General features: G+C 72.3%; 45 protein-coding genes and 1 riboswitch (2 of these 46 cut by a window edge). Of the genes, 31 read left to right on the forward strand and 14 right to left on the reverse strand.

The features are described from left to right. From AB0P17_RS03520 to AB0P17_RS03535, 4 genes are all read left to right on the forward strand, one after another. Window positions 1-1,361 carry the 3' portion of a protein kinase gene (locus AB0P17_RS03520; RefSeq protein WP_365807173.1) on the forward strand. Its footprint begins 1,900 nt before the window's first position, so only the last 1,361 of its 3,261 coding nucleotides appear in the window; the start codon falls outside the window, past its left edge; its stop codon occupies window positions 1,359-1,361. An 85-nt stretch (window positions 1,362-1,446) separates the two neighbouring features. Further along, the gene (locus AB0P17_RS03525; RefSeq protein WP_365807175.1) at window positions 1,447-3,354 is read left to right on the forward strand and encodes a serine/threonine-protein kinase; all 1,908 of its coding nucleotides are present in this window, start codon (window positions 1,447-1,449) and stop codon (window positions 3,352-3,354) included. Window positions 3,355-3,521: 167 nt separating this feature from the next. Then, window positions 3,522-5,195, forward strand: a complete 1,674-nt coding sequence (locus AB0P17_RS03530) for a succinic semialdehyde dehydrogenase (protein WP_365807177.1) — start codon at window positions 3,522-3,524, stop codon at window positions 5,193-5,195. 12 nt (window positions 5,196-5,207) lie between these two features. Then, complete coding sequence (locus AB0P17_RS03535; RefSeq protein WP_365807179.1) at window positions 5,208-7,106, forward strand: GMC family oxidoreductase; 1,899 nt, start codon at window positions 5,208-5,210, stop codon at window positions 7,104-7,106. A gap of 97 nt (window positions 7,107-7,203) precedes the next feature. Here AB0P17_RS03535 and AB0P17_RS03540 read toward each other — a convergent pair whose 3' ends face one another. Beyond that, window positions 7,204-8,316 carry an LPXTG cell wall anchor domain-containing protein gene (locus AB0P17_RS03540; RefSeq protein WP_365807181.1) on the reverse strand — a complete coding sequence of 371 codons (1,113 nt, stop codon included), beginning with the start codon at window positions 8,314-8,316 and terminating at the stop codon, window positions 7,204-7,206. Window positions 8,317-8,741: 425 nt separating this feature from the next. Then, entirely contained in the window at window positions 8,742-9,092 is a 351-nt protein-coding gene (locus AB0P17_RS03545) for a chorismate mutase (protein WP_365807183.1), read from the reverse strand. Between the two features lie 434 nt (window positions 9,093-9,526). Here AB0P17_RS03545 and guaA point away from each other — a divergent pair, with 434 nt between their 5' ends. The 4 genes from guaA to AB0P17_RS03565 all read left to right on the forward strand — a co-directional run bounded on the left by guaA (window position 9,527) and on the right by AB0P17_RS03565 (window position 13,977). Further along, window positions 9,527-11,110 (forward strand): glutamine-hydrolyzing GMP synthase, encoded by a 1,584-nt coding sequence (gene guaA, locus AB0P17_RS03550; protein ID WP_365807185.1) that lies wholly within the window; start codon window positions 9,527-9,529, stop codon window positions 11,108-11,110. Window positions 11,111-11,224: 114 nt separating this feature from the next. Further along, complete coding sequence (locus tag AB0P17_RS03555) at window positions 11,225-11,836, forward strand: Uma2 family endonuclease (protein WP_365807187.1); 612 nt, start codon at window positions 11,225-11,227, stop codon at window positions 11,834-11,836. Window positions 11,837-12,001: 165 nt separating this feature from the next. Further along, a complete protein-coding gene (locus tag AB0P17_RS03560; protein WP_365807189.1) occupies window positions 12,002-13,267 on the forward strand; it encodes a hypothetical protein in 1,266 nt (421 codons plus the stop codon). Window positions 13,268-13,476: 209 nt separating this feature from the next. Further along, window positions 13,477-13,977, forward strand: coding sequence for a DoxX family protein (locus tag AB0P17_RS03565; RefSeq protein WP_365807334.1), 501 nt, complete (start codon window positions 13,477-13,479; stop codon window positions 13,975-13,977). 156 nt (window positions 13,978-14,133) lie between these two features. On the opposite strand, the gene AB0P17_RS03570 is transcribed toward AB0P17_RS03565, so the two are convergent. Continuing rightward, on the reverse strand, window positions 14,134-15,507 hold the full coding sequence (locus AB0P17_RS03570) for a PspC domain-containing protein (protein WP_365807191.1): 1,374 nt from the start codon (window positions 15,505-15,507) through the stop codon (window positions 14,134-14,136). Between the two features lie 157 nt (window positions 15,508-15,664). Here AB0P17_RS03570 and AB0P17_RS03575 point away from each other — a divergent pair, with 157 nt between their 5' ends. Both AB0P17_RS03575 and AB0P17_RS03580 read left to right on the forward strand, forming a co-directional pair. Continuing rightward, on the forward strand, window positions 15,665-16,966 hold the full coding sequence (locus tag AB0P17_RS03575) for a PspC domain-containing protein (RefSeq protein ID WP_365807193.1): 1,302 nt from the start codon (window positions 15,665-15,667) through the stop codon (window positions 16,964-16,966). Between the two features lie 165 nt (window positions 16,967-17,131). After that, complete coding sequence (locus tag AB0P17_RS03580) at window positions 17,132-17,854, forward strand: response regulator transcription factor (RefSeq protein WP_365807195.1); 723 nt, start codon at window positions 17,132-17,134, stop codon at window positions 17,852-17,854. A 30-nt stretch (window positions 17,855-17,884) separates the two neighbouring features. On the opposite strand, the gene AB0P17_RS03585 is transcribed toward AB0P17_RS03580, so the two are convergent. After that, entirely contained in the window at window positions 17,885-18,235 is a 351-nt protein-coding gene (locus AB0P17_RS03585; protein ID WP_365807197.1) for a hypothetical protein, read from the reverse strand. Window positions 18,236-18,553: 318 nt separating this feature from the next. Further along, entirely contained in the window at window positions 18,554-19,621 is a 1,068-nt protein-coding gene (locus AB0P17_RS03590; protein WP_365807199.1) for an NlpC/P60 family protein, read from the reverse strand. Window positions 19,622-19,890: 269 nt separating this feature from the next. Between AB0P17_RS03590 and AB0P17_RS03595 the strand changes: the two genes are divergently transcribed. Further along, window positions 19,891-20,244 carry a hypothetical protein gene (locus AB0P17_RS03595; protein WP_365807200.1) on the forward strand — a complete coding sequence of 118 codons (354 nt, stop codon included), beginning with the start codon at window positions 19,891-19,893 and terminating at the stop codon, window positions 20,242-20,244. Window positions 20,245-20,333: 89 nt separating this feature from the next. Here AB0P17_RS03595 and AB0P17_RS03600 read toward each other — a convergent pair whose 3' ends face one another. After that, a complete protein-coding gene (locus AB0P17_RS03600) occupies window positions 20,334-21,722 on the reverse strand; it encodes an NlpC/P60 family protein (RefSeq protein ID WP_365807202.1) in 1,389 nt (462 codons plus the stop codon). Then, window positions 21,721-21,894: riboswitch (cyclic di-AMP (ydaO/yuaA leader) on the reverse strand. Its footprint overlaps the gene before it by 2 nt. A 255-nt stretch (window positions 21,895-22,149) precedes the next feature. Here AB0P17_RS03600 and AB0P17_RS03605 point away from each other — a divergent pair. Continuing rightward, on the forward strand, window positions 22,150-24,714 hold the full coding sequence (locus AB0P17_RS03605; protein ID WP_365807204.1) for an ATP-dependent DNA helicase: 2,565 nt from the start codon (window positions 22,150-22,152) through the stop codon (window positions 24,712-24,714). A gap of 102 nt (window positions 24,715-24,816) precedes the next feature. On the opposite strand, the gene AB0P17_RS03610 is transcribed toward AB0P17_RS03605, so the two are convergent. Both AB0P17_RS03610 and AB0P17_RS03615 read right to left on the reverse strand, forming a co-directional pair. Next, the gene (locus AB0P17_RS03610) at window positions 24,817-26,595 is read right to left on the reverse strand and encodes a peptidoglycan DD-metalloendopeptidase family protein (protein WP_365807206.1); all 1,779 of its coding nucleotides are present in this window, start codon (window positions 26,593-26,595) and stop codon (window positions 24,817-24,819) included. Between the two features lie 263 nt (window positions 26,596-26,858). Next, on the reverse strand, window positions 26,859-27,737 hold the full coding sequence (locus AB0P17_RS03615) for an alpha/beta fold hydrolase (protein ID WP_365807208.1): 879 nt from the start codon (window positions 27,735-27,737) through the stop codon (window positions 26,859-26,861). A 322-nt stretch (window positions 27,738-28,059) separates the two neighbouring features. Here AB0P17_RS03615 and AB0P17_RS03620 point away from each other — a divergent pair, with 322 nt between their 5' ends. Further along, a complete protein-coding gene (locus tag AB0P17_RS03620) occupies window positions 28,060-28,473 on the forward strand; it encodes a cobalamin B12-binding domain-containing protein (protein WP_365807210.1) in 414 nt (137 codons plus the stop codon). Window positions 28,474-28,569: 96 nt separating this feature from the next. On the opposite strand, the gene AB0P17_RS03625 is transcribed toward AB0P17_RS03620, so the two are convergent. Further along, window positions 28,570-30,441 carry a DUF5691 domain-containing protein gene (locus AB0P17_RS03625; RefSeq protein ID WP_365807212.1) on the reverse strand — a complete coding sequence of 624 codons (1,872 nt, stop codon included), beginning with the start codon at window positions 30,439-30,441 and terminating at the stop codon, window positions 28,570-28,572. A gap of 53 nt (window positions 30,442-30,494) precedes the next feature. After that, a complete protein-coding gene (locus AB0P17_RS03630; protein ID WP_365807214.1) occupies window positions 30,495-31,856 on the reverse strand; it encodes an SWIM zinc finger family protein in 1,362 nt (453 codons plus the stop codon). Between the two features lie 134 nt (window positions 31,857-31,990). Between AB0P17_RS03630 and AB0P17_RS03635 the strand changes: the two genes are divergently transcribed. The 6 genes from AB0P17_RS03635 (at window position 31,991) to sucD (ending at window position 39,924) form a co-directional block, all read left to right on the forward strand. Then, window positions 31,991-32,458: an MmpS family transport accessory protein gene (locus tag AB0P17_RS03635; protein ID WP_365807216.1), complete on the forward strand. Its 468-nt coding sequence runs from the start codon at window positions 31,991-31,993 to the stop codon at window positions 32,456-32,458. 236 nt (window positions 32,459-32,694) lie between these two features. After that, window positions 32,695-33,819 carry an AAA family ATPase gene (locus AB0P17_RS03640; RefSeq protein ID WP_365807218.1) on the forward strand — a complete coding sequence of 375 codons (1,125 nt, stop codon included), beginning with the start codon at window positions 32,695-32,697 and terminating at the stop codon, window positions 33,817-33,819. Further along, on the forward strand, window positions 33,816-36,335 hold the full coding sequence (locus tag AB0P17_RS03645) for a DUF5682 family protein (RefSeq protein WP_365807220.1): 2,520 nt from the start codon (window positions 33,816-33,818) through the stop codon (window positions 36,333-36,335). The genes AB0P17_RS03640 and AB0P17_RS03645 overlap by 4 nt, the downstream gene beginning before the upstream one ends. 116 nt (window positions 36,336-36,451) lie before the next feature. After that, the gene (locus tag AB0P17_RS03650) at window positions 36,452-37,585 is read left to right on the forward strand and encodes a VWA domain-containing protein (RefSeq protein WP_365807336.1); all 1,134 of its coding nucleotides are present in this window, start codon (window positions 36,452-36,454) and stop codon (window positions 37,583-37,585) included. Between the two features lie 257 nt (window positions 37,586-37,842). After that, the gene (sucC, locus tag AB0P17_RS03655; protein ID WP_365807222.1) at window positions 37,843-39,018 is read left to right on the forward strand and encodes an ADP-forming succinate--CoA ligase subunit beta; all 1,176 of its coding nucleotides are present in this window, start codon (window positions 37,843-37,845) and stop codon (window positions 39,016-39,018) included. A gap of 21 nt (window positions 39,019-39,039) precedes the next feature. Beyond that, window positions 39,040-39,924, forward strand: coding sequence for a succinate--CoA ligase subunit alpha (gene sucD / locus AB0P17_RS03660; protein WP_365807225.1), 885 nt, complete (start codon window positions 39,040-39,042; stop codon window positions 39,922-39,924). Between the two features lie 102 nt (window positions 39,925-40,026). Here the strand turns inward: sucD and AB0P17_RS03665 are convergent, their stop codons facing one another. Next, window positions 40,027-41,520, reverse strand: a complete 1,494-nt coding sequence (locus tag AB0P17_RS03665) for a sigma factor-like helix-turn-helix DNA-binding protein (protein WP_365807227.1) — start codon at window positions 41,518-41,520, stop codon at window positions 40,027-40,029. A gap of 116 nt (window positions 41,521-41,636) precedes the next feature. Between AB0P17_RS03665 and AB0P17_RS03670 the strand changes: the two genes are divergently transcribed. Beyond that, a complete protein-coding gene (locus AB0P17_RS03670; protein WP_365807229.1) occupies window positions 41,637-43,511 on the forward strand; it encodes a DUF6350 family protein in 1,875 nt (624 codons plus the stop codon). Window positions 43,512-43,535: 24 nt separating this feature from the next. Here the strand turns inward: AB0P17_RS03670 and AB0P17_RS03675 are convergent, their stop codons facing one another. Next, on the reverse strand, window positions 43,536-44,504 hold the full coding sequence (locus tag AB0P17_RS03675; RefSeq protein ID WP_365807231.1) for a hypothetical protein: 969 nt from the start codon (window positions 44,502-44,504) through the stop codon (window positions 43,536-43,538). A gap of 293 nt (window positions 44,505-44,797) precedes the next feature. Between AB0P17_RS03675 and purN the strand changes: the two genes are divergently transcribed. Both purN and purH read left to right on the forward strand, forming a co-directional pair. Next, a complete protein-coding gene (gene purN, locus AB0P17_RS03680; protein WP_365807233.1) occupies window positions 44,798-45,448 on the forward strand; it encodes a phosphoribosylglycinamide formyltransferase in 651 nt (216 codons plus the stop codon). Continuing rightward, window positions 45,441-47,051 (forward strand): bifunctional phosphoribosylaminoimidazolecarboxamide formyltransferase/IMP cyclohydrolase, encoded by a 1,611-nt coding sequence (gene purH / locus AB0P17_RS03685; RefSeq protein ID WP_365807235.1) that lies wholly within the window; start codon window positions 45,441-45,443, stop codon window positions 47,049-47,051. The genes purN and purH overlap by 8 nt, the downstream gene beginning before the upstream one ends. Window positions 47,052-47,176: 125 nt before the next feature. Here the strand turns inward: purH and AB0P17_RS03690 are convergent, their stop codons facing one another. Continuing rightward, window positions 47,177-47,785, reverse strand: coding sequence for a hypothetical protein (locus tag AB0P17_RS03690; RefSeq protein WP_365807237.1), 609 nt, complete (start codon window positions 47,783-47,785; stop codon window positions 47,177-47,179). A gap of 275 nt (window positions 47,786-48,060) precedes the next feature. Here AB0P17_RS03690 and AB0P17_RS03695 point away from each other — a divergent pair, with 275 nt between their 5' ends. Beyond that, window positions 48,061-48,924 (forward strand): bifunctional methylenetetrahydrofolate dehydrogenase/methenyltetrahydrofolate cyclohydrolase, encoded by an 864-nt coding sequence (locus tag AB0P17_RS03695; protein ID WP_365807239.1) that lies wholly within the window; start codon window positions 48,061-48,063, stop codon window positions 48,922-48,924. 43 nt (window positions 48,925-48,967) lie between these two features. Beyond that, window positions 48,968-49,672 carry a DUF3017 domain-containing protein gene (locus tag AB0P17_RS03700; protein WP_365807241.1) on the forward strand — a complete coding sequence of 235 codons (705 nt, stop codon included), beginning with the start codon at window positions 48,968-48,970 and terminating at the stop codon, window positions 49,670-49,672. A gap of 118 nt (window positions 49,673-49,790) precedes the next feature. Here the strand turns inward: AB0P17_RS03700 and AB0P17_RS03705 are convergent, their stop codons facing one another. Next, entirely contained in the window at window positions 49,791-50,228 is a 438-nt protein-coding gene (locus AB0P17_RS03705) for a peptidoglycan-binding domain-containing protein (protein WP_365807243.1), read from the reverse strand. A 344-nt stretch (window positions 50,229-50,572) separates the two neighbouring features. Here AB0P17_RS03705 and AB0P17_RS03710 point away from each other — a divergent pair, with 344 nt between their 5' ends. From AB0P17_RS03710 to AB0P17_RS03740, 7 genes are all read left to right on the forward strand, one after another. Further along, complete coding sequence (locus AB0P17_RS03710; protein ID WP_365807245.1) at window positions 50,573-51,409, forward strand: helix-turn-helix domain-containing protein; 837 nt, start codon at window positions 50,573-50,575, stop codon at window positions 51,407-51,409. Further along, window positions 51,406-52,344 (forward strand): helix-turn-helix domain-containing protein, encoded by a 939-nt coding sequence (locus AB0P17_RS03715; protein ID WP_365807247.1) that lies wholly within the window; start codon window positions 51,406-51,408, stop codon window positions 52,342-52,344. The genes AB0P17_RS03710 and AB0P17_RS03715 overlap by 4 nt, the downstream gene beginning before the upstream one ends. 319 nt (window positions 52,345-52,663) lie before the next feature. Then, complete coding sequence (locus AB0P17_RS03720; protein ID WP_365807249.1) at window positions 52,664-53,779, forward strand: DUF2690 domain-containing protein; 1,116 nt, start codon at window positions 52,664-52,666, stop codon at window positions 53,777-53,779. Window positions 53,780-54,045: 266 nt separating this feature from the next. After that, window positions 54,046-55,035: a malate dehydrogenase gene (locus AB0P17_RS03725; RefSeq protein WP_365807251.1), complete on the forward strand. Its 990-nt coding sequence runs from the start codon at window positions 54,046-54,048 to the stop codon at window positions 55,033-55,035. A gap of 153 nt (window positions 55,036-55,188) precedes the next feature. Beyond that, window positions 55,189-55,434, forward strand: coding sequence for a helix-turn-helix transcriptional regulator (locus AB0P17_RS03730; protein WP_365807253.1), 246 nt, complete (start codon window positions 55,189-55,191; stop codon window positions 55,432-55,434). Beyond that, window positions 55,434-55,973: a hypothetical protein gene (locus tag AB0P17_RS03735; protein WP_365807255.1), complete on the forward strand. Its 540-nt coding sequence runs from the start codon at window positions 55,434-55,436 to the stop codon at window positions 55,971-55,973. Before AB0P17_RS03730 ends, AB0P17_RS03735 begins: the two co-directional genes overlap by 1 nt. 247 nt (window positions 55,974-56,220) lie before the next feature. Continuing rightward, window positions 56,221-57,671, forward strand: partial view of an aldehyde dehydrogenase family protein gene (locus tag AB0P17_RS03740; RefSeq protein ID WP_365807257.1) — the 5' portion only. Its footprint extends 82 nt past the window's final position; the window shows 1,451 of its 1,533 coding nt (coding positions 1-1,451); the start codon lies at window positions 56,221-56,223; the stop codon falls past the right edge of the window.

The following is a 57,671-nucleotide window of genomic DNA, read 5'->3' on the forward strand; positions in this document are numbered from 1 at the left end:
TCTACCGCGCGGTACAGGGCCATGCCCCGTATCCGGAGGAGAGCGCCATCGAGCTGGTGCAGCTCGTCTGCGCCGAGCCGCCCGCGTTCGCCGAGGAGTGCGGCCCGCTGCGGCCCGTCGTCGAGTCGCTGCTGCGTCAGGACCCCACCGAGCGGCCGGACTTCGAGGAGCTGCGCGGCTGGCTGCGCTCGCTCGTGCGGTCCGCACCCGAGCCGGAGGCCGGTCTGGATGTCGTCCCGCTGCTGTCCGAGGACGCCACGCGGCTGCCGATAAAGCGGCGCAGGGGCGAACTGGTCCGCCGACGGCGGCGCCGGGACCTGGGGCGGCACCGCCAGAAGAAGGGCAACGAGCGCAAGGAGAAGGCGGGGAGGGCGGAGAAGGCCGGGAAGTCCGAGACGGCGGGCAGGCCCCCCAGGGGCGGCGCCGAGGAGCTGAGGCGGTACGAGGCGCCGCTCGGGCCCGGGACCGAGGAACTCTTCCACCGGCAGGACCGGCAGGACCGGCAGGACCGGCAAGGCAGGCAGGACCAGAACGACCGCTTCGACGACCGCTTTCCAGGCGGCGGTCTGGACAGCATGCTGGACGCCGGGTCCGACGACCGGCCAGGCGGCCGGTCGGGCGGCCGACGTGACCGTGACGACAAGAGGCGCGGCCCGCGCTCCCTGGGCCGCAATCTGCTGATGCTGATACTGCTCCTCGTCGTCGGCGCCGTCGTGTACGCCGTGATGTTCATGCCGAAGGCAGACACGACCTCACAGCAGGGGCAGAGCGTCAGCGAGGCGTCCCCGGGCGCCTCCTCCGCGCCGCGGCCCCCGGACCCCACCCCGACCGGCGAGGCATCCGCCGACACCCCGACGGGCAGCCCGAACACCTCCGCGCCCCAGACCTCGGGGCCCGCGGCCAATGTCGCCGAGGGTTACGAACTGCGGGACGACACCGAGGGTTTCCGCACGGCGGTCGACAAGGACTGGCAGCGGCGTTCCATCAACGACAGCGGCCAAGTCCGCTACGTCGGAGGCGACTTCACCCTGATCGTGGTCCCCGGCCGGGACAGCGTGGCGGACAACGGCGACGACCCGCTCGCCTATCAGCGCGACAAGGAACGGGAACTCCAGCCGTTCCGCGACTCCTCCTGGTCCAGCGCCACCGGACTGCGCCGGATCGACGTGGGCAGCCAGGCCATGGCGGAGGGTCAGTACACCTGGCAGGACAGCAGCGGACGCCAGGTCTACGTACGGAACCTGGCCATGATCGTCGACGGCCGCTATCACATAGTGCAGGTGATCGGCCCCGACGACCAGCGCGACAAGGTCTCCGAGATATACCAACAGGCCACCAACACCTACCGCGTGACGGGCTGAGAGGACCCGCGCTTCCCGTCACCCTGTTCCCTCCGTACCCTGTGGTCCCAAGGAACGGGGCTGGGACGTGGAGCATTCGCAGAGTATGGGCGCGGACACAGGCACGGGCGCGGCTACGGGTACGGACACGGCCCGGGCGGGTGTCGAGAACGGGCCGGTGCTCGCCGGGCGTTACCGGCTGGGCGAGGCCATCGGCAGTGGCGGCATGGGCAAGGTGTGGCGCGCACACGACGAGGTGCTGCACCGCACGGTCGCCATCAAGGAACTGACCGCGGGGCTCTACGCCTCCGAGGCGGACCGGGCCGTACTCCATCGCCGCACCCAGAAGGAGGCCCGCGCCGCCGCCCGGATCACCCACCCGGCTGTCGTCACCGTCCACGACGTCCTCCACCACGACGACCGGCCGTGGATCGTCATGGAGTACGTCGACGGCCCGTCCCTCGCCGACGCCGCGAAGGAGTCCGGCCCGTTCGACCCCCGTGAGGCGGCCAGGATCGGCCTCGCGGTCCTCGGCGGGCTGCGCGCCGCGCACTCCGCCGGTGTGCTGCACCGCGATGTGAAGCCGGGCAACGTCCTGCTCGCGCGGGACGGCCGCGTCCTGCTCACCGACTTCGGCATAGCGGCGATCGAGGGCGACGCGACGATCACCAGGACCGGCGAAGTGGTCGGCTCCATCGACTATCTGGCGCCCGAGCGGGTACGGGGCAAGGACCCCGGCCCCGCCTCCGACCTCTGGTCGCTGGGCGTCACGCTCTACACGGCCGTGCAGGGGATCTCGCCGTTCCGCCGCAGTTCGCCGCTGACCACGATGCAGGCGGTCGTCAGCGACGAGCCGGCCCACCCCGACCGGGCCGGCGCCCTCGCCCCGGTCATCGTGGCGCTGCTCCGCAAGGACCCGGTGGGGCGGCCGGACACCGCCGAGTGCGAGCGCATGCTCCGCGAGGTGGCCGCGGGGCGGAGCCCGGACGGGACCGGCGCGCCGGGGGCACCCGACGCCCGGGGCGAGGCGCCGACGTACACCGCGACGCGCGTCGTGCCGACAGGCAACGCCGAGTCCGTCGAGCCCGCCGGGCCCGCCGAGTCCGCCGCGTACCCGGAGAGCCCCGGCCGGCCCGTCGACTCCGTTCGCGCGCACGGCAGTTCCGCCACCGCGCATGTGCCCCGGGCCGAGCCGATGCCCGCCGCCGCGCCCCCGCCCGTACCGGCGCCGGCGATGGCGCTGGCCGCGGTGGCGCCGGCCCCGGGCCGCCAAGGGCGCGGGCGCCGCTGGCGCACGGTGGCCGTGGCGGTCGTCGCGGCGGCGGTCCTCGGCGGTGGCGCCGGCTTCGTCGCACTCAAGCTCTCGGACGGCGGCTCCGGCACGGCGGACGACGCGACCGGGCCCAACGTCTCGGCCGGGCAGTCGGACGGCGGCGGCGGCGGCGACGACGCCGACGACGCCGACGACAGCTCCACCGGCGGCTCCGTCGCCAAGGGCTGGAAGCGCGTCACGGCGCCGGAGGGCTTCAGCATCAACCTGCCGAAGGGCTGGACGCGGCTGACGGACAGTACCCAGATCGACTACAGCCCGGACGGCGGAGTGACCCTGCTGCGGATCAGCATAGGGGCGCCGGACTTCGAGACCCCGATGCTGCACGCGCAGAGCATGGAGCAGAGCCTGCGGGAGCGGCTGGAGTACACCCTGATCGAGCTTCAGCCCAACCGGTACCGGGATCAGGCGCAGGCCGCGCTCTGGGAGTTCACCTGGATGGAGAAGGGCGACCGTGCGGGCAAGTGGCACGCCATCGACCAGATCTACTACTCGGACGACAGCTCCACGGAGTACGCGATCTACATGTCAGGCCCTGAGAAGGGCTGGGCCAAGACCCGCAAGCAGTTCGACGCCATCCTGCGCAGCTGGACGGAGCCGCCCGGAGGATCCGGCGATTCGAGTGCGGCCGGCGATTCGAGTGCGACCGGCGGGACCGGTGCATCCGGAGCGTCCGCCGGCTGAGGCGGCACGCGGAAGCGCACGAAAGCAGACGGAAGCACGCGGCATTGCGCGGCAATACGCGTCATACGCAGCAATACGCGGCACCCGCGTCCGGGCCGGATCCCATCTGCCGATTGGCTGTTACTGCCGGGTATTCAAAGCCTCGTCCACGGAATACGCTCGGTGCCATGACGGACTCGCAGGCCCCCGCTCCCACCTCCGCCCCCGCCGATTCCGGCACCGGCACCGCGCCCGACACCACGGCCGGGGCCGCGACCGGCACCAACCCGGTGGCGCCCGTCCCGGCCGGCGTCCGTACGGCGGCCGATGTGGTGACCCCCGAGGTGGTCGCCCAGCTCACGCGCGGTGTCATCGGCTCCGGCCGCACGGCCGGCCACACCCCGTCCACCGGGGAGAAGCTCGCGGACCTGCCCGAGTCCACCCCCGAGGACGTGGCAGCCGCCTACGAGCGGGCCCGCGCCGCCCAGCCCGTCTGGGCCGCGCTCCCGGTGCGGCGGCGGGCGGCGGTGCTGCTCCGCTTCCACGATCTCCTCCTCCAGCGCCAGGCCGAGGTGCTCGACCTGATCCAGCTGGAGACCGGCAAGGCGAGGCTGCACGCCCACGAGGAGGTCCAGGCGGTCGCCGTGGCCGCCCGGCACTACGGGCGCAGGGCCGCGTCGTACCTGCGCACGAAGCGCCACACCGGCGCCGTGCCGCTGCTGACCCGGGTCAGCGAGGCGCGCCTGCCGCGCGGGGTCGTCGGCCAGATCGCGCCGTGGAACTATCCGCTGGAACTGACCGTGGGGGACGCGCTGCCCGCGTTCGTCGCGGGGAACGCCGTCGTCATGAAACCCGACACGGAAACCGCGCTCACCGCGCTGTGGGCCCGTGACCTGCTGATCGAGGCCGGGCTGCCCGCCGAGGTCTTCCAGGTCGTCCTCGGGGAGGGGCCCGTCATCGGCCCCGAGGTGGTCCGGCACGCGGACTACGTCTCGTTCACCGGGTCCACCAGGACGGGCCGCGAGGTGGCCAGGGGCGCGGCGGACCGGCTGGTCGGCGTCTCCCTCGAACTGGGCGGCAAGAACGCCATGCTGGTGCTGGCCGACGCGGATGTGGAAAAGGCCGCGGCGGGCGCGGTGCGCGCCTGCTTCTCGTCGGCGGGCCAGCTCTGCATCTCCATCGAGCGGCTGTACGTGCACGAGTCGGTCGCCGACGCGTTCGTGGAGCGGTTCGCCGCCCGGACGAAGGCGATGCGGCTCGGCAGCTCGCTCGCGTACGGCGCCGACATGGGCTCCCTCGTGGGGGAGCGGCAATTGACGGCTGTCGTGCGCCATGTCGAGGAGGCCGTCGCGAAGGGTGCCACCGTCGTCGCGGGCGGTGTCGCGCGCCCCGACATCGGGCCCTACTTCCACGAACCGACCATCCTCGAAGGCGTCGAGGCGCCCATGGCGGTCTGCGCCGAGGAGACCTTCGGCCCGGTCGTCTCGCTCTACCGGTTCGGCGACGAGGACGAGGCGATCGACCTCGCCAACAGCACGCCGTACGGCCTCAACGCGAGCGTCTGGACCCGGGACGCGCGCCGTGGCCGCGCGGTGGCGGCCCGGCTGCGCACGGGCACCGTCAACATCAACGAGGGGTACGCGTCGGCGTACGGCAGTGTCCAGTCACCGATGGGCGGAATGAAGGAGTCCGGTCTCGGCCGGCGCCACGGCGCCGAGGGCATCCTCAAGTACACCGAGGCCCAGACGGTGGCGGAGCAGCGGATCATTCCGATGGGGCCGTCCTTCGGGATGGACGACGAGAGGTACGCGGCCTTCATGAGCCGGAACCTGCGGGTGATGAAGGCGCTGCGGCTGCGCTGACGAGGAGAGCCGGTGGAACAGAAGAAGGCCGCATACGACCCCGACCCCGACCGTGGGCACGATCCCGCGTACGACTACGACGTGATCGTCGTCGGCTCCGGTTTCGGCGGCTCGGTCTCCGCGCTGCGGCTGACCGAGAAGGGGTACCGGGTCGGAATCCTGGAGGCGGGCCGGCGCTTCACCCGTGAGACGCTCCCGAAGAACTCCTGGGACATCAGGAACTATCTCTGGGCCCCGGCCCTCGGTCTGTACGGCATCCAGCGCGTCCATCTGCTCGGCAACGTGATGGTGCTGGCGGGCGCCGGGGTCGGCGGCGGTTCGCTCAACTACGCCAACACGCTGTACGTGCCGCCCGCCGCCTTCTTCGAGGACCCGCAGTGGGCCGCCATCACCGACTGGGAGCAGGAGCTGAGGCCGTACTACGACCAGGCACGGCGCATGCTCGGCGTACGGCTCAATCCGACGACGACCCCCTCGGACGTCCACCTCAGGGCGGCGGCCGAGGCGATGGGCGTGGGCGACAGCTTCCGTCCGGCCCCGGTCGGCGTCTTCTTCGGGGACGGCGCGGACGCGGCCGGGACGCCCACGGCCCGCCCCGGGGCGACGGTGGACGACCCGTACTTCGGCGGTACGGGGCCGGCGCGCCGCGCCTGCACCGAGTGCGGGGAGTGCATGACGGGCTGCCGGCACGGCGCGAAGAACACCCTGACCGAGAACTACCTGTACCTGGCGGAGCGGGCCGGAGCGGTCATCCACCCCATGACCTCGGTGACCGCCCTCACGGAGGACGAGGAGGGCGGCCTCCGCGTCACCACCGTGCCGACGGACCAACGGCGCGTGGGTCGTAGAACAAGCCGTTCAACGAGCCGTTCACAAGGTGGAACGGGCGGCCCCGGAAAAGTGTTCCGGGCCCGTCATGTCGTGGTCGCGGCCGGTACGTACGGCACCCAGACCCTGCTGCACACGATGCGCGACCGGGGCCTGCTGCCGCGCCTCTCGTCCCGGCTCGGGGCCCTGACCCGCACCAACTCCGAGGCGCTGGTGGGCGCGCAGACCCTGGACCGGCGCTACCGCGCACGCCACGGCGCGCCGAAGGCGGACTTCACCCGGGGCGTCGCCATCACGTCCTCCATCCACCCCAACGCGACCACGCACATCGAGCCGGTGCGGTACGGCAAGGGGTCCAACGCCATGGGCGCGCTCTCCATCCTCCAGGTGCCGTACGGCGACCACCGTGTCCGGAACTGGCTCGGGAACGCCGTGCGCCATCCGGTGCTGCTGCTCCGGTCGCTCTCGTACCGCAGATGGTCGGAACGGACGATCATCGGACTGGTCATGCAGACGCTGGACAACTCCCTCACCACGTACCGCAAACCGGGCGGCGTGGGCAAGGGCCTGCTCACCGCCCGCCAGGGCCACGGCGCCCCCAACCCGACGCAGATCCCCGAGGCCACGCGCGCCGCGACCCTCGTGGCCGAGGAGATCAACGGTTTCCCCGGCAGCAACGTGGGCGAGCTGATGGGCACCCCGCTGACCGCGCACTTCCTGGGCGGATGCGCCATCGGGGCATCGGCGGAGGAGGGCGTGATCGACCCGTACCACCGGTTGTACGGGCACCCGGGGATCTCCGTGGTCGACGGCTCGGCGGTCTCGGCGAACCTGGGCGTCAACCCGTCGCTGACGATCACCGCCCAGGCGGAACGCGCGATGTCCTTCTGGCCGAACAAGGGGGACCGTGATCCACGCCCGGAGCAGGCCGCGGGGGCGCCGTACGCGCGACCCACGCCCGTGGCGCCGCGGTCACCGGTGGTCCCGGCGGGGGCGTTCGGCGAGCTGAGGCTGCCGTTCCTGGGGATACCGACGGTCCCGCCCCGAAAGCCCCGAAAGCCCCGAAAGCCCCGAAAGAACTGACGCGGACGCAGAACTGACGCGGACGCAGAGAGGCGCTGCACCCCCCTCCGAGTGCAGCGCCTCTCCAGCTTCAGCGGTTCCGTTCCGCCCGCGGGTGTTACGCGGCGGCGTCGCCGTTGCGACGGCGCTTCATCGCGAACATCACTCCGGCACCGGCGACGATGGCGATCCCGCCCACCATGCCGATGACGGGAACCGTCGAGGAGGAACCGGTCTCCGCGAGGTGGCCCTGCGGCTTGATCTCGGTGTTGCCGACCGGCTTCGCCGGGATCGGCTTCTTGCCACCGGTCTGCGGCCGCGGCTGCGGCTTGGCCTCGCCGGGGTTGCCCGCGTCCGAACCGGCGGCGACGATCTCGAACTCGTACGACGCGAAGTCGCCCGCCATGACGCAGTTGCCCTTGTCATCGGCGTAGACGCCGATGCCGATGGCGTAACCGAGGCCGGCCGGGGCCGACTTGTCCACGCTCAGGCGCAGGTCGATCGAGAACGACTCCTTCGCCCGGACGTCGGTGTAACCGAGGTAGCCGGCACCCTCGTCGTTGTCGTCCAGGGAGATGTTGATCCACTGGCCCGACTCCGGGTCCTTGTACTGGAGCGTCAGGTGCTGAGAGGTGATCTCCCAGGTCTTCTCGTCGATCTGGCCCGCGAAGACACCGAGGTCGACACGCTTGTAGACGTTCTTGCCCTGGTTCGACACGTTGAACTTGAACCCGTGGAAGCCGCTGCCCGCGACGACCCGCTCCGGCAGGCCGGTCAGGCTGGTCTTGAAGTCGTCGTCGACGAGGTCGCCGTCCTCGGAGCACTCGACGGGTGTGCCGGGGGCCTCGCCGGCCGAGGTTTCGGACGGCTCGGCCGCCGGCGTGCTCTGTGAGGCGCTGGGCGAGGGCTTCCCGGCCTCGGGAGTGCCCTCCTCGGGAGCGCCCTCCTCGGGCTTGGTCGGCGGAGTGCCCGCGGTCTCCTCGCCGGTCTCCGGCGGTGCCGGGGCCTCGTCGGTGGGCGGTGTTTCCACGACGGGCGGCGTCTCGCCGGTCTCACCGGCGCCGGCCTCGGGCGTCTCGGAGCCGGGGGTCTCGGACCCGGGGCTCTCGGCGGAGGTCTGCGGGGCGGTGGTGTCGCCTTCGGTCGCGAACGCGGCCGGCGCCGCGAAGAACGCGGCGGGGGCGATGACGGCGGTCGCGGCTGCGACCGCCATGGCGCGGCGGAGCTTCATGAAAGACCTCAGCGAAATTCGGCGCACCGGCAGGATGCGGTGCGGAGTCGTTGGGCCCTCCCAGATGATGTGGGGTCACGGGTGAGGCCGTTGTTTTCGCATGCAAGACCTGTGACCCATGGGAATGGTTGCAGCGGTCTTCACAGAATCTTTAGGTGGCCTGCCTCACACTGTGTGGCCGCGAGGCCGGTCCCGGGCGTCCCCGGAACCGGCCGTTCCTCCGGTGACCGGGCGGCTGTCCCCTGCCCGCCGGTCACGGGCGCCGGGACGAGGTCCCACGACGTACCCGTCGCACGTCCCGGCGGAGCCACGCGGTCCTTCTCCCGACTGCGATGAAGTGCGGTGCGTGCCCGTACGGCCCAACGAACGGGCCCTGCGAGCGGTCACGGTGCCGTACGGGTGAGAAGAGCGGGACAGCGGCGGTGTCAGACGCGGCCCCTGCTCAGCTCCAGCAGCGTCATCGCCAGCGCGGTGCCCGGTTTGCCGAGGGCGTCCCGGTAGCGGGCGAGGATCTCCATCTCCCGGGAGAGATTGACGCGCCGCCCCCCGGAGGTGATCCGGGCGTCCTGGATCACGGCGGAGATCGCCATCCGTTCCTGGACGAGGCCGATGATGCGGTCGTCCAGCGCGTCGATCCGCTCCCGCGCGCCGCCGATGAGCGAGGCGGCCTCGGTGGTGCGGGCGCCGGTGTTCTCGTGGCGCGTGGCCGTGCGTGCGGCGTCGGCGCTGGTGGCGTCGGTGGTGGCGGCGGCGGCGGTGGTGGTGTCGGATGCCATGACGGGTTCCTTGTCGGTTCGGGGGCCCTGAGCCGTACGGCCCCGAACGCGACAGACGCCCCGGGCCTTGTCGGCCCGGGGCGCCTGGGAAGTCGCTTGTCAGCTCAAGCAGCACGACCATGGCAGCCGGACGGGCCGGTGCCATAGGTAAAGACGAAGGTGAGCTGCTTGTGCATGGCCACAGTATGGACCCGGTGTCCGGGCGGACCGCAAAGCGGGGCCGGATGGTGAGACGGGCCAGGCTCCACCCGTCTCCACCCGTCTCCATCCGTCCGTCGGTCTCCGTCCGTCTCCATCCGTCCGTCGGTCTCCGTCCGTCTCCGTTCAGGGACCGCCCCTCACCCGGCACCGCCCCCGTTAGACTCGGGAGAACAGCACCGTGCTGCTCGTCAGCGCCGTGTGAACGTCCCACCTCCGCCGGAAGGCCGCCCCCAGTGCCAGCAGCACCCCCCGCCGCCCCCGACGTCGTACTCGTCGTCGACTTCGGCGCGCAGTACGCCCAGCTCATTGCCCGCCGCGTCCGCGAGGCCCGGGTCTACAGCGAGATCGTCCCGTCCACGATGCCGGTGGCCGAGATGCTGGCCAGGAAGCCCAAGGCGATCATCCTCTCCGGCGGCCCGTCCTCCGTGTACGCGGAGAACGCCCCGAGCGTCGACCGCGCGCTCTTCGAGGCCGGTGTCCCCGTCTTCGGCATGTGCTACGGCTTCCAGCTCATGGCGACCACGCTCGGCGGGACCGTCGACAACACGGGGGCGCGTGAGTACGGCCGTACCTCCCTGCGCGTCTCGAAGACCGGCTCCACCCTCTTCGAGGGGACCCCGGCCGAGCAGTCCGTCTGGATGTCGCACGGCGACGCCTGCTCCGCCGCGCCCGAGGGGTTCACGGTCACCGCGTCCACGGACGTCGTGCCGGTCGCCGCGTTCGAGAACGACGAGAAGAAGCTGTACGGGGTGCAGCACCACCCGGAGGTCATGCACTCCACGTACGGCCAGCAGGTCCTGGAGCACTTCCTCTACCGCGGCGCGGGCATCGAGCCGACCTGGACCACCGCCAATGTGGTGGACGAGCAGGTCGCGCTCATCCGTGAGCAGGTCGGCACCAAGCGCGCCATCTGCGGACTCTCCGGCGGCGTGGACTCGGCGGTGGCCGCGGCGCTGGTGCAGCGGGCCATCGGATCCCAGCTCACCTGCGTATACGTCGACCACGGTCTGATGCGCAAGGGCGAGACCGAGCAGGTCGAGAAGGACTTCGTCGCCGCGACGGGCGTGCAGCTCCGGGTGGTCGACGCCGAGGAGCGCTTCCTCACCGCGCTGGCCGGGGTCTCCGACCCCGAGCAGAAGCGGAAGATCATCGGCCGGGAGTTCATCCGGGTCTTCGAGCAGGCCCAGGCGGAGATCGTCGCGGAGGCGGGCGCGGAGGGCGAGGACGTCGCGTTCCTCGTGCAGGGCACTCTCTACCCGGACGTGGTGGAGTCCGGCGGCGGCACCGGCACCGCCAACATCAAGTCGCACCACAACGTCGGCGGGCTTCCCGACGACATCGAGTTCCAGCTCATCGAGCCGCTGCGCAAGCTGTTCAAGGACGAGGTCCGGATGGTCGGCCAGCAGCTCGGGCTGCCGGACGAGATCGTCCAGCGCCAGCCGTTCCCGGGCCCCGGTCTGGGGATCCGTATCGTCGGCGAGGTCACGCGCGAGCGCCTCGACCTGCTGCGCGACGCGGACGCCATCGCCCGCGAGGAGCTGACGGCGGCGGGTCTGGACCGCGAGATCTGGCAGTGCCCGGTGGTCCTCCTCGCCGATGTGCGCTCCGTGGGCGTCCAGGGCGACGGCCGGACCTACGGCCACCCGATCGTGCTGCGGCCGGTCTCGTCGGAGGACGCGATGACCGCGGACTGGACGCGGATGCCGTACGACGTACTGGCGAAGATCTCCACCCGCATCACCAACGAGGTGGCCGACGTCAACCGCGTGGTCCTCGACGTGACGAGCAAGCCCCCGGGCACCATCGAGTGGGAGTAGCCTCCCCGGGCTGGTCAACGCCGACGCCGTCGCTCATTCGTTTGGGCGGCGGCGTTGCCGTATCGGCTGGGTACGCTGCTGGTAGGGGTCAGACTCCGTCGTATGGGAGTAATCATGAGCGCCGCACCTGAGCACGGGCTGGAATCGCGATACCAGTGGCCGATCCCGCCCGCCGGGGGCTGGACCGCGGACGACCTCGACCGGATTCCGGGCCTCCCGCCGCACACTGAGCTGATCGACGGGAGCCTCGTCCTCATGAGTCCGCAGACTCGATTTCATATGCGCACCATGCGTCTGCTGGAGCGTGCGCTGCTCGACCAGGCGCCTGATGAGCTTGACGTCGATCGTGAGATGACCATCAGGATCGATCACAAGAATCGCCCGGAGGCGGACATCCTGGTGTACCGCGTGGAGGGGGATACCGGTCCGCGGCAGACCTGGCACAGGCCGGAAGACATTGTTCTCGCCGTTGAGGTCGTCTCCGACGACTCCGTGGAGCGCGACCGTGAGGTCAAGCCGCGCAAGTACGCCGCCGCCGGGGTGCGTTACTTCTGGAGGGTCGAGGAAGAGCGCGGTCTCCCCGTGGTCTACAGCTACGAACTCGACCCGGCACCCCATGTCTACGTCCCGACCGGCATCCACCGCGAACGGCTGGAGCTGAAGGAGCCGTTCGCCATCAGTATCGACCTCACCGCGATCAACCGGCGCCGTCCCGCGGAGGACTGAGCCCGGCGGGTTCGCGGGTCAACACCGTAACGATGTTGTCACCCGCACCGACCCGGCAAACTTCGTATACCCCTCCCTTCGTGCGGGACAATTTCCTTGCGATGCAAGGAAATTCATCCGGGCGGGACCCGGGCTGAGGCGCGGGACGGGAAGGCGGCAATCGGCGTGGCGGTGCAAGAGGTGCGGCAGGGCGTGCACAGCGGTGGCTGTGCGTGCGGGGACTGTCCGCACGGGGCTCGGGAAGGGCACCGGAGAGCCGTGGCCGCGTTCCTGGCGAAGCGCGATGAACTGGCCGCCGGGCAGGGGCTGCCCGCCGCTGTCGCGCACTCCGTGGGTGCCTCCCGGCAGTGGGTGTCCGACGAACTCACCCAGTCCGCCCGCGCGGTGGCGGACCGGAGCCGTGAGGCGGGGGACGCCTGGCTGCACACCGTCTGGCGGCACACCCTGTTCGCTGCGTGGGGCTGCGTCGTCCTGCTCCTGCTGGCGCAGGCGGTGACCGCGATCGGTACCGGCTGGACCCTCGCCCGGACGGCCGGGCTGGTCGCCGCTGTCGTCTGCGCCGGGCTGCTGACCGCCGCCGCGTGGCTGCACCGCGCCCGCGGCGGGCTGCTCGCGCCGCTGATCGGTGAGGACAACCGGCTCTCGACCTCACGGACCGTCGCCTCCGCCTGGGTGCTGCTCGTCGTCTACGCCGTCCTCGTCCTCGCCTTCGAGCTCGCCGGCGCCTCCGGGCACCGCAGCCGTGACGAACTGATCGCCGGTCTCGAACTGGCCCGGGGCGCGGGTCTGGTGAGCGTCCTCGCCGTGGTGTGCGCCATCGCCGTCGTCGTGCGCCGCGTGGTGTCCGTACGGGTGCTGGGCCAGCGGCTCCAGAAGGTGCGTGCCGACCGGCCCCGCCTCGCCGACCTGCTCTGCGACGACGGCGGACGCGGCAGCTTCACCGATGTGCAGTACACGCTGGTGAACGCCGTCGCCGTCGTCTTCGCCGGCGCCCGGTTCGCCCGGCGCCCCGAGCAACTGCCCGATCTGCCCTGGGCGCTGGCCCTGCTCGTCGGGGTCTCCGCCGCCACCTACTTCGCGGGGAAGTACGCCGAGGGCGGGCGCCCCGTCGTGCTCTCCGTCGTACGGGCCAGGGAGGCGGGCGATCTCGACGCCCCCATCCGGACCGGCGACGACATCGAGATCCGCGGCGCAGGATTCGTCCCACCCGGCGCCGGCACCCCGGACCGGCTGGCCCGGATGGTCGTCCGGATCGGCGCGGTCCACGTCCACGTGCCGCTGGTGCCCGTCCCCGGCGGCTTCGCCAACCCGGCGGACACCTCACTCACCGTGCCCGTACCGGTAGAGGTGGAGCCCGGAGCCGTCGAGGTGCAGGTCGTCACCGCGGCGGGGACCGAAACCAACCGCGTGATCATCGAAGTCATGGACTGAACGAATTCGGCCGATAGTTGCTCCTGTTCCGATGAAGAGTTTTCACGTCTTTTCCGAGTAGGCCCGTCCGGTGCTGCCCAACGGCTGGTTCACTGAGCGCCGGATGTGTTCACTGCGTATGCAGGGGCAGGGCACGCGGAGGCAGCCGCCTCCGTGGCAGCGGTGCGGGACAGGGAGAGGCGGACCCGGCGATGACACACGGCTACCGGATGGACGGTTACGGAGGGCTCGGCGGCGAGCGCCCCGGCCTGCGGGAGAGCGCCACGCGTCACGCACTCCTGCCGCTGAGGCTCTTCCTCGGCGTCACCTTCATCTACGCGGGCATCGACAAGCTCACCCAGAGCGGCTTCTTCTCGGCCACCGGCAGCGGCTCCGTCGGCGAGATGATGCGGGGAGTCCGCGACAGCTCCGCGATCCCCGCCCTCGTCGACCTGGCCCTCAAGAGCCCCGCCGGCTTCGGATACGCCATCGCCATCGGTGAACTCGCCGTCGGTCTCGGCGCCCTCTTCGGCCTCCTCACCCGGATCGCCGCACTCGGCGGCGCCCTGATCTCGCTCAGCCTCTGGCTCACCGTGAGCTGGCAGGCCACGCCGTACTACTACGGCAACGACCTCCCCTATCTCATGGCCTGGCTGCCGCTCGTGCTCGCCGGAGCGCCGACGTTCTCCTTGGACGCCGTCCTCGCCGACCGGCGCCGGCGTATGAGGTAGTGGCCCAAGGTCACCACGGCCGCCAGGAACAGCCCGAAGAAGACCAGGGGCAGCGCCGCGAACCACGGCGTGTGCCAGGCGTCCGCCGCGTCGCCCGCGTACGCGGCGGACGCCGTCAGCGCCGTCAGCCCCACGATCAGTCGGCCCGGCCGGAACTCATGAAGCAGCACGGGTCACCTCCACCTGTCCGAGCCCGACCTTCAGTGTCAACAGCAGCGTCCCCGCCGGAGCGCTGCCCGCGGCCGGCGCCAGCACGCGCCCCCGCGACTGGGCCGGCGATATGTCGATATCGTTCGGCGTCTCACCCGGCAGCCTGATGTCCCCGAGACCGGCCTTCGCCGTCATCTTCACCGTCACTCCCTCCGGTACGACGACCTTGAGCTGTCCCGCGCCGACCTCGGCCGACGAGGTGACCGTCCGCCCCTTCGGAATGGCGAGCCCGCCCAGATCGAGGGTGCCGATGCCCGACCCCAGTTCGTAGTGCGGTTGTACCGCAGCCACCGACACCGGCGCCCAGTCCCGGCGGGCCCACTCCGTCGTGATGTTCTGCGGCAGGGCCGCGCTCCCGGCGAGCAGCCCCGCCGTGACCACCGTCAGAAAGACCGTGCCCGCCCCCGTACGGCCCAGGAAGCTGCTGACCGCGATCCCGAGACCGAACACCGCGAGCGCGGCGGTCAGCCCTGTCTCCAGGCTCACGCCCAGCGGCCGGCTCTCCCAGGACAGCCCCGTCCCGAGCCCGCCCGCCAGCAGCGCCAGCAGGAAGACGATCCCGGCGATCCCCCGCGGACCCCGGGGGCGGGACTCCCGTATCCGGGCACCGGACCGGTCCCGGTCGCCCGCTCCGTCCCTGCCGTCCTTGTGCCAGGCCCAAGGCCGCGCCTCCATCCGCGCGTCCTCCGGCCCCCACATGTAGTCCGTCCCCACGGGGCCCGTGGAGCCGTCCTTCACGATCGGGTCCCGCCACCACGACGGGGAGCCCGGCGTCGGCGGCGCCTTCGTCTCCGGAGGAGCGTCCGCCACCATGTGCGCCGTCGCCGGATCGAGCGGCCCGCCGTCCGGCAGCGTCCCCCGCCGGTGCTGCGACCAGACCGCCGACCCCACGACCGCGATGGACAGCATCGCGGCGAAACTCAGCGTCTCCCCGTTGTCCAGCATCGACAGGAAGAGACCGCACCCCGCGAGCGCCATCAGCACGGCGATCAGCGACGCGCCGTCCACCCGCCCCGACAGCAGCCTGCGCGCCTCGTTCTCCTCCTCGCCCTCCAGCGGGAGCAGCAGCCAGGCGAAGCCGTAGAAGATCAGCCCGAGCCCGCCCGCGGCCGCGAGGACACCGAGCACGATCCGGAAGATGACGGGGTCCACGTCGCAGTACCGCCCGAGCCCCCCGCACACCCCCGCGAACACCTTCTGACGGGAACTGCGCTGCAGGGGCGCGGACGCGCCCGGGACCGCGTCCGCGCCCGACGGCGGAGGTGACGCGTCGGACGGCGCGGTCGGCGAGGACGGCGGCTGAGTCGGCGGCTGGGTCATACGCCCATGGTGACGGTGCGAGGGCCCGGTCTCCACCGGCGACGACCCCGGTCTGACCCTGATATTGGCCCCGCCCCGCCCCCGGGAACGGATCAGGGTCGCGTCAGGGGTACGACCCTGATGCCCTGCCGCACCCCGCCGTGTGACCATCGGTGTCATGCCAGTCGCCCCGCCTCGCCCCGCCGCGCCGCCGCGCTCCCGTGCCCCCGGGCCCGAGGAGCTGCCGCCGCGCAAGCTGTACCGCAGCGCGGACGGCCGGCTGCTCGGCGGTGTCGCGCGCGGGCTCGCCGGTCATCTCGGTCTGCCGGTGGTCTGGGTCCGGCTCGTCTTCCTCCTCTTCTTCTTCTCACAGGGCCTGGGCGCCCTGCTCTACGCCGTGTTCTGGATCGTCGTCCCGCTCGGCGTCGGCGGCCGGGCCGTCGAGTCGCGCCCGCTCTTCGAGATCAGCCCCGACGGCAGACGACGGCTGCGCAAGCCCGACAAGGGGCAGCTCTTCGCCCTGCTCGCGCTGGTCGTCAGCGCGGCCACCTTCATCGGCAATGTCAGCCTGGGTCGCAGCCACGCCGACCGCTACATCTGGCCGATGCTGCTGATCGGCGTCGGCGTCGTCCTCGTCTGGCGACAGGCGGACAACGCGCGCCGTGCCCGCTGGACCGAGATCGGCCGCCGCCACCGCATATTCCAGCTGGCCCGGAGCCTCGCCGGTGTCGCGCTGGTCGGCCTCGGCCTCGCCGTCTTCGTGGTGGTGCGCGGCTCGGCGGCCCAGTTCGGCAATGTGCTGACGGGCGCGATCGCCGTCGTCGCCGGGACCGCCCTGCTCGCCGGGCCCTGGCTCGTCCGGATGACCCAGGACCTCTCCGAGGAGCGGCTGATGCGGATCCGCGCCCAGGAGCGCGCCGAGGTCGCCGCGCATGTCCACGACTCGGTCCTGCACACCCTGACGCTCATCCAGCGCAACGCGGACGACGGGGGAGAGGTCCGCCGGCTCGCCCGCGCACAGGAGCGCGAGCTGCGCGCCTGGCTCTACAAACCGGAGGGCACCGGCAAGGACGAGGCGGACGAGCCCACCACCCTCGCCGACGCGGTGAAGCGGACGGCGGCCGAGGTGGAGGACTACCACGGGGTGCCGATCGAGGTCGTGGTCGTCGGCGACTGCCCGCTCGACGAGAAGCTGTCCGCGCAGATGCAGGCCGCGCGCGAGGCGATGGTCAACGCCGCCAAGTACGGCGGCGAGGGCGGCGCCGTCCAGGTGTTCGCGGAGGTCGAGGGGCGTACGGTCTTCCTCTCCGTGCGCGACCGCGGCCCGGGATTCGACCTGGACGCCGTGCCGGACGACCGGATGGGCGTCCGCGAGTCGATCATCGGCCGGATGCAGCGCAACGGGGGCACGGCCCGGCTGCGCGCGGTGCCCGACGGCGGTACGGAGGTCGAGCTGGAGATGGAGCGCGCCGACGACTGACGGACGGAGCGCGCCGGCCGAGGGCCGGCCGGCGGTCGGCCGAGGAGAGGGAGCGCGCCGACCCACAGGGGATCCACAGGGGATGGACCGGTCGCCGGGCGGGGACCGTACGGTACGAGAGCCGCGGGGACCGCGGCGGAGCGACGAGGGCGAGGGGCACAGACCATGAGCGAGGGCGTACACGCCGAATCCACTCCCGCGGCGAGCGGGGAACCGGCGGGGGACGGCCGCCGGGTCCGCGTCGTGCTCGTCGACGACCACCGGATGTTCCGTACGGGCGTCCAGGCGGAGATCGGCCGCACGGAGGAGACCGGCGTCGAGGTCGTCGGCGAGGCCGCCGACGTCGACCAGGCGATCACCGTGATCACCGCGACCCGTCCCGAGGTCGTCCTGCTCGACGTCCATCTGCCGGGCGGCGGCGGGGTCGAGGTGCTGCGCCGCAGCGCCCCCATGATGACGGCTGCGGAGAACCCGGTGCGTTTCCTGGCGCTCTCGGTCTCGGACGCGGCGGAGGACGTCATCGGCGTCATCCGGGGCGGCGCCCGCGGCTATGTCACCAAGACGATCACCGGCACGGACCTGGTCAACTCGATCTTCCGGGTCCAGGAGGGCGACGCGGTCTTCTCGCCCCGGCTGGCCGGCTTCGTTCTGGACGCCTTCGCGTCGACGGACGCGCCTCCGGTGGACGAGGACCTGGACCGGCTCACCCAGCGCGAGCGCGAGGTGCTGCGGCTCATCGCGCGCGGATACGCCTACAAGGAGATCGCCAAGCAGCTCTTCATCTCGGTGAAGACGGTGGAGTCCCACGTCTCGGCGGTCCTGCGCAAGCTCCAGCTCTCCAACCGGCACGAGCTGACCCGCTGGGCGACGGCCCGCCGGCTGGTCTGACGGCTCACGGCCGCCCGGCGGGCCGGACGGCTACGAGCAGTGCCACCCGGTGACGAACAGCCGCCCCCGGTGGTCCAGCACGCCGCGGATGCACTCGCCGGGCAGGGTGTCGATGACGCCGGTCAGTTCGGCGCGGCCGTGCCGGGTGCGCTGTGTGCCGAACCAGCCGGGGAAGGCCGTGAGCCGGGCGTCCTTGCGCTGGTAGCCGAGGCGTACGCGGATGTCGGGCTCGTCCCCGTGGCGTACGTACCGCGTGGTGAAGGGGCCCGCGCCCCCGATCGGGCCCTCGACACAGAGTCTGCCGCCGGAGAGATCTCCGCAGCCTGTCGGGGTGACCCCCACGGGGGCCAGGACGAACAGCGCGCCGGCCACGAGGGCCATTGCCCTGACAGTGGTGGCTCGTCTCACAACCGCCCCTCTCCGATCACCCCGCCGTTCCCGGCCCGGCGTGCCCCGTCTCACCTCGCGGGCCGATGAGCGGACCGCTTGCTGCACATCGTGACCCGCAACCGCGGGCGGGGCACTCCGGCGTGGGCCGTCAGGGGCGGTCGGAGGCCGACGCCGCGTGGACGGACCGGAAAGGGCGTCAGACGGATGCTCCAGGAGGGTTGTCAGGCGGTCCGGGAGGAACGTCGGCCGACCTGTTCCGGGAGGGCGGCCGGGAGGCCGGGAGGGAGCCGGGAGGGGCACTGGGGGACGCTAGAGGGGGCGGGCGGCGCCCGCGAACGGCATCTCGTCGACCGGCGCGAGCCGGACCGCCGTACCGGGCCTGGGCGCGTGGATCATCTGCCCGCCGCCCACATAGATACCGACATGACTGATGCCCGAGTAGAAGAACACCAGGTCACCGGGGGCCAGTTCGGAGCGGGCGACGCGTCGGCCCGTGTTGATCTGCGTGTAGGTGGTACGGGGCAGGGCCACCCCGGCGGCACGCCACGCGGCCTGGGTCAGCCCCGAGCAGTCGAAGGAGCCGGGACCGGTCGCGCCCCACACGTACGGCTTGCCGATCGCGCCGTACGCGAAGGCGATGGCGGCCTCGGCCCGCGCGTTCGGCGCCGCCGTCGTGCCGCGTGGCGTCCCCCGGTCCGCGCGGTCCGCGTCCCCGCCGTCCTGCCGCCCCGTTCCGCCCCGCGCCTCGTACCGGCCGCGCTCCTCGGCGGTGAGCTCGTCGAGCAGCCGCTGGGCGGAGCCGATCTTCCGCTGGATCGTGGACTTGTGCCGGGCCAGCTCGGCACGGCGGGCCGTGAGATCGGCGAGCTGGGTGCCCGCCCGCGAACGCAGCCCGGCGATCCGCGACAGCTCCCGGCGGATCCCCGCGACGGTGGCGGCCCGCCTGCTGCCGGCCCGCTCGGCGACACCGGCCTGCTCCAGGTAGTCCTCGGGCCGGGAGCTGAGGGCGAGCTGTACGGCCGGGTCGAGGCCGCCGCTGCGGTACTGCGCGGTGGCGATCGAGCCCAGCTCGGCGCGCGAGGTGTTGAGCCCGTCGGTCCTGCGCGCGGCCTCGTCACGCAGCTCGGTGAGCGAGGCGCGGGCCTCGTCGGCCTTCACCTTCGCCCCGTTGTACTGCTCGGTGGCCGCCTCCGCCTGCGCGTACAGCGTGTCGACCTCGGCCTGGATCTGCGCGGGGGTGAGCCGGGGCTCGCTCTGCGCGGGGCCCGCGGCGGTGGCGGTCGCGGCTCCCGCGAGCGCGAGCGTCGCCGCGGTGCGGCCGGCCTGGCCGGTGAACAGGCGCTGCCTGGGCTTTCGGTGGTTTCGGTGCGCTGCCACGGGGGCGGGGTCCGTTTCCTTCGGTTCCGTTGACTCCGTGCGGTACGGCCGCCCGGTACGGCCCCATGAGGGCCGCACGCAGGACGTTAGGGCGCACGGTCACAGTCCGGCCTCGACATGGCGGGTATTGGCGGGAGGTGAAGGTTCCGGAGCGTTTCGCGATCATGACGGCCCGACGGAGCGCGCCCTTCCGGACGGACCCGACCGATAGCGGAAGTAAGCCGCACCTCACCGAAGGCGGGTGATATGGGCCCGGCTACGCTCCCGGCATGGACGTACTGATCAATGTCTTCGTCGCCCTGCACATCATCGGCATAGCCGCCCTGCTCGGCGGTTTCCTGACCCAGATGAAGGCGATGAGCGCCGGTACGGCGCGCTTCACCCCGGCGATGCTGCACGGCGCCCTCACCATGCTGATCACGGGGATGGTGCTGGTGGGCCTCAACCAGGCCGACGACCAGCCGCTCAACAACATCAAGATCGGCGTCAAGCTGGCCGTCCTGGTCGTGATCATGGGCATCGTCTACGTGAAGCGGGACGACGAGGCGGCCGAGAAGCCGCTGTTCGGCGCGGTGGGCGGGCTGACCGTGGCCAACATCCTCATCGCCACGCTCTGGACCTGACCCCGGCCCCCGACGGACCCGCCCCGGCCGGGTCGGGTCCGTCGGGTCCGCGGGCGCCACGACGGGGTCCCCGGGGCACCGCGACCGGGTCAGGCCGGGCGGACGCTGCCGTAGATCGGCAGGTAGTAGATCGATTCCTCGCGCACGTTCGCACCCGGCTTGGGCGCGTGGATCATCATGCCGTCGCCGATGTAGATGCCGGCGTGGCTGCTGTCGTCGTAGAAGAAGACCAGGTCGCCGGGGAGCAGATCATCGGTGGTGACGCGGGTGCCCGTGTCCACCTGGTCGCTCGTGCTGCGCGGCAGCTCGACGCCGGCCGCCCGCCAGGCCGCCTGGGTCAGGCCCGAGGAGTCGTACGAACTCGGTCCCGAGGCGCCCCAGACGTACGGCTTGCCGATCTGGGTGCGTGCGAAGGCGAGCACCTTCGCCGCCTTGGCCGCGTAGATGCCGGCGGCGTCACCGCCGGTCACGGCCTCCAGTCCGGGGCCGCCGACCGTTCCCGCGTTCGCACCTGCGATCGTTGCCGCGTCGGTGCCCGTTCCGGTGCCCGCTCCCGTGCTCGTGCCGGGGTCGGCCGACGGAGCCTGGGGCTGCGACCGGGGCCGGATCAGCTCCGCCTCGCGCCGGCGCTCCGCCTCGGCATCGGCCTGCGCCTTGTCGCGGGCCTCCGCCTTGGCCTTCGCCTCCGCCGTGCGGCGGGCCGCTTCTTCCTTCTTGCGCTCCAGGGCGGCCAGCCGCGCCTGCTCCTCCGCGCCGAGCCGCGCCAGCAGCGCGCGGGCCTCGGCGAGCTTCTTCTGGATCTGCTCCTTGCTGGTCCGCAAGGACTCCTGGGACTCGTCCGGCGACTCCGGAGCGCGGGTGTCCGCCCGGGAGCTCCAGTGGTCGGCGACGGGGCTCTGCTGACGGTCGGTCAGCCGCTCCGTCATCCCCGTCTGCTCGACGTACGTCTGCGGGCTGTCCGCGAACAGTACGGCGGCGGGGGCCGTGGCAGGCATGGCGGGGGCGGTGGCAGGCATCGCCGGTACAACAGGGGCGACAGGGGTGACAGGTGCTGCCGGGGCTGCCGGAGCGACGGAAGCGGCCGGGGTCGCCGGGGCGCCCGCGGGGGTGCCCGCGCCGCCCCCGGACTGCGCGGACGTGTAGGAACCGAGCGTACGGCGGGCCTCGTTCAGCTTGTCCGCGCTCTTGGCCACGCCGTCGATGACCCGGTCGACCGTGCGCTTCTGCTTGGCCGTCGCCTCCTTCGTCCTGGCGGACCTCTGCGCGTCACCACCGGCCTGGCGGTACAGGTCGCTGACCTTTTTCTCCACCTCTTCGACCGACGGCGAGGACTTCGATTCCGTGGGCGCGGCGTCCGCGCTCTGCGTCGACAGCAGCGTGACCGAGGCCAGGGCGGCCGTCGTGATCCCGACGGCAGGGGCGTTGGTGCGTACCCCGCTACGGCTGCGCGCCTTGCGATGCGACGCCAAGTTCGGCATCTCCTTCCGTGGACCGCCTACCGGGTTAGCTGTCGGGTTCGGGCGGAACGGAAGGCTGCCCTACGGGCGTTGTACGTACGGCGAACGTACGGCCCGATTCACCCCGGTCTTGCAGAGTGGGTCCCCGGTTCCGAACTTCCCGTGGAAAGCCCGGATTCGGCGTGGGCCGCCCGCTCGGCGCGGATCGCCTTCAGAGGTACGGGCTGCCTGATCGAGCACGCTAGCCAAGATGTGGCGCTGATGTGAAGGTGGATGGCCGATATGCCCGATACATTTCTGTGACCATTTGCTCGTGCGGAGTGCAGGGAGCCGCAATAGGGGGTATAGCGTTACGCTCCGTGTGTGAGCCGGAACCGTCCGCCTTCCGGGGGCCGGCTTTGCCGGGCGGGCTCCGACTGTCGGTGTGGCGGCCTAGACTCGTTAAGCGATGAGCAGCCTCTTTGACGACAGTTTCCTGGCCGACCTCCAGCCCTCCGGCGACGAGCACCCCCCGCCCCCCGAGGACCTGGACGAAGACGCCCCGGAGCAGGTGCCCGACGACCTGTTCCAGGGCGCGTACGACCTGCCCCCGGCCCGGGATCCGTACCACCGCAACGGGGCGGCCCGTACGGTCATCGACCCGGCCTCGCTCCTCGAAGGGCTGAACGAGGAACAGAGCGCGGCCGTCGTGCACACGGGGTCGCCGCTGCTCATCGTCGCCGGAGCCGGATCCGGCAAGACCCGGGTGCTGACCCACCGGATCGCCCATCTCCTCGGCACCCGCAGCGTCCACCCCGGCGAAATACTGGCGATCACCTTCACCAACAAGGCCGCGGGCGAGATGAAGGAGCGCGTCGGGCAGCTCGTCGGCCCGCGCGCCCAGGCGATGTGGGTGCTGACCTTCCACAGCGCCTGCGTGCGGATCCTGCGGCGCGAGTCGAAGCGGCTCGGGTTCACCTCGTCGTTCTCGATCTACGACGCCGCCGACTCGAAGCGGCTCATGGCCCTGGTCTGCCGCGATCTGGACCTCGACCCCAAGCGCTATCCGCCGAAGTCCTTCAGCGCCAAGATCTCCAACCTCAAGAACGAGCTGATCGACGAGGAGACCTTCGCGGGACAGGCCGTCGACGGCTTCGAGAAGACGCTCGCCGAGGCGTACCGGATGTACCAGGCACGGCTGCGCGAGGCCAACGCCCTGGACTTCGACGACATCATCATGACCACCGTCCACCTGCTCCAGGCGTTCCCCGACGTCGCCGAGCACTACCGGCGCCGCTTCCGGCACGTCCTGGTGGACGAGTACCAGGACACGAACCACGCCCAGTACACCCTCGTACGCGAACTGGTGGGCCCCTCCGGCGAGGGCGAGGACCCCGCGGAGCTCTGTGTGGTCGGCGACGCCGACCAGTCGATCTACGCCTTCCGCGGCGCCACGATCCGCAACATCCTCCAGTTCGAGGAGGACTACCCGGACGCGACGACGATCCTGCTGGAGCAGAACTACCGCTCCACGCAGACGATCCTCAGCGCCGCCAACGCGGTCATCGAGCGCAACGAGAGCCGCCGCCCGAAGAACCTGTGGACCAAGGCCGGCGCCGGCGCCCAGATCACCGGTTACGTCGCGGACACGGAGCACGACGAGGCGCAGTTCGTCGCCGACGAGATCGACCGGCTGACGGACGCGGGCGAGGCCAAGGCGGGTGACGTCGCCGTCTTCTACCGGACGAACGCGCAGTCCCGCGTCTTCGAGGAGATCTTCATCCGGGTCGGCCTGCCGTACAAGGTCGTCGGCGGAGTGCGCTTCTACGAGCGCAAGGAGGTCCGTGACGTCCTGGCCTACCTCCGGGTCCTCGCCAATCCGGAGGACAACGTACCGCTGCGCCGGATCCTCAACGTGCCCAAGCGCGGCATCGGGGATCGCGCGGAGGCCATGATCGACGCTCTCGCGCTGCGGGAGAAGATCACCTTCCCGCAGGCGCTGCGGCGGGTGGACGAGGCGTACGGCATGGCGGCCCGCTCGGCCAATGCCGTCAAGCGCTTCAACACGCTGATGGAGGAGCTGCGTACGATCGTCGAGTCGGGCGCCGGGCCGGCGCTGGTCCTGGAGGCCGTGCTCGAACGGACCGGCTATCTGGCGGAACTTCAGGCCTCGACCGACCCGCAGGACGAGACCCGGATCGAGAACTTGCAGGAACTGGCGTCGGTGGCGCTGGAGTTCGAACAGGAGCGCAACCAGGCCGCGGCGGCCGCCGACGCCGGTGACGGTGCTGGTGGCGATGACGGCACTGCTGGCGCGGAGGCCACCGGAGAAGAGGGCGGAGGCGGTACGGAGGCCGCCGTTCCGGTCGCGGCCGCGACCCCGACCCTCGCCGAATTCCTGGAGAAGGTCGCGCTCGTCGCCGACTCCGACCAGATCCCCGACGAGGACGAGGACGGCTCCGGCGTCATCACGCTGATGACGCTGCACACCGCCAAGGGCCTGGAGTTCCCGGTGGTCTTCCTCTCCGGCATGGAGGACGGCGTCTTCCCGCACATGCGCGCCCTCGGCCAGACGAAGGAGCTGGAGGAGGAGCGCCGCCTCGCGTACGTCGGCATCACGCGCGCCCGTGAACGGCTCTACCTGACGCGGTCGTCGATGCGCAGCGCCTGGGGGCAGCCCTCGTACAACCCGGCCTCGCGCTTCCTGGAGGAGATCCCGGAACACCACCTGGAGTGGAAGCGGACCGGCGCGCAGATCCCGGCGGGTCCGACGTCCGGGATCACGTCGTCGCTCTCCTCCACCGCCGCGCGCTCGCGGTCGGGCGGCGGGCCTTCGGGCTTCGCCACGCGGCGTACGAGCGACAAGCCGGTGATCGCGCTGGCGGTGGGCGACCGGGTCACGCACGACCAGTTCGGGCTCGGCACGGTCATGGAGGTGACCGGCGCGGGCGCGGACGCACAGGCGACGGTCGACTTCGGGGACACCAAGCCCAAGCGGCTGCTGCTGCGGTACGCGCCGGTCGAGAAGCTGTAGGCCCGGGAGGGTGGGGTGCCCTGCCGGGTGGCAGGGCACGTACGGCACACGTACGGGCAACGTAGTACGGCCTGGCTGGCGGGAGGGCGTACGCGCCGGGTTTTACGTCGGGTCGAGGCCGTGGCTGCGGAGCCAGGCCAGCGGGTCGATCGCCGCGCCGCCGCCGGGCCGTACCTCGAAGTGCAGGTGCGGGCCGGTCGAGTTGCCCGAGTTGCCCGAGTAGGCGATCACGTCACCGGCCTTGACCGAACCGGAGCGGAGCTTGGTGGTGCTGAGGTGGCAGTACCAGGTCTCCGTACCGTCGGCGGCGGTCACGATCGCCATGTTGCCGTACGCGCTGTTGTACTGCGTGCGTACGGTGCCGTCGGTCGCGGCCATGACAGGCGTGCCGTACGACACGGGGAAGTCGATCCCCGTGTGCATGGACATCCAGTTGACGCCGGCCTGGCCGTATTGGGCGCTGAGCCCGCTCTGCGAGACGGGGAGGGCGAACTTGGGGCGGAGCGCTTCCTTGCGCGCCGCCTCTTCCTTGGCGCGCTGCCGCTCCGCCTCCTTCCGCTCCTGGAGGTCGATCCGCTCCTGTGTGCGACTGGCGCGGTCGCCGAAGTCGCGGGCGTCGGCACTGAGCGCGGCGAGCTGTGTGTCCAGCTTGTTGTTGGCGGCCGCGGTGACGGGCTTGGTGGAGGCGGTGTCCTCGGCGGAGGCCGTGGTGGTGGAGTCGTCCTTGGTGTCCTCGCCGGTGAGTCCGCCGACGGAGGCCGCGGCGATGCCGGCGACGCCCATCACGCAGGCGGAGGGGACGGCGACGGTGAGGAGGGCCGAGCGCTTGGCGGGGGTACGGCGGCGGCCCCGGCTGCCGCCGCCACTGCCGCCTGCCCGGCGCACGGGGCGCGGGACGGCTGCCACGGCGGGGGTGGCCATCGTCGGCGCCATGTGCAGCGCGTCGGGGTCGTCATCCGGAGCGCCGGACTCCGCGGGGCTCTCGGTGTTCTCGGAGTTCTCGGGGTTCTTGGTGAAGTCGACGGCCGGCGTGGGATGTTCCGCCTCGGCCGCCGGCCCGGTCTCCGGTGCGGCGTGGGCCTCGGCGGCGACGGTCTCGTAGCCCTGCTCGGTCCCGTAGCCGTGCTTGGTCTCGTAGCCGTGCTCGGATTCGTGGTCGGGCTCCGTGCCGTAGGCCCGTTCAGGCTCGGGGCCGGGGGCGCCGTACGCGTACGACGTGTCCTCGTGCGGCGCGGCGGCCCCGGTGGCCCCGTTCCAGGCCGTGGCATCGTACGAACCGCTGTCGAACGTGGACGCGGTCCACTGAGCGGTCGCCTCGTACTCGAACGGTGCGCCTTCGAATTGCGCTGCCTCGAAGGGCGTTGCCTCGAACTGTGCCGCCTCGAACTGTGCGGTTTCGAGTTGAGCCGCCTGCGTGGGATCGAACGCGGCGGTCGCCGTCGCCCCGGGCGTGTCGTAACCGTACGGGGCGCCGTTGAACTGCGTGCTGTCGAACTGGCCCGTTCCGTCAGCGCTGTTCGGCTGGACGACCTGGTGCCACGCGCCGGAACCCCACTCGCCTGTGGCGTCCTGCGGATAGCCGCCGCCGTCGGTGGCGGCGGTCGGGGCGACCGTGGGCCACTGGCCGCTGGTGTCGTACGCCTGTGTGCCGTAGGCGTCGTACGCGGTGGGCTGGTGATGGGCGCCGGTGTCCCACTGGCCACTGTCGTAGTGGTCGGCCTGCACGGTCGCGTACTGGCCGGTGGAGGCGGAAGCGCCGCCGTATCCACCCGCGCCCGCGGAACCGTCCGGCAGGGAGCCGAAGAGGGGATCTGTCTCGAAGCTGCCGTTCTGGTAACCGTCGTATGCGGTGTACCCGGCGTGGGCGTGCTGGTCGTTCACCAACTTCTCTCTCGCCTCGGCAGCAGAACCAGGGTCTGGGAAATCCGGCCCTTGATGGAAGGAATCCCAGAGGGAAAGCAGTGGCCGCGACTGTACCCGGCGGTATGCGACGGCGACAATCTTCCGCGAGTTTCGTGCTTTGCGGAAACGGGCATTCGGCCGTGTTTCGGCGAACTGTGGGCGCAGGCTTGGCCATATGTTCGAAACGTGTTCGAGTGCGAGGCTCGTGCGCGCCCCTCGGGACGGGATGTCGGGCGCGGAGTTCAGGCGACGGAAGCGGAGCCGGATCCGCCCTCCGGCGGCGCCGGTTCGGAGCCCTCGCCGGAACCGGAACCGGAGCCGGAGCCGCCGAGCGCGTGCCGGATCCCCGCGGCGACCCCCGGGTGGACCGGCAGGGCGAGATGACCGACGCCGCTCACCAGCACGTTCTCCACGAGAAGGTCCGGGTGTTCCATTCTTGCCGTGGAGACGGGCGCCATCAGCGGGTCGGTATCGCTCCAGAAGCTCACGAACCGTGTGCGGCAGCCGGGCGCGGGCAGCCGCAGCTCCTCGATGACGGGCGATCCGGGGCGCATCTGCCGTACGACGGGATGGGCGTCGGCGAGCGGCACGGCCGTGGTGCCCTCGTGCGGTGTGCCCAGCGTGATCAGCGTACGTATCCGACGGTCACCGCCCAGGCGCTGTACGTAATACCGGGCGATCAGGCCGCCCAGGCTGTGCCCGACCACATCGACCCGACGGTGGCCGGTGCGGGCGCAGATCTCCTCGATGTGGCGCTCCAGCAGCTCGGCGGCCGTACGGATGTCGCAGGTCAGCGGTGAGTAGTTGAGGGAGACGAGATGGTGCCAGCCGTGCCGGGCGAGGGAGCGGCGCAGCAGGACGAAGACGGACCGGTTGTCCACGAAGCCGTGCAGCAGCACCACGGGCGGGTGTGCGCGGCCCTCGGTGGGCAGCGGGGAGGCCTCTGGCGGCAGGGGGGCGGCGCGGCGCTCCTGGATGATTCCGGCCGGATAGAGCAGGAGGTGCCCGGTGAAGATCGCCAGATCGAGCGCGCCGGCCCGCAGGGGGGCGGTGACGCGCAGGGGGAGGGCGGCCGAGCCGGCCGTGCGTACGCGGCTCACCTGGCGCAGAAAGGGGTTCATGGCCGACCTCCGAACGGCACACGGGAGGCGGCTCTGTCTCCCGTATGCCCTCATGGGGCGCCACGGCGACATGTCGGGAGCCGTTGGGTCGTGACGGCTCCGTCCGCGGCTCCCCTTGCGGTCGTTCCCGCCCGGCCGAGTGGGCCGGGTGGTGACGGAACGGCGCAAAGCGAACATGTCCCATGTGTGATTTCCCCCTCGGCGACCTCCGTGAAACAGCTGGTTGCGGGATGCTGTGGATAACGTTCGTTCACTACTCCGGGCCCTGGCGGGCGCGGGGGCCCGTGCCAATGACAGCGCAAGTCGGTAGGTGGAGGCAGTGATGGGTGTGACAGGTCCGATCCGTGTGGTGGTCGCCAAGCCGGGACTCGACGGGCACGACCGTGGGGCCAAGGTGATCGCCAGGGCCCTGCGGGACGCGGGGATGGAGGTCATCTACACGGGGCTCCACCAGACGCCCGAGCAGATCGTGGACACCGCGATCCAGGAGGATGCCGACGCGATCGGCCTGTCCATCCTCTCCGGCGCGCACAACACGCTCTTCGCCAAGGTGATCGAGCTGCTGAAGGAGCGGGAGGCGGCCGACATCAAGGTCTTCGGCGGCGGCATCATCCCGGACGCGGACATCGCCCCGCTGAAGGAGAAGGGTGTCGCGGAGATCTTCACCCCGGGGGCGACGACGTCGTCGATCGTCTCCTGGGTCGAGGCCAATATCCGTCAGCCCGCAGGGGCGTGACGGGTTCCGCGCCCAGTTCCACGTCCCCTTTGCCGCCAGGGTCCGTGGTGGGCCTGTCGTGGCCTGTTGCGGGCCCGTCGTGTGGATCGGGCCGGATCAGGGAGCAGGGTCCGGTGGCCCCAGGTGTTCCGGCCCCGTACCGGGGCGGGTGTTCGGTGGCTCCGGTATTCGCGGTTCCAGTTCGGCGAGCATCAGGGCGCGCAGGCGCAGGGTGGACACCAGGCGCTGGAACGCCTCCGACCAGTAGCCGCCCGCGCCCGGTGACGCGCCCTCCGGTTCGTCCGGGGTCGCCGTGAGCAGTTCCAGCCGGTTCACCTCCACCGGGTCCAGGCACCGTTCGGCGAGGCCCATGACGCCGCTGAAGCTCCAGGGGTAACTGCCCGCGTCCCTGGCGATGTCGAGCGCGTCCACGACCGCCCGGCCGAGCGCGCCCGACCAGGGCACGGCGCAGCAGCCGAGCAACTGGAACGCCTCCGGCAGGCCGTGCGCGTCGATGAACGCGGCCACCCAGCCGGCCCGTTCCGTCTCGGGCAGCGTGGCGAGCAGCTTCGCGCGCTCGGCGAGCGAGGTCGCGCCGGGGCCGGTGTCGGGCGGGGTCGCGGGCGGCCCCAGCAGCGCGGCCGACCAGCGCGCGTCCCCCTGCCGTACGGCCGCCCGGCACCACGCGGCGTGCAACTCGTCCGCCCAGTCGTCCAGGACGGGCAGGGCGACGATCTCCTCGGGGGTCCGGCCGCCGAGCCTGGCCGGCCAGCCGGAGAGCGGGGCGGCCTCCACCAACTGCCCCAGCCACCATGACCGTTCGCCCCGGCCGCCGGGCGGCGCGGGGATCACCCCGTCGCGCTGCATGTCCGCGTCGCACTCGTGCGGCGCCTCGACCGCGATGACCTGTCCGCCGCCGGTGCGGTCCATGCTGACGCAGGTCGCCGCGCGGGCCGCCATCCGGCCCGCGAGGGCGGATCCTGGCAGCGCCGAGAGCAGTTCGGCGGCGGTGGAGCGCACCGTGCGGCTGCGGTCCGACAACGCCTGTTCGAGGAAGGGCTCATCGGCCTCGGAGAGCCCGTCGCGCAGGGAGTCGAGGAACATCAGCCGGTCCTCGGCGCGCTCGGTCGGCCAGGTCGAGGCGAGCAGCGCCCGCGCCGCCTCCGCGTCCCTGGCCCGTACGGTGGAGAGCAGGGCGACCCGCTCGGCGAACAGGCCCTCCTCCCACAGCCGTCGTGTCCCCTCCTCATCCTCGGCCGCGGGCAGCACGGCGCCGCCGGAGGTCCCGCGCAGCGCGAACTTCCACTCCGGGTTGAGCCGCGCGAGCCAGAGCCCGCGGGGCCCGGCGAAGGCCAGCGCCTGCGGCCGCAGATCGGTGCGCGCGCGGGCCGCGTCCAGCAGGGCGGGCAGTACCGGGGCGGGGGCCGCGTAGCCGCGCGCGTTGGCCGCGGCGAGCCACTGCGGCAGCAGCTCCGTGAGGTCGGGTGCCGTACCGCGACGGCCCCCGCCGCTCGTGGGCGCCGCCCGGTCGGCCAGCAGCTGCCCGAGCCGCCGCCCGGCCGCCTCGGGCAGGCGCGCGCGGCCGTCGTGGGCCGCGGGCGCCGGGGGCTCGGCGGCGGGCGCCGGCCGCAGCCCCGCCCTGCGCCGTACGGTGTGCAGCGCGGCGGCGTCCAGCAGGGCGACCGGGGCGTCCCGGCCGGCGGCGAGGACCTCCGCGGGCGGAGTACGGCGGTCGGTGCCGAGCAGCGCCGAGGTGACGAGCCCCTCCCAGGAGGACTCCCAGGACGCCCCGCTCCCCGCGGCGTTCGTGAGGGTCCGTGCCGTCGTGTCCTGGGTGACGTGCGTGTCATTCGTGTCGTGCGCGCCGGGCATGTCGTGCGCGCCGGGCATCTCGTGGGTTTCGTGGGTGCTGTGGGTGGCGTGCCTGTCGGGCGTGCTGGACGTGCTGGACGTGCTGGGCGAGTTGGACGTGCTGGGCTTGCTGGTCATCAGGATGTACTCCGTCCGTACGTCGCATCAGGTCCCCGGGTGTGTGCGCGAGTTCAGGTGAGCGGGACCGTCCCCGGTGTCTCCGCCGACCAGGCGGTGAGGGGCCGGAAGCCGCGGTGGCCGCATTCGCCGAACACCGTGACCGGGTCGCCGCCGGAGAGCGCGGCCAGCTTCCACAGCCCGGGGTGGCCGAGCGAGACCGGCGCGACCGGCAGCGCGGAACCGCCGTCGGCGTCGGCCAGTTGCCAGCCGCCGCCCGCCCCGGGCACCGGGACGACGTCGCGGAGCGTCACCGGGCACGCCTCCAGCCAGGGATCGGCGCGCAGCGCGGCGCCGTACGCCTCGATCGCCGCCGTCACGGAGCCACCCGGCGGCGGCTCCTCCATCGGGACCGGGGCGGCGAACCGCTCACCCCAGTCGGCCCGCAACTGCCCGGCGCCCGGGTGCGGAACGATCTCGGCGTCGATCATCACCCCCACCGGCAGCGCCAGTTCCGGTGCGCGGCCCGCCGCGCCGAAGGAGAGCAGCACCGCCGAGCGCCCCGAGTCCCGCCCGTACAGCCGGATCCGGCGGGTGACGAGCTTGCCGTCCGACGTGTCGTACTGCGCGAGGACCAGCCAGTGGTCCCGGACCGGCGGGCCCCCGGCGGGCGACGGGAGGCCGACCCTGGTGCGGACCGTCGCCGCCAGCGGTTCCGGCAGCCGGTCGAGCCCCAGCCACGCCGTGTCCAGCAGATGCAGCAGCGCGGACTCCTCCAGCAGCCGCACCGGCCAGCCGGGACCCGAACCCGGTATCGCCCCCAACTCCCGCACCCGGCCCGCCAGCCCCGGTGCCTGTGCGTCGACCATGCGCGCCGCCGTCTCCTCCCACAGTCCGTAACCCGCCTGCTCCGCCGAGGCGAGGCCGCCGCGCAGCAGGTCCGTCAGCCGCTGCTCCAACTCCGTGGCGCCCGAGGTGATCCGGGCGGCCCTGCGCTCGGCCCGGCGCCGGGCGGCCTCCGGATCGGCCGTCCTCGCCGCCCCGCCCGCCGTCTTCTCCGCCGCGCCCGCCGCTTTCTCCGACAGCCGCTTCCGGCGCCCGTCGAGCCACTCCCCGGCCCAGCCGGGCGCCTGCGCGCTCTCCGCCACGCTCTGTCCGTCCGCCGCCCAGAGCAGCAGCAAACCCAGCGCGTGCTTGCACGGGAACTTCCGGCTCGGGCAGGAGCACGTGCAGGCCGGGCCCGTCGTGTCCACCACCGTTCGGTACGGCTTGCTGCCGCTGCCCCTGCACAGCCCCCACACGGCGCCCGTGGCGTCGCACCCCGTCTCCGACCACGGCCCCGCCGTGCCGAGCTTGTTGCCCGCCCTGCGTGACGCGTCGTCAGAAGCCAGCGCGAGCACTTGTTCCGACGTCCAGCGCACCCCCGTCTGATTCATGTCCACGACGTTAGGCGGCCCCACTGACAATCACTCTGACCTGCGGATTCGTTGAGTTCTCCGGCATCTGATGTTGTGTCGGTTTTGCTATGCTCGAAAGAGCTTCAGCACCACGACCAGGGGGGAAACCACCGATGGACCGCACCGCCCGTACCAGAAGAACCGTCCGCACCAGCCGTACCGTCCGCGCCGCCCTCACGACCCTCGCCGTCACCGGTCTCGCGTTGGGCCTCGGTGCCTGCTCCGAGACCGCCGAGCGGGTCGACAAGGCGGTGACCGACGAGGTCGACAAGGCCGTCAACGAGACCTACGAGGTCACCTACGAGGTGACGGGCAAGAACATCGACACGATCGACTTCCACGGCGGCGGGGGCGACGCCATGGATCCGAAGATCGAGACGGTCGAGAAGCCCACGCTGCCGTGGAAGAAGACGGTGACGCTCCGCGGCATCATGCCGCCCGCCGTCATGCCGATCGCGCTGGGCGCCGACGCCGAGGTCACCTGCAAGATCCTTTACAAGGGCGAGGTCATCAAGGAGGAGACCGACGCGGGCAAGGCCGCCGCCGGCGGCTGCGTCGCGGTCTCCCCGATCACCGGGTGACGCGCCCGCCCGTCGCAGGATCACCGCCCCGCGTCCGCCGGATCTCCTCCGGTGGGCGCGGGGCACCTTCCGTCGTGGCGCCGGTGCGTCGGCCCGTACGGTCCCGGAGCGGCCCGGCCCGGCGCGGGACCGGCTCGATCGGCTCGGACCGGATCTGACCTGCGCGGACGGTCGATTGTCAGTGGCGTGGTGCACCGTGGGATCCACAACAGGTCGACCGATCTGGAGGGGGATCCATGACCATGCCCGAAACCACCTCGACGACGGCCGGGACCACCGGCGACCAGGCCCTGCGCCCGCACGCGGAGGACGCGTTCGCCCACGAACTGGCGGCCCTGGCCGCGGCCGACGACCGGCCGCGGCCCGCCCGCTGGCGGCTCTCGCCGTGGGCCGTGGCCACCTATCTCCTCGGCGGGGCGCTGCCGGACGGCACCGTGATCACCCCGAAGTACGTGGGGCCGCGCCGGATCGTCGAGGTCGCGGTCACCACACTCGCCACCGATCGCGCCCTGCTCCTCCTCGGCGTGCCGGGCACCGCCAAGACCTGGGTCTCCGAACACCTCGCGGCGGCCGTCAGCGGTGACTCCACCCTGCTGGTGCAGGGCACGGCGGGGACGCCCGAGGAGGCGATCCGCTACGGCTGGAACTACGCCCAGCTCCTCGCCAACGGCCCCAGCCGTGCCGCGCTGGTGCCCAGTCCGGTCATGCGTGCCATGTCCGACGGCATGACGGCGCGGGTCGAGGAGCTGACCCGGATCCCCGCCGATGTACAGGACTCGCTCATCACGATCCTGTCCGAGAAGACGCTCCCGATCCCGGAGCTGGGAGAGGAGGTGCAGGCCGTCCGCGGCTTCAACCTGATCGCCACGGCCAACGACCGCGACCGCGGGGTCAACGACCTCTCCAGCGCGCTGCGCCGCCGGTTCAACACGGTCGTCCTGCCGCTGCCCGCCACCCCCGAGGCCGAGGTCGACATCGTCTCCCGGCGCGTCGGCGAGATGGGCCGCTCGCTCGAACTGCCGGACGGTGCCGAGGGCATCCAGGAGATCAGGCGGGTCGTCACGGTCTTCCGGGAACTGCGGGACGGCGTCACCACCGACGGCCGTACGAAGCTCAAGTCCCCCTCGGGGACGCTTTCCACGGCCGAGGCGATCTCGGTCGTCACCAACGGCCTCGCCCTCGCCGCGCACTTCGGCGACGGGGTGCTGCGACCGGGCGACGTGGCGGCCGGGATCCTGGGCGCGGTGGTCCGCGACCCGGCGGCGGACCGGGTGATCTGGCAGGAGTACGTGGAGACGGTCGTCCGCGAGCGCGACGGCTGGAAGGACTTCTACCGCGCCTGCCGAGAGGTGAGCGCGTGACCACGGCCACGCCGCGCCCCGCGGGGCCGCTGCTGCTCGGGGTCCGGCACCACGGGCCCGGGTCCGCGCGGGCGGTACGGAGCGCGCTCGACGCGGCGGAGCCGGGCGCCGTACTGATCGAAGGACCGCCCGAGGGCGACGCGTTGCTGCCGCTCGCCGCCGACGAGGCGATGCGGCCACCCGTCGCGCTCCTCGCGCACGCCGTGGACGACCCGGGGCGCGCCGCGTTCTGGCCGCTGGCGGAGTTCTCCCCCGAGTGGGTCGCGATCCGCTGGGCGCTCGCGCACGACGTGCCGGTCAGGTTCATCGACCTGCCGGCCGCCCACTCGCTCGCGCTCACCACCGAACCGGACGCCGAACCGGACGCCGAGCCGGCCGGGACCGGCGCGGCGGAGGGCGGCCGGACCGGGGTGGCGGAGGGCGGCGACACCGAAACGGCGGATGAGGGGGCGGAAGGCGCCCGGATCGACCCGCTCGCCGTGCTGGCCAGGACCGCCGGGTACGACGACCCCGAGCGCTGGTGGGAGGACGTGGTCGAGCACCGCGCCTCCGGCCTCGCGGAGGACCCCTTCGCACCGTTCGAGGCGGTCGCGGAGGCCATGGGCGCGCTGCGTGAGGAGTACGGCTCCGGCGGACACCCGCGGGATCTCGTCCGCGAGGCCCATATGCGGATCCAGCTCCGCGCGGCCCGCAAGGAGTTCGGTGACGGAGCGGTCGCCGTCGTCTGCGGCGCCTGGCACGTACCTGCACTGCGCGCGAAGACCACCCTCGCCGCCGACCGCGCGCTGCTCAAGGGCCTGCCCAAGGTCAGAACCGACCTCACCTGGGTGCCCTGGACCCACCGCAGGCTCGCCCGCCACAGCGGCTACGGCGCGGGCATCGACTCACCCGGCTGGTACGGACACCTCTTCAGCGCACCCGACCGGCCCGTCGAGCGCTGGCTCACCAAGGTCGCCGGGCTGCTGCGGGAGGAGGACCACGCCGTCTCCTCCGCCCATGTCATCGAGGCGGTACGGCTCGCGGGGACCCTCGCCGTGCTGCGCGGCCGGCCGCTGGCCGGGCTCACGGAGACCGTCGACGCCGTACAGGCCGTCATGTGCGAGGGGTCCGAGGTGCCGCTCGGCCTGATCCGGGACCGGCTGATCGTCGGCGATCTGCTCGGTGAGGTCCCCGACACGGCGCCCGCCGTACCGCTGCAGCGCGACCTCACCCGGCTCCAGCGTTCCCTGCGGCTCAAGCCGGAGGCGTCGGAGCGCGAGCTGGACCTCGACCTCCGCAAGGAGACCGACACGGCGAAGAGCACCCTGCTGCACCGGCTGGCGCTGCTGGACATCGGCTGGGGCGAGGCGACCGCGGGACGCGGGAGCACCGGGACCTTCCGGGAGACCTGGCGGCTGAGCTGGGAGCCCGAGCTGTACGTACGGGTCGCGGAAGCGGGGATCTGGGGCACGACCGTGCTCGCCGCCGCCACCGCCAAGGCCGTGTCGCGGGCCCGGTCGGCGACCACGCTCACCGAGGTCACGGCTCTCGCGGAGCGCTGCCTGCTCGCCGCGCTGCCCGACGCCCTGCCGGTGGTGATGCGGGCCCTCGCCGACCGCGCCGCGCTCGACGCCGACATCGGCCGGCTCGCCGAGGCGCTGCCCGCGCTGGCCAGATCGCTGCGGTACGGCGACGTACGGTCCACCGACACCGCCGCGCTCGGTGAGGTCGCGGCCGGCCTCGCGGAGCGGATCTGCGTCGGCCTGCCGCCCGCGTGCACGGCGCTCGACGCGGACGGCGCCGCGGAGATGCGCGGCCACCTCGACAGCGTCCATACGGCGATCGGCCTCCTGCGGACGGGCCCCCGCCGATCCGAAGGGCATTCCGGGGGCGAGGGCTCCAGGGACAGGGGCCCCGGGGGCGGGAACGCCGGGCACGAGGGCTCCGCGGGCGGGGAGTCCGGGTACGGGGACCTCGGCGGGCGGTGGGAGGCGGTGCTGGCCAAGCTCGCGGGGCGGGACAGTGTGCCCGGCGAGATCCGGGGGCGGGCCGCCCGGCTGCTGCTGGACGACGGACGCCTCGCGGAGGACGAGGCCGCCCGGCTGATGGGGCTCGCCCTGTCGCCCGGCACCCCGCCCGCCGACGCCGCCGCCTGGGTCGAGGGCTTCGTGGGCGGCGCGTCCCGGAGAGGCACATCGCCGGGGGCGGGCTCCGGCGGCGGCATGCTGCTGATCCACGACGAACGCCTCCTCGGCCTGGTCGACGCCTGGCTGACCGGTGTCGCGCCGGAGGCCTTCACCGATGTGCTGCCGCTGCTGCGCCGCACCTTCTCGGCGTACGAACCGGGCATCCGCCGCACCCTGGGCGAGCTGGTGCGGCGCGGCCCGGCCGCCCCGGGACCGACGGCGGCCGAGGCCACCGCGCCGGGCTTCGGCCCGGGGCTCGACACGGCCCGCGCCGACGCCGTACTGCCGGTGCTCCGGCTGCTGCTGGGCGCCGACCGCAACGACAACGACCTGGTGGGGGCGGACTCATGACCACGGACACGGGCAGGGCCCCGCAGGCGGCCACGCACACGGACCCGGCCACCGGCACGGCCACGAGCGCGGTGACGGACGGGCCGGCCGCCGAGGAGCGGCTGCGCCGCTGGCGGATGGTGCTCGGCGGGGACGCCGCCGACGGCACGGGGCACGCGCTCGCCGGCCGGGACGCGGCGATGGACGGCGCCCTGACCGCGCTGTACGGCGGCCGGGGCGGCGGCAGGAACGGAACGGGCGGCGGGGGCCGGTCCGCCGGGCTGGGCGGCTCCGCGCCCTCCGTCGCCCGCTGGCTCGGCGACATCCGTACGTACTTCCCCACATCCGTCGTCCAGATCATGCAGCGCGACGCCATCGACCGGCTCGGGCTCGCCACGCTGCTGCTCGAACCGGAGATGCTGGAGGCCGTCGAGGCGGACGTCCATCTCGTCGGCACCCTGCTCTCGCTCAACAAGGCGATGCCGGAGACGACCAAGGAGACCGCGCGCGCCGTGGTCCGCAAGGTGGTCCAGGACATCGAGAAGCGGCTCGCCACCCGCACCAGGGCCACTCTCACCGGCGCGCTCGACCGCTCCGCGCGGATCAGCCGGCCGCCCCACCGGGACATCGACTGGGACCGTACGATCCGGGCGAACCTGAAGAACTACCTCCCGGAGCAGGGCACGATCGTGCCCGAGCGGCTGATCGGGTACGGCAGGGCGGCGCAGTCGGTGAAGAAGGACGTCGTGCTCTGCATCGACCAGTCCGGGTCGATGGCCGCCTCCGTCGTCTACGCCTCCGTCTTCGGGGCGGTCCTGGCGTCGATGCGCTCCCTCGACACCCGTCTCGTCGTCTTCGACACGGCGGTCGTCGACCTTACCGACCAGCTCGACGACCCGGTGGACGTCCTGTTCGGCACCCAGCTCGGCGGGGGCACGGACATCAACCGCGCGCTCGCCTACTGCCAGTCGCGGATCACCCGCCCCGCCGACACCGTCGTCGTCCTGATCAGCGACCTCTACGAGGGCGGGATACGCGACGAGATGCTCAAGAGGGTCGCCGCGATGAAGGCGTCGGGCGTGCAGTTCGTGGCGCTGCTCGCGCTCTCGGACGAGGGGGCGCCGGCGTACGACCGCGAGCACGCGGCGGCGCTCGCCGCGCTGGACGCTCCCGCCTTCGCCTGCACACCCGACCTCTTCCCGGAGGTGATGGCCGCGGCGATCGAGAAGCGTCCTCTCCCCATACCGGACGGCGAACCGCCTCGGCGCTGAGACAGCCGTTCGGGTTAGCCGTGCCCTGTGTGACGGGTATCACCGCTCTGTGACAGGTATCACCGCTCATCTGTGATCTGCGATTTAGGGACCCACGTCCCACGGGGATAACCTGCGAGGCGGACATGCCGCGTAGCGGACACCGCGTACGCCTTCCTCAGTGACAGCGCAGTCACGTTGCCCTTCGCGGCACGCCCACGCAGACAACGAACCCGCGATCACCAGGCTGCGGTTAAAAAGACAAGGGACGGACACGCGTGGACCTGTTCGAGTACCAGGCGAGGGACCTCTTCGCCAAGCACGGTGTACCGGTGCTGGCCGGTGAAGTCATCGAGACGCCCGAGGCCGCCCGTGAGGTGACCGAGCGTCTCGGCGGCAAGGCCGTCGTCAAGGCGCAGGTCAAGGTCGGCGGACGCGGCAAGGCGGGCGGCGTGAAGCTGGCCTCCGACGCGGCCGACGCCGTCGAGAAGGCCGGTCAGATTCTGGGCATGGACATCAAGGGCCACACGGTCCACAAGGTGATGCTGGCCCAGACCGCGGACATCGCGGAGGAGTACTACGTCTCCTTCCTGCTGGACCGCACCAACCGCACCTTCCTCGCGATGGCCTCCGTCGAGGGCGGCGTGGAGATCGAGGTCGTCGCCGAGGAGAACCCCGACGCGCTCGCCAAGATCCCGGTCGACGCCAACGAGGGCTGCACGCCCGAGAAGGCCGCCGAGATCGTCGCCGCCGCGAAGTTCCCGGCCGAGATCGCCGACCAGGTCGCCGACGTCCTGCAGAAGCTGTGGACCGTCTTCATCAAGGAGGACGCCCTCCTTGTCGAGGTCAACCCGCTGATCAAGTCCGGCGACGGCAAGATCATCGCGCTCGACGGCAAGGTCTCGCTCGACGAGAACGCGGACTTCCGCCAGCCCGAGCACGAGGCGCTTGAGGACAAGGCCGCGGCCAACCCCCTCGAAGCCGCCGCCAAGGCCAAGAACCTCAACTACGTCAAGCTCGACGGCGAGGTCGGCATCATCGGCAACGGCGCGGGTCTGGTCATGTCGACCCTCGACGTCGTCGCGTACGCCGGTGAGAACCACGGTGGCGTGAAGCCCGCCAACTTCCTCGACATCGGCGGCGGCGCGTCCGCCGAGGTCATGGCGAACGGCCTGGAGATCATCCTCGGCGACCCGGACGTCAAGTCCGTGTTCGTCAACGTCTTCGGTGGCATCACCGCGTGCGACGAGGTCGCCAACGGCATCGTCCAGGCTCTCGAACTGCTGAAGACCAAGGGCGAGGACGTCACGAAGCCGCTGGTCGTGCGGCTCGACGGCAACAACGCGGAGCTGGGTCGCAAGATCCTTTCCGACGCCAACCACCCGCTCGTGCAGCGCGTGGACACCATGGACGGCGCGGCCGACAAGGCCGCCGAGCTGGCCGCGGCCAAGTAAGGGACGAGGGAAACCACAACCATGGCTATTTTCCTGACCAAGGAAAGCAAGGTCATCGTCCAAGGCATGACCGGCGCCACCGGCATGAAGCACACCAAGCTCATGCTCGCCGACGGCACCAACATCGTCGGCGGTGTCAACCCGCGCAAGGCCGGCACGTCCGTCGACTTCGACGGCACCGAGGTCCCCGTCTTCGGCTCCGTGGCCGAGGCCATGGAGAAGACCGGTGCCGACGTCTCCGTCGTCTTCGTGCCGCCGGCCTTCGCCAAGGCCGCCGTCATCGAGGCGATCGACGCCGAGATCGGCCTGGCCGTCGTGATCACCGAGGGCATCGCGGTCCACGACTCCGCCGCCTTCTGGGCGTACGCGGGCAGCAAGGGCAACAAGACCCGGATCATCGGCCCGAACTGCCCGGGCCTGATCACCCCCGGCCAGTCCAACGCCGGCATCATCCCGGGCGACATCACCAAGCCCGGCCGCATCGGTCTCGTGTCCAAGTCCGGCACGCTGACCTACCAGATGATGTACGAGCTGCGCGACATCGGCTTCTCCTCCGCCGTCGGCATCGGTGGCGACCCGGTCATCGGTACGACGCACATCGACGCGCTCGCCGCGTTCGAGGCCGACCCCGAGACCGACCTCATCGTGATGATCGGCGAGATCGGCGGCGACGCCGAGGAGCGCGCGGCCGACTTCATCGCGAAGAACGTCACCAAGCCGGTCGTCGGCTACGTCGCGGGCTTCACCGCGCCCGAGGGCAAGACCATGGGCCACGCCGGCGCCATCGTCTCCGGCTCCTCCGGCACGGCCCAGGCGAAGAAGGAGGCCCTGGAGGCCGCCGGTGTGAAGGTCGGCAAGACGCCGACCGAGACGGCCGTGCTCGCGCGCGCCATCCTCGCCGGCTGATCCGTCGCCTTCCGTACGGACGTACGGACCACACGCGCGTGGGCCCGCACCCCCTCCGGGTGCGGGCCCACGCGCGTGCGGTGGGGCGGCGCGCGACGCGGGTCAGCGTGCCACGGGTACGAGGCGGTACGGGCCGGTCGCCGGCGCCGTGCGGAGCGCGTCGCGCAGCCGCAGGTCCTCGGGGCTGAGCCGTTCGGGACCGCCCGGCACGGGAACGCCGCCGACCCGCTCGCCCGGCGCCTGCCGTGGCTCGTACTGCCGGGGAGCGGTGGCCAGGGTGAAACTCGTCGCCCCGATGATCAGCACGGTGAAGGCGATCGCCGCCCGCGTCCAGATCGTCGCCCGCCGCTCGCTGCCTTTCCGTACGGCCTTCGCCGACGCGATCTCCGCGGACGTCACCGCGCGGACGAGCGCGCTCAGCCGCTCGTGCAGCGACTCGGCGTCGGTCAGCTCCGGCACCCGCGCCGCGACGGCCTTGCGAGCGCGCATCAGCCGGTGCGCCGTGGCCGGGGTGCTGGCCTCCGTCTCGGCGGCGGTCTCCGGCAGGTCGAGCCCGAGCCCGTCGTAGAGCAGCAGCGCCCGGCGGTACGACGGCGGCAGCGCCAGCAGCGCCTCGCGCAGCGCCCGGCTGTCGGCCCCCTCGTGCTCCTGCTCACCATGGACCGGGTCGGGGCGGCGGTGCGCGCGGCGCAGCCGACGCCAGGGCGACATCGCGTACTCGTGCGCCGCGGCCCGCACCCAGCCCACCGGGTCCCGGTCGACCGCGACCCGGGGCCAGCTCTCCCACGCGCAGTGGAAGGCGCGCTCGACGGACTCCTGGGAGAGGGCGCGCCGTCCGGTGAGCAGATACGTCTGCCGTACGAGGGCGGGCGCGGAGCAGGTGTACAGCGCGTCGAACGCCTGGTCGGGCGCGAGTGACGCGACGGCGGCACCGCTGAAGGCGACGGGGACGACACCGGGCTCCACCGCGGGCCCGGGCGCGCGGTCAGATGCGGACTCGGACGCGGAGGCAGATGGAGAGACGGTCGGAGAGTCGGATGGAGAGACAGACGGGGAGTCAGTCGGCGAGTCGGGCGGCGAGGCGGGCGCGGACTGCGACGGTGACGCGGGACCGGGATTCGGTGCGGACGCGGACGCGGACGCGGAGGCGGGCTCGGGCTCGGGCTTGGGCGCGGTCGCGGGCTTGGGCGCGGAGGCGGGCTCGGGCTCGGGCTTGGGCGCGGTCGCGGGCTTGGGCGCGGTGCTGTGATGGCGCTGCCGCGCCGCCGACCGCTCCTGCGCCGCCCGTGCCGCGGCCCTCTCCGTGCGCCGTGCCCGCTCCTCCGCCAGCCGCAGCTCGGCCGCGATGCCCGCCAGCAGCCTCGCGTAGGCCTCCCCCTTGCGCCCGCGCGGCGTCTTTCGGCCGGTCTCCCAGTTCCTGAGCGTCGCCCGGGTGACCCCCACCGTCGCCGCCGCCTGCTTCTCGGTCATCGCCTTCGCCTCGCGCAGCCGGCGCCGCTCCTCCGGCGAGGGGAGCGCCGCGCCGGGAGTGCCGGGAGCGTCGGGAGCGTCGGCTGAGGTCGGCTGCGGGGTGTTCTGTGTGGTGTTCCGGGTCATGAAGGGCTCCCTACGGCGCAGTGATGGGAGAAAAGACACATAAGCGCATATTGGGCGACATGGCGAATATTCGCCTGTTGCACAGATAAAGAGCGTGTCGTGGGCAACATGGCGTTGTGACCCAATTGACCGATCGCGGCACACCGTTGTCCTCGGCCTCGGCCGTCGACCGCGGTCGGGCCGCCGCGCTGACCGCCTCTTTCCTCCGCGGGGCCATCGCCGCGGGCCTCGGCCTCGGCATGCTCGCCGTGCTCCTGACCGTGATGTGGATCGCCTCCCCGTACCCGGACGGCGGAGCGGATTCTGCCCTCCATGTGGCGGCAGGGCTCTGGCTGCTGGCCCACTGCATCGAGCTGGTACGCCCCGAGACGCTCTCCGGCGGGCCCGCGCCGCTCGGTGTCGTGCCGCTGCTGCTCGTCGCTCTGCCCGTCTGGCTGATCCACCGCGCGGCACGGGACACGCTCGAACCGGAAGAGGGGCGTCCACAGCTCACCGCGCTCGGTGCCGTGGCCACGGTGAGCTGTGGATATCTGCTGGTCGGCGGCGTCGTCATGCTCTACGTGGCGGGCGGCCCGCTCACCGTGCATCCGCTGCGCGCGCTGCTCGGTCTGCCCGTCGTGACCCTCCTGGCCGCGACCGCCGGGGCGTGGACGGCGAGCGGACGCCCGCGCGGGCCGCTGCCGCTGTGGCTGCCCGGACCGGTACGTACGGCGCTGGCGCGCACCAGGACCCGGGCCGCCCTGCGTTCCGGCGCGGCGGGCGCCCTGCTGCTGGCGGGCGGTGGCGCGCTGCTCGCCGGGATCTCGCTCGGCTGGCACGGCGGCGCGGCGCACGCGTCCTTCGAGCAGCTCGCCGGTGACTGGTCCGGGCGGTGCGGTCTGTTGCTGCTGGGGGTGACGCTGGTGCCCAACGCCGCGATCTGGGGAGCGGCGTACGCGCTGGGCCCCGGCTTCGTACTCGGTACGGGTGCGACGGTCACCCCGTTCGGGGTGCTGGGCAGCCCCGCGCTGCCCTCCTTCCCGCTCCTCGCGGCCGTGCCGGAGGGTCCGGCCACGGCGCTGAACTGGGCCGTGGCGGCGGTGCCCGCCGTCGCCGGGGTGGCGGTCGCCTGGTTCACGCTCCGGGTGGCCGTGCCGCCCTTCGCCGTACGGGAGGAGGCGTGGAGCGCGCGCGACACGGCGCTGGGGGCGGCCCTCGGCGGCGCGGTGTGCGCGGCGCTGATGGCGCTCCTGGCGGCGCTGGCGGGCGGGCCGCTGGGGAACGGGCGGCTGGCTTCCTTCGGCCCGGCGTGGTGGCTGACCGGCGGCGCCGCACTGGTGTGGACGGTGGGCCTCGGCGTACCGGTCGCGCTGCTGCTCAGGGCCTGGCGGCTGCGGACGTGGCGGGTGAAGGGCGCGCCGGACGCGGAGCGGATGAGCAGAGCGGAGCGACGGGCGGCGCGGCGCGCTGAGAAGAGCGCGGGACAGGAGGCGAAGAGGGCGGGGAAGAAGGCGGGGAAGAAGGCGTGGGAGAGGGCGTGGGAGAAGGCGGGGAAGAAGGCAGGGAAGAAGGAGGGAACGGCGGTGGGCGCCGCCGTCGCCGAGCCGGCGCTTCCGGCGTGGTGGCGGGCGCCGCTGTGGTGGCTGGGGCTGCGCAGTGGCCCGGGGGAGGCCATGGCGGCAGGTCGCGCGGACGCCGTACCTCCCGGGTCCGGGAGCGGGTCCGGGAACGTGCCAGGGGCGGGCGGTGACCCGAATGTCCTTGACGCCCTGGACCTTCGGCCGGCGGGCGCGAAAGCGGGGGTCGTCGACCCGGACGAGGAGCCGTACGACTTCCTGGCGGCTGACGCCTGGCACGAGCGGGGTGCGCGGGAGGCCCGGTGGGCCGCGTTCAAGGAGGCGTCGGGAAGAGACCCGCTGGCCGACTTCCCCGCCGTACCGCAGCCTCCGGAGCCGCGTGACCCGGCCGTACCGCAGCCGCCCCCGGTGGAACCGCCGTCCGGGGCGCGGTAGGTACGGCCGGTGGGGTCCGGCGGCCTACTCCTTGACGCCGAAGACCGGCTCCAGGGAGCGCGGCAGCAGCTCGTTGCAGGAGAGCTGGCCCGTCTTCGTCAGCGCGTCGTTCACGCAGGTGTAGTAGTCGCGGTAGACGAGCTGGACCGCGAAGGTCGTCGCCACGATCGTCAGCGCGAGCCCGGCCGCCAGCAGACCGCTCACCGCGGCCGTGGTCTGGGGCCTGGTCGAGATCTGGCCTGGCCGGGCGGCCTGGCCGGGCTGGCTCAGCTGTCCCGACGGCGCCGGCTGTCCCGTCAGGGACGGCTGTCCGGCGCCGGACGCGGCGGTGCCGTCCGCCGGCTTCCTGGACTTGGCGCGCAGGGAGCTGGCGCCCCAGTAGACCGCGAGAGAGCCGAGGAGAAGGGCGATCTCGGGGAGGTCGAACAGGGCGAAGAAGAAGGCCCACAACCCGCCGAGCAGGGCGTAACGGGCGCGGCGCTGGGCCGGGTCCGTCGGGTCCCAGCGCGGGCCGACGCCCTGCCCGGTCCCTGGGCCGTCCTGGCCGTTGGCCGGACCGTCCGGCCCGTTCTGCCCGTACGGTCCGTTGCCGCCCTGGCCGCCGGCGCGGCTGCCGAAGCCTCCCGAGGAGCGGCCCGGCTGGCGGCTGCTCCACTGGCTGCCCCAGCCACCGCGACCGGAACCGCCGTCCTGCCCTTCGCCGTTCTCGGGGCGCCGGGGCTGCCAGGGCTGGTCGGGCCGGTCCTCGGGCGGCGGCGCGAACGGATTGTCGTCGGCGGAGCCGCCCGCCCCGGACCCGGATCCGCCGCGCGTCCCCGACGTACCGGAAGATCCCTCCGGCTCCTGGGGTCCCGACGACGGTCCCGTGGAGCCGGAGCCGGAGCCGGTGGCGCCGGACGAGCCGGTGGAGGAGGACTGGCGTTCCCGCGGCAGCAGCACCGGCCCGGAGGGCGGCGGGATGTGGAGTGCCGTGCGGCGGCGTCGGTCCTGCATGTGGTGAACGTCTTCCCCTCAGACCCATCACGCGGGGGTCTTGTCCTGTACGGGCCCGTCCCGGAGACGAACCCTGTCCCCAGACGCTACCTCCCGGCCGAGCCCCCGTCCCGTGGGGGCCGCTCGGTGTGCCGGTATCGTTGCTGACGGTCGGCTCCTTCGTAGAGTTCCCCGTATCGGGGAACGTGACTCGTTCGTACGACCCCACAACGCCGTACGTCCACGCCAAGCCGCCGTCCGTACAACGCCGCACGACCCGCGAGGCTGTGCTCGCTCCCAGAAAGGCGCCCGTTGTGGCCTCCCCGCCCTCCGTCCCCCGGCCCTCCGCCGCCCCGGCCAGGATCGTGGTCCTGGTCTCCGGGTCCGGCACGAATCTCCAGGCACTGCTCGACGCCATCGGCGACGATCCCGAGGGCTTCGGCGCCCGGATCGTCGCCGTCGGCGCGGACCGGCACTCCATCGCCGGTCTGGAGCGCGCCGAGCGCGCGGGACTGCCGACCTTCGTGCACCGGGTGAAGGACTACGCGACGCGCGAGGCGTGGGACGCGGCGTTCGCCGAGGCCACCGCGGCGTACGAGCCGGACCTCGTGGTCTCGGCCGGCTTCATGAAGATCCTGGGGAAGGAGTTCCTGGCGCGCTTCGGCGGCCGGTGCGTCAACACGCACCCCGCCCTGCTCCCCAGCTTCCCCGGTGCCCACGGCGTACGGGACGCGCTCGCCTACGGGGCGAAGGTCACCGGCTGCACGGTCCACTTCGTCGACGACGGTGTCGACACCGGCCCGATCATCGCGCAGGGCGTGGTCGAGGTCCGGGAGGAGGACGACGAAGACGCTCTCCATGAGCGCATCAAGGAAGTCGAGCGGCGCCTGCTCGTCGAGGTCGTGGGGACACTGGCCCGGCATGGCTGTCGTATCGAGGGACGAAAGGTATACGTCGGTGAATAATCAGGGGTCCGCGACCGCCGCGGGGACAGCCGCCGCGGGGACAGCCGCCGAGGGCACGAAGCGGCCGATCCGGCGCGCACTGGTCAGCGTCTACGACAAGACGGGCCTGGAGGAGCTGGCGCGCGGTCTGCACGACGCCGGCGTCACCCTGGTCTCGACCGGCTCCACCGCCGGCCGGATCGCCGCCGCCGGCGTGCCGGTCACCAAGGTCGAGGAGCTGACCGGCTTCCCCGAGTGCCTGGACGGCCGCGTCAAGACGCTGCACCCGCGCGTCCACGCCGGAATCCTCGCCGACCTGCGTCTCGACTCCCACCGCGAGCAGCTCGCCGAGCTGGAGATCGAGCCGTTCGACCTGGTCGTCGTGAACTTGTACCCGTTCCGCGAGACGGTCGCCTCCGGGGCCACTCCCGACGAGTGCGTCGAGCAGATCGACATCGGCGGCCCCTCCATGGTCCGCGCCGCCGCCAAGAACCACCCGTCGGTCGCGGTCGTCACCAGCCCCGAGCGGTACGCGGACGTCCTCGGCGCCGTACGGAGCGGCGGCTTCGACCTGACGACGCGTAAGCGGCTCGCGGGCGAGGCGTTTCAGCACACCGCGGCGTACGACGTGGCCGTCGCCTCCTGGTTCGCGGACGACTACGCGGCGCCCGACGACTCGGGCTTCCCCGACTTCCTCGGCTCCACGTACGCGCGCAAGAACGTGCTGCGCTACGGCGAGAACCCGCACCAGCCGGCCGCGCTCTACACCGCCGCAGACGGCGGGCTCGCGGAGGCGGAGCAGCTCCACGGCAAGGAGATGTCGTACAACAACTACACGGACACGGACGCCGCGCGCCGTGCCGCGTACGACCACACCGAGCCCTGTGTCGCGATCATCAAGCACGCCAACCCGTGCGGGATCGCCATCGGTGACGATGTCGCCGAGGCGCACCGCAAGGCGCACGCCTGCGACCCGCTCTCCGCGTTCGGCGGCGTGATCGCCGTCAACCGCCCGGTCTCCGTCGCGATGGCCGAGCAGGTCGCGGAGATCTTCACCGAGGTCATCGTCGCGCCGGGGTACGAGGACGGCGCCGTCGAGGTGCTGGCCCGCAAGAAGAACATCCGCGTGCTGCGCTGCCCCGAGGCCCCGGCCGCCGCGGTGGAGGTCAAGCCGATCGACGGCGGCGCGCTGCTCCAGGTCACCGACCGGCTCCAGGCCGACGGCGACGACCCGGCGAACTGGACGCTCGCGACGGGCGAGCCGCTCTCCGAGACCGAGCTGCGCGAGCTGTCCTTCGCCTGGAAGGCGTGCCGCGCGGTCAAGTCCAACGCGATCCTGCTGGCCAAGGGCGGGGCGTCGGTGGGCGTCGGCATGGGCCAGGTCAACCGTGTCGACTCCGCGAAGCTCGCGGTGGAGCGGGCGGGGGAGGAGCGGTCGCGCGGTGCGTACGCCGCGTCCGACGCGTTCTTCCCGTTCCCGGACGGTCTGGAGATCCTGCTGGACGCGGGCGTCCGGGCCGTGGTCCAGCCGGGCGGCTCGGTCCGCGACGAGCAGACGATCGAGGCGGCGCGGAAGGCGGGCGCGACGATGTACTTCACGGGGACGCGCCACTTCTTCCACTGAACCGAGTCGTGAACTGAGTCGCGTCGCACGGCACGCCGAAGGCCGCGTCTTCCCTTCCGGGGAAACGCGGCCTTCGGCGGTTCGCTGCTTTTCGTGGCATGCCTAAGCGGCGCACTGAGGGGACGTCAGTAGCGCGGGCGGCTGAACCACGCGGAAGCCGAGCCGTTCACCATCGAGGCGAGGATGATCCCGCTGCACGCGAGCGAGATGATCCCGCCGAAGGTGGCGGAACCGCCGCCTCCGGTGACCAGGTTGCTCAGGCCGCCGAGGAGCGCGAGCGAGGCGTAGACGATCGTCGTCACACGGATCCCGGTGCCGCCGGTGGCGAACTTGACGCCCAGGAAGATGGAGAGGACGCCCATGCCGAGCAGCAGGACGCCGAAGACGATGCCGATGCCGCCGACGATGTTGGCGCCCGTGGTGTCGCCCGCGGCGTCACTGAGGAGACCGAGGGCGACGCCGATGATGAGCCCCGCGAGTATCTGGAAACCGGCGAAGATGAAGAGCAAAACCCGCGCGGTCTTCATCAGACTGGGCATCTCCATCTGGCCACCGGGGTAGCCGTAGCCCATGGGGGCCTGCGGCGGAGCCGGGTAGCCGTAGCCCGGAGGCTGCTGGGGCTGGCCCTGCGGGTAGCCGTACCCCGGCTGGCCCTGCGGCGGACCCTGCGGCTGCCCGTAACCGGGCTGCTGGCCCTGGGGGCCGTAGGGATTGTTCGGGTCGCCGAAGCTCATGACAGGGTTCCTCCGTTGGATGATGCGGGGACGGAAAGACCCGCGTGGAGGAACTTCTCAAGACTGAGCGGTCTGAGCGGTCTGCCCCCCCGACGCCGGCCGCACTGCGACGCAATCGTGTTATCAACGGATGATTTTGTCCAGTCGCCTTTCTCAGGTGTTGTGCAAGTGCAACCTCCCGTGCGGGCGCCCGTCCGGGCGCGCGTGCTCGGGTGGGCGGGCGCGGCAGGGACACGGATTGGAACCGGGGAGGGGTCTTCCGCGAGGATGGGGGCATGAGCGCCCAGATTCTCGATGGCAAGGCCACCGCAGCCGCGATCAAGTCCGATCTCACCGTCCGCGTGGCGGCCCTCAAGGAGCGGGGTGTCACACCCGGTCTCGGAACCCTGCTGGTCGGGGACGACCCCGGCAGCCGCTGGTACGTCAACGGCAAGCACCGCGACTGCGCGCAGGTCGGGATCGCCTCCATCCAGCGTGAGCTGCCCGACACCGCCACGCAGGAGGAGATCGAGGCGGTCGTCGCGGAGCTGAACGCCAACCCCGAGTGCACGGGCTACATCGTGCAGCTGCCGCTGCCCAAGGGCATCGACACCAACCGGGTGCTGGAGCTGATGGACCCGGTCAAGGACGCCGACGGGCTGCACCCGATGAGTCTCGGCCGCCTCGTGCTCAACGAGACGGGGCCGCTGCCCTGCACCCCGTACGGCATCATCCAGCTGCTGCGCCACCACGGCGTCGAGATCAACGGGGCGCATGTCGTGGTCGTGGGGCGCGGCATCACCGTGGGCCGGTCGATCCCGCTGCTGCTGACCCGTAAGACCGAGAACGCGACCGTCACGCAGTGCCACACCGGTACGCGCGACCTGCCCGCGCTGCTGAAGCAGGCCGACATCATCGTGGCCGCGGCGGGTGTGCCGCACATCATCAACCCGGAGGACGTCAAGGAGGGCGCGGTCGTTCTCGACGTCGGCGTCAGCCGGGACGGCGAGGGCAAGATCGTCGGCGATGTGCACCCGGGCGTCGCGGACGTGGCCGCCTGGATCTCGCCCAACCCGGGCGGCGTCGGGCCGATGACCCGCGCACAGCTTCTCGTCAATGTCGTCGAGGCGGCGGAACGCTCGGTCAAGGACGCGGGCTGAGCGCGTACCCGAGCGGGAACCTGAGCGGAAAGGGGCGCGGGTGATGGGTGCTGGTACGAGCCGGGACGCGGGGACGGGCGCGGGTGCAGGTACGAGTACGAGTACGGGGTCAGACGCGGACGGCGGTACGGAGACGGAGACGGAGCCGGATACCACCGGTGGTGCCGGGACCCGTACGGCGGGAAAGGGCGCCGTCGTCGCGGAACGGGCTGGTGAAGCCGGCGCGGACGGAGGCCCCGGCGCGGCCGGAGGGGCCGCAGGGGCGGCGATCGCGGCGGAGGACTCCTCCGGTGCGGACGACACCTCCGGTACGGACGACGCGCCCGGTACGGACGACACCTCCGGCGCGGGTGAGCCGGGCAGGCGGTTCTCGCTCACCCGCGACACCGCGCGGCCCGAGGGCGGTGGCCGGGCCGCGCCCCTGGACGCCCCGGCGCCCGCCCGCCAGTGGCCGCTCCTCAGCGTGCTCGGGACGACCGGCCTCGGGCTGCTGATCGTCGGTCTGCACCCCTTCGCCGAGGCGTTCCGTATCGGCACGATCCTGATCGGTATCGCCCTCATCGGCGGCGCGGTCATGCGGCGGGTCCTGCCGTCCGTCGGCATGCTCGCCGTGCGCTCGCGCTTCACAGACATGCTCACGTACGGGCTGCTCGGCGTGACGATCGTGCTGCTCTCGCTGATGACGCAGCCGAAGCCGTGGCTGGAGATCCCGTTCCTGGAGGACACCCTGCACTTCACCGTGCGATAGCCATAGCTACGACCACGACCACGGCCACGGCCACGGCCAATGCGTGACGGCGGTCCGTCCTCTCCCCCGAGGAGGACGGGCCGCCGTGGTGTGTGGTGCGATCACGCGACGAGGCGGATCACTGGGGGTTGCGCAGCCGGCTCCACGTGGTCTTGCCGACGACGCCGTCGGCCGAGATCCTCTGGTCCTTCTGGAACTTGATCAGGGCTGCCTTGGTGTTGGCGCCGAAGGTCCCGTCCACGCCCTTCGGGTTGAAGCCCCAGCCGAGGAGCATGCACTGCGCCTCGGTGACGTGGTTGCCCGTGTTGCCCACGCCGATGACGGCGGTCATGGTGCTGCTGTAGTTCGCCGTCCAGCCGCGGACGCCGTTCTGGAGCGCCTTGTGTGCGTACTCGCCCTTCGGGCAGGCCGCCAGCACGCGGGCCTCCTGGCTCACGGCGCCCTGGGCCCGGTCGCCCTGCGTGGCGGCGAAGGCGCCCGTGGCGGGGCCGGCGACGACAAGACCGCTGAAGGCTGCCACGGCACTGGCGAGAGCGATGTTCTTGCGGATGTTCATCGGTCGAATTCTCCCCGTTTGTTGTAGAGGGGCGGCGCGGGGTGGACCGCGCCGCCCGGTGTGCACCACAGACTGTTCCGTGTCAGGTCGGGGTACGGCCAGGCCGATCCGGCGAATGGGGCCCTCGTGGGACGGAAGCCACGCTGACCTGCGGTGATACACCTCCCCGTGGGACGCGGTGGGACGGTGTGGGACGGTCCGGCGCCTCCGGCGAGGAGTACGGAGGTGGCCGGAAGACGGTGGGTCCGGGTCAGCGGACGGAACCGCGCGTCGGACGGCGGCGCCATGGGGAGGAGAGGGTGTGGGGAGGTACCCCGGACATCCGACTTACGCATGAGGTGGACATGCCGCGTTGGAAAGAACTGCCTTCGGAGTTACCGGAGAAGGATTTACAACTGCTCATTCAGTTAAGGCGGCTCAAGGACCGGTCCGGCCTCGGGCTCACCGGCCTCGCGGCGAAGACCGGATACAGCCGCTCCTCCTGGGAGCGCTATCTCAACGGGAAGCAGCCGGTGCCCAGGGCGGCCGTGGAAGAACTGGCCCGGGCGTGCGGAGCGGATCCGACCCGGCTGCTCGTGCTGCACGAGGTGGCCGCGGATGCCAACGCGCGGACGGAGGCGGCGGAGCCGGGGACTGCCCCCGCGACCGCCGACTCCGCCGGCCGCGCCGAGAAGACGGAGGCGGAGGCGGAGTCGGCGGAGGCGGCAGCAGCGGAAGCGGCGGCGCCCCCGGAGACCGAGGAGCCGGGCGAGCCGCGGTCCCGGCTCCGGGCCCGGCGTGTGGTTCCGCTGTGGTGGGCGGTCGGCGGCGGACTCGTCGCCATGGCCGCCGCGTTCGGCGCCGGGCTGCTGCTCGCGCCGGACGACGGAGACTCGGAGAGCGTCCCTGCCGCCGTGGTGTATGCCCCCGGCCGTACGTACGAATGCGCCGACGACCGCAAGGACGGCGCCGCCTACGCCGGTCACAGCGTGACCCGCGAGGCGCTGGTCGATCTCAACGGGAACGGCCGCGACGTGGTCGAGGTGCAGTGCCTGCTGCGCAAACACGGCTTCGAACCGGGGGAGATCGACGGGCTCTACGGCGTCCGTACCAAGGAAGAGGTACGGAAGTTCCAGGCGCAGCGCGGTCTGGTGAGCGACGGCATCGTCGGTCCCGACACCTGGGGGGAGCTGCGCAGGTGAACGTCGGTCACCCGGTGGCCGCCGAATGCGCGCGGCTGGCCTCCGAGTTGAGCGCGTTACGGGAGCGTACGGGGCTGAGCCTGGCGGCCCTGGCCGCGCGGACTCCGTACAGCAAGTCGTCCTGGCAGCGCTACCTCAACGGTACGAAGCCTGTGCCGAGGACGGCGGTCACGGTGCTGTGCGCGCAGGCGCGCGAGCCGGCCGACCGGTTGCTCGCTCTCTGGGAACTGGCCGACGCGGCCTGGAGCGGCCGCGCCGACACGGTCTCCGCCGACACGGTCTCCGCCGACACGGTGCCCGCGGGCGTGGCCTCCGGGGGTACGGCCCCCGTTGGCGGGCGCGACGAGCGTGGCGGGCGCGACGGGTATGGCAGACGTGGCGGACGGGGCGGGCGCCTCGTCGCGTGGCTGCTCGCCGGCGCCGCGGTGGTCGGCGTCGGCGCGATCGCGCTGGTCGTCGCCCGGTCGCCCGGCGGCGAGGGGGCCGGAGTGGCGGGCGGGCGGCCCCCCGTGGCCGCGGAATGGCGTACGGCGAACCCGGTGGCGCCGAAGTGCGTCGGCGCCGCCTGCGTGGGGCTCAACCCGGGGGCGATGAACTGCGCGGTCGGGGACATGGTGACGACCCTGTCCACCTTCACGGGTTCGGGCGGACAGCGGCTGCAACTCCGGTACGGCGAGACCTGCCGCGCCCTGTGGCTGCGGACGACCGGGCTGCGGGTGGGGGAGTACGCGGAGTTGAGCGTGCCCGGCGGGCAGGCCCAGCGGATCGTGGTCCAGGACGCGCGCGCCGCCGAGAGCTATCTCTCCACGGACATCGCGGGCGACGGGAACGCGGCCTCGGCACGCATCTGCCTGGGTACCAAGACGACCGGTACCGGGACGACCGGTGCCGACGCGACCGCCGCCGATGAGTGCTTCGACTGGAAGCGGCCCTGAGCCCGACCGGCGGAACCGCTTCAAGATCTCCTTGGTGCCTGTGGCGCGGAAGTGACGATTCCGCCATGGTGTGAAGAGTCCGCAACGGATGGGAGACTGAAGTGGTGTTCGGGCCGGGGGCGCGCGCCGACGCGTTGGTACGGCTCCGAATGCTCCCGTGCGGGGCTCACCCAGGGCCTGGCATCCTGGCTGGGCGCGCCCGTCGCGGCGGCGGGAGTACGGCGCGGGGGGAACGGCGCCGGGGAGCAAGGACGGCGCCGGGGAGCAGGGACAGCGCGGGGTTCATCAGGCACGTGCGGGGGGACAAGGGGGAGGCGGAATGCCTCGTTGGAAGGCGCTACCGGAGGGGCTCGATCCGGAGGTCAGTGAGTTCACGAGCCAATTGCGCAGGCTCGTCGACCGCAGTGGTCTGAGCATCGCCGCCGTGTCCGACAGAACCGGCTACAGCAAGACGTCGTGGGAGCGTTATCTGAGCGGGCGGCTGCTCCCGCCCAAGGGCGCGGTCGTCGCGCTGGCCCAGGTCACCGGCACTCATCAGGGGCATCTGACCACGATGTGGGAGCTGGCGGAGCGGGCCTGGAGCCGTTCCGAGATGCGTCACGACATGACCATGGAAGCGATCCGTATCTCGCAGGCGCGGACAGCGCTCGCCGACTCCGGAAAGAATCCGGTCATCGGGGCGGGCGGTGCCGGCGGGGCCGGCTCCCGTGACGGCGGTGGCGGTGACGCGACGGTCCATCTCGGCCCCCGGCGTGGCTCCGTACCCGGGCAAGGGGCCCGCGGAGCCCATGGGGCACACGGGTCACACCGGGCGGACGGGGCGTCGCAGGTCTCCGCCGCGGCCGGGCGGGCACCCGGCGGACCGTCAGGTCCCGGCTCGGGCACCGGCCATCGCCCGGGTTCCGCTTCCGGTTCCGGTTCGGGGCGCAAGGGCGGCCGGCGCAAGGCGACGATCTTCGTGTCCGGTGTCGTCGGCGCGCTGGTGGTGATCGTCGCCGCGTTCACGCTGACCAGCCTCGGCGGTGACGGCGACGGCACGGCGGTCGCGCAGTCCCCGTCACCCAAGGCGTCCACCAGCGCACCGGTACTCCCCGAAGGGGTGAAGTGCGCCGGTGACGCGTGCGCCGGGAAGGATCCGGAGGCCATGGGGTGTGGCGGCCAACTCGCCCGTACGATCGCGAGCGCCACGGTCGGCACGGCGCTGGTCGAGGTCCGCTACAGCGAGACCTGCGGCGCCGCCTGGGCGCGAATAACGCAGGCGGCCCTCGGCGACGAGATACGGATCACCCCCGTGAAGGGGGAGAGCCAGAGCGGCGCGGTGGAGACCGCCACCAACGCGTACACCGCCATGTCCGCGGCGCCGGACGAGGCGAGCGTCAAGGCCTGCGCGACACTCAAGACCGGCGAGACGGGCTGCACCACGCCCCCGCAGTGAGCCGACCACCCGAACCGGCACCCGCATCGGCTCCGGCACCCGCACCCGCACCCGCACCGGCATCCGTCCGCGCCGTGAGGTGCCCCACAAAGGGGGCGCGGGCGCGGGCTGTCCCGGGTCGGATAGCCTGACCGCTGGATATCTCTTCACGTCAAGATTCGGATGACGGACGGTCGAACATCGGTCCGCATGCGGAGTGGTGCTGGGGAGATGTCCCGCATCAGGGGCAGGGACCCCCACCGCCAGACTGTCTTACGGAGACCGCCATGACCCGCACTCCCGTGAATGTCACCGTCACCGGCGCGGCCGGCCAGATCGGTTACGCGCTGCTCTTCCGCATCGCCTCCGGCCAGCTCCTCGGCGCGGACGTGCCGGTCAAGCTGCGTCTCCTCGAAATCCCCCAAGGCCTCAAGGCCGCCGAGGGCACCGCGATGGAGCTGGACGACTGCGCCTTCCCGCTGCTCCGCGGCATCGAGATCACCGACGACCCGAACGTCGCCTTCGACGGCGCGAACGTCGCCCTTCTGGTCGGCGCCCGCCCCCGTACGAAGGGCATGGAGCGCGGCGACCTGCTCGCGGCCAACGGCGGCATCTTCAAGCCGCAGGGCAAGGCGATCAACGACCACGCCGCCGACGACATCAAGGTCCTCGTCGTGGGCAACCCGGCCAATACCAACGCCCTGATCGCCCAGGCCGCGGCCCCGGACGTACCCCGCGAGCGCTTCACCGCCATGACGCGCCTCGACCACAACCGCGCCATCTTCCAGCTCGCGGCCAAGACCGGCGCCACGGTCTCGGACATCAAGCGGCTGACGATCTGGGGCAACCACTCCGCCACGCAGTACCCGGACATCTTCCACGCGGAGATCGCCGGCAAGAACGCCGCGGAGACCGTCAACGACGAGGCGTGGCTGGCCGACACCTTCATCCCGACCGTCGCCAAGCGCGGCGCGGCGATCATCGAGGCCCGTGGCGCGTCCTCGGCCGCCTCCGCCGCCAACGCGGCCATCGACCACGTGTACACGTGGGTCAACGGCACCGCCGAGGGCGACTGGACCTCGATGGGTATCCCGTCGGACGGTTCCTACGGTGTGGCGGAGGGCCTGATCTCCTCCTTCCCGGTCACCACCAAGAACGGTGCCTACGAGATCGTCCAGGGCCTGGAGATCAACGACTTCTCCCGCGCCCGGATCGACGCCTCGGTCAAGGAGCTGGCGGAGGAGCGCGACGCCGTGCGCGAGCTCGGCCTGATCTGACCCGCCTGATCCGACCAGTCTGATCTGACCCACCTGATCTGACCGGACCCCGCTGAACGAAGGCCCCGTACCGCCGGACCACCACCGGCCGTACGGGGCTTTTTCGCGCCACCGGTGTTGTCAACCTCTTCGTGAATGTAGTACTTCTTATACATGAGCGAGCAGGTGCACAACAGGCTGGCCGTGGTGAGGGCCGAACGGAACGTGTCACGCCAGCAGTTGGCCGAGGCAGTGGGAGCCCACTACCAGACCGTCGGCTACATCGAGCGGGGGCAGTACAACCCCAGCCTCGACCTGGCCTTGAGGATCGCGGAGTACTTCGGCCTCCCGGTGGAGGCGCTGTTCTCCCTCGAACCCTTCAGCCCGCTCACGGACAAGGTCTACGGGAGGAAGCAGTGATGACCGCACGAGAGACGGCGGGGCGGCCGGCGCCGACGCCGGCGCCCACGGCGTACGACCGGCGCATGCACGCGCTGATGAACCGGGGCGAGGCCCGGCTGTTCCATGCGACGGCCGCCCGACGGCGACTGGTCGTCGCCACCCACATCGCGCTGACCGTGTCCATCGCGGTGACCTGGGGTGTGGCACAGGCCACGGAGCGGATCTGGCTCCTCCTCGTGATGATCGGGCTGCTGCTGCCCTGGTTCCTGGCGACCGGCGTCATCAACAGCGCCACGCGCGGGCTGCTGGAGCTGCGCGGCCGGGTGCTGGACGAGCGGCAGCGCGCGGAGCGCGACCGGGTCGGCGCGCGGGCCCACCGGACGATGCTCGTCCTGCTGCTGGGCGGCACGCTCGGCTTCATCGGGCTGCGGGTGCTCGGGGACACGGAGGTGACGGTGTCGCTGCCGTACGCCTTGGCCGTGGCGCTGATCACGCACTGGCTGATGCCGCTGTGGGTGGCCGGACTCCGGGTCCAGGACGAGCCCGCGGAGGACTGAGCACCGTAGGACGGCGTGACGGGAAGCGACACCCACCGAGGCGGCGCCCGGAGTGGCGGCACCCGGGGAGGCGGCACCTGCCGAGGCGGCGCCCGGAGTGGCGGCACCCGGGGAGGCGGCACCTGCCGAGGCGGCGCCCGGAGTGGCGGCACCCGTCGAGTGACACGAGGCACTTTCCGTCACGCCGTACGCATGCTTTCCACCCCCCTGGGCAGATGCCTGAATCGCCAGTTCTCGCTGGTGAGGAATGTTCCGGGAATGGAAGGCAATACGCGACGTGTCGGCACAACAGACGATTCATGTGGACGGAAAGTGGCGCCCGGCCGCCTCCGGGGCCACGCGGGACATCCTCGACCCCGCCGACGCGACCGTGCTCGCCGTCGTCTCCGAGGGCGGGGCCCAGGACGCCGACGCCGCGGTCGCCGCCGCGCGGGCCGCCTTCGACCACGGCCCCTGGCCGCGTACCCCGGTCGCCGAGCGGGCCGCGCTGCTGCGCAGGACCGCCGACCTGCTGACACGTAACCGCGAGAAGATAGCGCTGCTGGAGAGCAAGGACTCCGGCAAGACCCTCGAAGAGGGGCGCGTCGACGTCGACTGCGTCGCGGACGCCTTCCGCTACTTCGCGGACCTCGTGATGAACGAGAGCGGCGGCCGGGTCGTCGACGCCGGCTCGGACACCGTCCACAGCGTGGTCGTCCACGAGCCCGTCGGGGTCTGCGCGCTGATCACCCCCTGGAACTATCCCCTCCTCCAGGCGAGCTGGAAGATCGCCCCGGCGCTCGCCGCGGGCAACACGTTCGTCATCAAGCCGAGCGAGATCACCCCGCTCTCCACGGTCGACCTCATCGACCTGCTCGCCGAGGCGGGACTGCCGCCCGGCGTCGCCAACCTCGTGACCGGAGCCGGTGACCCGGTCGGCGCCCGGCTCTCCGCCCACCCCGACGTGGACCTCGTCTCGTTCACCGGGGGGCTCGGCAGCGGTACGAAGGTGATGGCGGCGGCGGCCCCGGGCGTGAAGAAGGTCGCCCTCGAACTCGGCGGCAAGAACCCGAACGTCGTCTTCGCGGACGCCTGCGCCACCGACGAGGGCTTCGACACCGCCGTCGACCAGGCGCTGAACGCCGCCTTCATGCACAGCGGCCAGGTCTGCTCCGCCGGCTCCCGGCTCATCGTCGAGGAGTCCCTGCGCGAGCGCTTCGTCGCGGAACTCGCCCGCCGCGCCGGCCGGATCCGCCTCGGCCGGGGCACCGAGGACGCCGTGGAGTGCGGCCCGCTCGTCTCCGCGCGGCAGCTCGCCAGGACCGAGGAGTACGTCGCCTCCGCGCTCGCCGAGGGCGCCGTGCTGCGCTCCGGCGGCAAGCGGCCCGCGCCGTCCGCCACCCGGCCCGAAGGCGGCTACTTCTACGAGCCGACCGTCCTCGACCAGTGCCACCGCGAGATGCGCGTCGTACGGGAGGAGGTCTTCGGCCCCGTCCTGACGGTCGAGACCTTCCGTACGGAGGACGAGGCGGTCGCCCTCGCCAACGACACCGAGTACGGGCTCGCGGGCGGCGTGTGGAGCGCGGATCCGGGGCGCGCGCGGCGCGTGGCCGGCCGGCTGCGGCACGGCACCGTCTGGATCAACGACTTCCACCCCTACCTCCCGCAGGCCGAGTGGGGCGGATTCGGCAAGTCCGGCATCGGACGCGAACTCGGGCC

The organism is Streptomyces sp. NPDC088124, from assembly GCF_040685895.1.
Classification (GTDB): Bacteria; Actinomycetota; Actinomycetes; order Streptomycetales; family Streptomycetaceae; genus Streptomyces.

Coding starts and splice junctions, on each gene's coding strand:
- AB0P17_RS03605 (WP_365807204.1), top strand. CDS start 22,150: ATGAGCAGCCTCTTTGACGACAGTTTCCTGGCCGACCTCCAGCCCTCC.
- AB0P17_RS03545 (WP_365807183.1), bottom strand. CDS start 9,092: ATGGCATCCGACACCACCACCGCCGCCGCCGCCACCACCGACGCCACC.
- AB0P17_RS03725 (WP_365807251.1), top strand. CDS start 54,046: ATGACCCGCACTCCCGTGAATGTCACCGTCACCGGCGCGGCCGGCCAG.
- AB0P17_RS03705 (WP_365807243.1), bottom strand. CDS start 50,228: ATGAACATCCGCAAGAACATCGCTCTCGCCAGTGCCGTGGCAGCCTTC.
- AB0P17_RS03575 (WP_365807193.1), top strand. CDS start 15,665: ATGCCAGTCGCCCCGCCTCGCCCCGCCGCGCCGCCGCGCTCCCGTGCC.
- AB0P17_RS03595 (WP_365807200.1), top strand. CDS start 19,891: ATGGACGTACTGATCAATGTCTTCGTCGCCCTGCACATCATCGGCATA.
- AB0P17_RS03580 (WP_365807195.1), top strand. CDS start 17,132: ATGAGCGAGGGCGTACACGCCGAATCCACTCCCGCGGCGAGCGGGGAA.
- AB0P17_RS03730 (WP_365807253.1), top strand. CDS start 55,189: ATGAGCGAGCAGGTGCACAACAGGCTGGCCGTGGTGAGGGCCGAACGG.
- AB0P17_RS03615 (WP_365807208.1), bottom strand. CDS start 27,737: ATGAACCCCTTTCTGCGCCAGGTGAGCCGCGTACGCACGGCCGGCTCG.
- AB0P17_RS03720 (WP_365807249.1), top strand. CDS start 52,664: ATGCCTCGTTGGAAGGCGCTACCGGAGGGGCTCGATCCGGAGGTCAGT.
- AB0P17_RS03630 (WP_365807214.1), bottom strand. CDS start 31,856: ATGAATCAGACGGGGGTGCGCTGGACGTCGGAACAAGTGCTCGCGCTG.
- AB0P17_RS03620 (WP_365807210.1), top strand. CDS start 28,060: ATGGGTGTGACAGGTCCGATCCGTGTGGTGGTCGCCAAGCCGGGACTC.
- AB0P17_RS03530 (WP_365807177.1), top strand. CDS start 3,522: ATGACGGACTCGCAGGCCCCCGCTCCCACCTCCGCCCCCGCCGATTCC.
- AB0P17_RS03700 (WP_365807241.1), top strand. CDS start 48,968: ATGGGTGCTGGTACGAGCCGGGACGCGGGGACGGGCGCGGGTGCAGGT.
- AB0P17_RS03640 (WP_365807218.1), top strand. CDS start 32,695: ATGACCATGCCCGAAACCACCTCGACGACGGCCGGGACCACCGGCGAC.
- AB0P17_RS03625 (WP_365807212.1), bottom strand. CDS start 30,441: ATGACCAGCAAGCCCAGCACGTCCAACTCGCCCAGCACGTCCAGCACG.
- AB0P17_RS03540 (WP_365807181.1), bottom strand. CDS start 8,316: ATGAAGCTCCGCCGCGCCATGGCGGTCGCAGCCGCGACCGCCGTCATC.
- AB0P17_RS03565 (WP_365807334.1), top strand. CDS start 13,477: ATGGACGGTTACGGAGGGCTCGGCGGCGAGCGCCCCGGCCTGCGGGAG.
- AB0P17_RS03635 (WP_365807216.1), top strand. CDS start 31,991: ATGGACCGCACCGCCCGTACCAGAAGAACCGTCCGCACCAGCCGTACC.
- AB0P17_RS03710 (WP_365807245.1), top strand. CDS start 50,573: ATGCCGCGTTGGAAAGAACTGCCTTCGGAGTTACCGGAGAAGGATTTA.
- AB0P17_RS03690 (WP_365807237.1), bottom strand. CDS start 47,785: ATGAGCTTCGGCGACCCGAACAATCCCTACGGCCCCCAGGGCCAGCAG.
- AB0P17_RS03695 (WP_365807239.1), top strand. CDS start 48,061: ATGAGCGCCCAGATTCTCGATGGCAAGGCCACCGCAGCCGCGATCAAG.
- AB0P17_RS03585 (WP_365807197.1), bottom strand. CDS start 18,235: ATGGCCCTCGTGGCCGGCGCGCTGTTCGTCCTGGCCCCCGTGGGGGTC.
- AB0P17_RS03650 (WP_365807336.1), top strand. CDS start 36,452: ATGGTGCTCGGCGGGGACGCCGCCGACGGCACGGGGCACGCGCTCGCC.
- AB0P17_RS03675 (WP_365807231.1), bottom strand. CDS start 44,504: ATGCAGGACCGACGCCGCCGCACGGCACTCCACATCCCGCCGCCCTCC.
- AB0P17_RS03600 (WP_365807202.1), bottom strand. CDS start 21,722: ATGCCGAACTTGGCGTCGCATCGCAAGGCGCGCAGCCGTAGCGGGGTA.
- AB0P17_RS03570 (WP_365807191.1), bottom strand. CDS start 15,507: ATGACCCAGCCGCCGACTCAGCCGCCGTCCTCGCCGACCGCGCCGTCC.
- AB0P17_RS03665 (WP_365807227.1), bottom strand. CDS start 41,520: ATGACCCGGAACACCACACAGAACACCCCGCAGCCGACCTCAGCCGAC.
- AB0P17_RS03555 (WP_365807187.1), top strand. CDS start 11,225: ATGAGCGCCGCACCTGAGCACGGGCTGGAATCGCGATACCAGTGGCCG.
- AB0P17_RS03735 (WP_365807255.1), top strand. CDS start 55,434: ATGACCGCACGAGAGACGGCGGGGCGGCCGGCGCCGACGCCGGCGCCC.
- AB0P17_RS03525 (WP_365807175.1), top strand. CDS start 1,447: ATGGGCGCGGACACAGGCACGGGCGCGGCTACGGGTACGGACACGGCC.
- sucD (WP_365807225.1), top strand. CDS start 39,040: ATGGCTATTTTCCTGACCAAGGAAAGCAAGGTCATCGTCCAAGGCATG.